The sequence below is a fragment of the Streptomyces sp. WMMB 322 genome, from assembly GCF_900090145.1.
Taxonomy (GTDB): domain Bacteria; phylum Actinomycetota; class Actinomycetes; order Streptomycetales; family Streptomycetaceae; genus Streptomyces.
The window spans coordinates 24228-81721 of sequence record NZ_FMHI01000003.1; the positions used below are offsets into that span (position 1 = coordinate 24228).

At 70.9% G+C, this 57494-nt stretch carries 49 protein-coding genes and 2 tRNA genes (1 of these 51 only partly in view); 13 read left to right on the forward strand and 38 right to left on the reverse strand.

What is annotated here, in order from left to right:
- Positions 1–22: 22 nt before the first annotated feature.
- Positions 23–95 (reverse strand) — tRNA-Ala (locus H180DRAFT_RS06030).
- Between the two features lie 215 nt (positions 96–310).
- On the opposite strand from H180DRAFT_RS06030, the gene H180DRAFT_RS06035 reads away from it, so the two are divergent.
- Positions 311–1690: a glycosyltransferase 87 family protein gene (locus H180DRAFT_RS06035; RefSeq protein ID WP_254665918.1), complete on the forward strand. Its 1380-nt coding sequence runs from the start codon at positions 311–313 to the stop codon at positions 1688–1690.
- Positions 1691–1708: 18 nt separating this feature from the next.
- Here H180DRAFT_RS06035 and H180DRAFT_RS06040 read toward each other — a convergent pair whose 3' ends face one another.
- The 7 genes from H180DRAFT_RS06040 to H180DRAFT_RS29720 form a co-directional block, all read right to left on the reverse strand.
- On the reverse strand, positions 1709–1942 hold the full coding sequence (locus H180DRAFT_RS06040; protein WP_028435094.1) for a hypothetical protein: 234 nt from the start codon (positions 1940–1942) through the stop codon (positions 1709–1711).
- An 859-nt stretch (positions 1943–2801) separates the two neighbouring features.
- Positions 2802–2874, reverse strand: a tRNA-Ala gene (locus H180DRAFT_RS06050).
- 136 nt (positions 2875–3010) lie between these two features.
- The gene (locus H180DRAFT_RS06055; RefSeq protein WP_055484967.1) at positions 3011–3685 is read right to left on the reverse strand and encodes a histidine phosphatase family protein; all 675 of its coding nucleotides are present in this window, start codon (positions 3683–3685) and stop codon (positions 3011–3013) included.
- On the reverse strand, positions 3682–4179 hold the full coding sequence (rsfS, locus tag H180DRAFT_RS06060) for a ribosome silencing factor (protein ID WP_254665906.1): 498 nt from the start codon (positions 4177–4179) through the stop codon (positions 3682–3684). The genes H180DRAFT_RS06055 and rsfS overlap by 4 nt, the downstream gene beginning before the upstream one ends.
- Positions 4180–4255: 76 nt before the next feature.
- Positions 4256–5971: an LCP family protein gene (locus H180DRAFT_RS06065; protein ID WP_055484968.1), complete on the reverse strand. Its 1716-nt coding sequence runs from the start codon at positions 5969–5971 to the stop codon at positions 4256–4258.
- Positions 5968–6597, reverse strand: a complete 630-nt coding sequence (gene nadD, locus H180DRAFT_RS06070; RefSeq protein WP_055484969.1) for a nicotinate-nucleotide adenylyltransferase — start codon at positions 6595–6597, stop codon at positions 5968–5970. The genes H180DRAFT_RS06065 and nadD overlap by 4 nt, the downstream gene beginning before the upstream one ends.
- Before the next feature lie 132 nt (positions 6598–6729).
- Positions 6730–6897, reverse strand: a complete 168-nt coding sequence (locus tag H180DRAFT_RS29720; protein WP_165434697.1) for a hypothetical protein — start codon at positions 6895–6897, stop codon at positions 6730–6732.
- A 412-nt stretch (positions 6898–7309) separates the two neighbouring features.
- Here H180DRAFT_RS29720 and H180DRAFT_RS06075 point away from each other — a divergent pair, with 412 nt between their 5' ends.
- Positions 7310–8428, forward strand: coding sequence for a M48 family metallopeptidase (locus H180DRAFT_RS06075; RefSeq protein ID WP_055484970.1), 1119 nt, complete (start codon positions 7310–7312; stop codon positions 8426–8428).
- A 177-nt stretch (positions 8429–8605) separates the two neighbouring features.
- Here H180DRAFT_RS06075 and H180DRAFT_RS06080 read toward each other — a convergent pair whose 3' ends face one another.
- The 6 genes from H180DRAFT_RS06080 to proB all read right to left on the reverse strand — a co-directional run bounded on the left by H180DRAFT_RS06080 (position 8606) and on the right by proB (position 15857).
- Positions 8606–9643, reverse strand: coding sequence for an NAD(P)/FAD-dependent oxidoreductase (locus H180DRAFT_RS06080; protein ID WP_055484971.1), 1038 nt, complete (start codon positions 9641–9643; stop codon positions 8606–8608).
- A 473-nt stretch (positions 9644–10116) separates the two neighbouring features.
- Positions 10117–11280: an SCO2583 family membrane protein gene (locus H180DRAFT_RS06085; RefSeq protein WP_055484972.1), complete on the reverse strand. Its 1164-nt coding sequence runs from the start codon at positions 11278–11280 to the stop codon at positions 10117–10119.
- 187 nt (positions 11281–11467) lie between these two features.
- A complete protein-coding gene (locus H180DRAFT_RS30300; RefSeq protein WP_055485245.1) occupies positions 11468–12334 on the reverse strand; it encodes an SCO2584 family spore wall biosynthesis protein in 867 nt (288 codons plus the stop codon).
- Between the two features lie 103 nt (positions 12335–12437).
- A complete protein-coding gene (locus H180DRAFT_RS06095) occupies positions 12438–13700 on the reverse strand; it encodes a glutamate-5-semialdehyde dehydrogenase (protein ID WP_055484973.1) in 1263 nt (420 codons plus the stop codon).
- 223 nt (positions 13701–13923) lie between these two features.
- The gene (locus H180DRAFT_RS06100) at positions 13924–14292 is read right to left on the reverse strand and encodes a hypothetical protein (RefSeq protein ID WP_254665919.1); all 369 of its coding nucleotides are present in this window, start codon (positions 14290–14292) and stop codon (positions 13924–13926) included.
- A gap of 437 nt (positions 14293–14729) precedes the next feature.
- On the reverse strand, positions 14730–15857 hold the full coding sequence (gene proB / locus H180DRAFT_RS06105; RefSeq protein WP_055485246.1) for a glutamate 5-kinase: 1128 nt from the start codon (positions 15855–15857) through the stop codon (positions 14730–14732).
- A gap of 531 nt (positions 15858–16388) precedes the next feature.
- Here proB and H180DRAFT_RS06110 point away from each other — a divergent pair.
- Positions 16389–18497 carry a hypothetical protein gene (locus H180DRAFT_RS06110; protein ID WP_055484975.1) on the forward strand — a complete coding sequence of 703 codons (2109 nt, stop codon included), beginning with the start codon at positions 16389–16391 and terminating at the stop codon, positions 18495–18497.
- A 164-nt stretch (positions 18498–18661) separates the two neighbouring features.
- On the opposite strand, the gene H180DRAFT_RS06115 is transcribed toward H180DRAFT_RS06110, so the two are convergent.
- Together H180DRAFT_RS06115 and H180DRAFT_RS06120 are read right to left on the reverse strand one after the other, a co-directional pair.
- The gene (locus H180DRAFT_RS06115; protein WP_055484976.1) at positions 18662–19264 is read right to left on the reverse strand and encodes a response regulator transcription factor; all 603 of its coding nucleotides are present in this window, start codon (positions 19262–19264) and stop codon (positions 18662–18664) included.
- A gap of 19 nt (positions 19265–19283) precedes the next feature.
- Positions 19284–20468, reverse strand: coding sequence for a sensor histidine kinase (locus H180DRAFT_RS06120; protein WP_254665907.1), 1185 nt, complete (start codon positions 20466–20468; stop codon positions 19284–19286).
- Between the two features lie 314 nt (positions 20469–20782).
- Here H180DRAFT_RS06120 and H180DRAFT_RS06125 point away from each other — a divergent pair, with 314 nt between their 5' ends.
- From H180DRAFT_RS06125 to H180DRAFT_RS06140, 4 genes are all read left to right on the forward strand, one after another.
- A complete protein-coding gene (locus tag H180DRAFT_RS06125) occupies positions 20783–21727 on the forward strand; it encodes an ABC transporter ATP-binding protein (RefSeq protein ID WP_055485248.1) in 945 nt (314 codons plus the stop codon).
- The gene (locus H180DRAFT_RS06130) at positions 21705–22421 is read left to right on the forward strand and encodes a hypothetical protein (RefSeq protein ID WP_055484977.1); all 717 of its coding nucleotides are present in this window, start codon (positions 21705–21707) and stop codon (positions 22419–22421) included. Before H180DRAFT_RS06125 ends, H180DRAFT_RS06130 begins: the two co-directional genes overlap by 23 nt.
- A gap of 277 nt (positions 22422–22698) precedes the next feature.
- The gene (locus H180DRAFT_RS06135) at positions 22699–22890 is read left to right on the forward strand and encodes a DUF4177 domain-containing protein (RefSeq protein WP_055484978.1); all 192 of its coding nucleotides are present in this window, start codon (positions 22699–22701) and stop codon (positions 22888–22890) included.
- A 268-nt stretch (positions 22891–23158) separates the two neighbouring features.
- A complete protein-coding gene (locus tag H180DRAFT_RS06140; RefSeq protein WP_055484979.1) occupies positions 23159–23878 on the forward strand; it encodes a type 1 glutamine amidotransferase domain-containing protein in 720 nt (239 codons plus the stop codon).
- Positions 23879–23947: 69 nt separating this feature from the next.
- Here the strand turns inward: H180DRAFT_RS06140 and H180DRAFT_RS06145 are convergent, their stop codons facing one another.
- The 4 genes from H180DRAFT_RS06145 to H180DRAFT_RS06160 all read right to left on the reverse strand — a co-directional run bounded on the left by H180DRAFT_RS06145 (position 23948) and on the right by H180DRAFT_RS06160 (position 28770).
- Positions 23948–24949 (reverse strand): ABC transporter substrate-binding protein, encoded by a 1002-nt coding sequence (locus tag H180DRAFT_RS06145; RefSeq protein WP_199822472.1) that lies wholly within the window; start codon positions 24947–24949, stop codon positions 23948–23950.
- A gap of 249 nt (positions 24950–25198) precedes the next feature.
- Positions 25199–26038, reverse strand: coding sequence for a DUF1206 domain-containing protein (locus tag H180DRAFT_RS06150; protein ID WP_055484980.1), 840 nt, complete (start codon positions 26036–26038; stop codon positions 25199–25201).
- 234 nt (positions 26039–26272) lie between these two features.
- Positions 26273–27571 carry an erythromycin esterase family protein gene (locus H180DRAFT_RS06155; RefSeq protein ID WP_055484981.1) on the reverse strand — a complete coding sequence of 433 codons (1299 nt, stop codon included), beginning with the start codon at positions 27569–27571 and terminating at the stop codon, positions 26273–26275.
- A gap of 287 nt (positions 27572–27858) precedes the next feature.
- Positions 27859–28770, reverse strand: coding sequence for a hypothetical protein (locus tag H180DRAFT_RS06160; protein ID WP_055484982.1), 912 nt, complete (start codon positions 28768–28770; stop codon positions 27859–27861).
- 155 nt (positions 28771–28925) lie between these two features.
- Here H180DRAFT_RS06160 and H180DRAFT_RS06165 point away from each other — a divergent pair, with 155 nt between their 5' ends.
- On the forward strand, positions 28926–29147 hold the full coding sequence (locus H180DRAFT_RS06165) for a hypothetical protein (protein WP_139151365.1): 222 nt from the start codon (positions 28926–28928) through the stop codon (positions 29145–29147).
- 130 nt (positions 29148–29277) lie between these two features.
- On the opposite strand, the gene H180DRAFT_RS06170 is transcribed toward H180DRAFT_RS06165, so the two are convergent.
- Positions 29278–29790 carry a DinB family protein gene (locus H180DRAFT_RS06170; protein ID WP_055484984.1) on the reverse strand — a complete coding sequence of 171 codons (513 nt, stop codon included), beginning with the start codon at positions 29788–29790 and terminating at the stop codon, positions 29278–29280.
- A gap of 133 nt (positions 29791–29923) precedes the next feature.
- On the opposite strand from H180DRAFT_RS06170, the gene H180DRAFT_RS06175 reads away from it, so the two are divergent.
- Positions 29924–30682: an ArsR/SmtB family transcription factor gene (locus H180DRAFT_RS06175; RefSeq protein WP_107097595.1), complete on the forward strand. Its 759-nt coding sequence runs from the start codon at positions 29924–29926 to the stop codon at positions 30680–30682.
- Positions 30683–30836: 154 nt separating this feature from the next.
- On the opposite strand, the gene obgE is transcribed toward H180DRAFT_RS06175, so the two are convergent.
- The 6 genes from obgE to H180DRAFT_RS06205 form a co-directional block, all read right to left on the reverse strand.
- Complete coding sequence (obgE, locus tag H180DRAFT_RS06180) at positions 30837–32279, reverse strand: GTPase ObgE (RefSeq protein ID WP_055484986.1); 1443 nt, start codon at positions 32277–32279, stop codon at positions 30837–30839.
- 233 nt (positions 32280–32512) lie between these two features.
- A complete protein-coding gene (gene rpmA / locus H180DRAFT_RS06185; RefSeq protein WP_055484987.1) occupies positions 32513–32770 on the reverse strand; it encodes a 50S ribosomal protein L27 in 258 nt (85 codons plus the stop codon).
- 14 nt (positions 32771–32784) lie between these two features.
- Positions 32785–33111: a 50S ribosomal protein L21 gene (gene rplU / locus H180DRAFT_RS06190; RefSeq protein ID WP_055484988.1), complete on the reverse strand. Its 327-nt coding sequence runs from the start codon at positions 33109–33111 to the stop codon at positions 32785–32787.
- 447 nt (positions 33112–33558) lie between these two features.
- The gene (locus H180DRAFT_RS06195) at positions 33559–38235 is read right to left on the reverse strand and encodes an Rne/Rng family ribonuclease (protein ID WP_079099890.1); all 4677 of its coding nucleotides are present in this window, start codon (positions 38233–38235) and stop codon (positions 33559–33561) included.
- 269 nt (positions 38236–38504) lie between these two features.
- Complete coding sequence (locus tag H180DRAFT_RS06200) at positions 38505–39305, reverse strand: TIGR03936 family radical SAM-associated protein (RefSeq protein ID WP_055485251.1); 801 nt, start codon at positions 39303–39305, stop codon at positions 38505–38507.
- A 142-nt stretch (positions 39306–39447) separates the two neighbouring features.
- On the reverse strand, positions 39448–40779 hold the full coding sequence (locus H180DRAFT_RS06205; RefSeq protein ID WP_175437723.1) for a hypothetical protein: 1332 nt from the start codon (positions 40777–40779) through the stop codon (positions 39448–39450).
- A gap of 287 nt (positions 40780–41066) precedes the next feature.
- Between H180DRAFT_RS06205 and H180DRAFT_RS06210 the strand changes: the two genes are divergently transcribed.
- Together H180DRAFT_RS06210 and H180DRAFT_RS06215 are read left to right on the forward strand one after the other, a co-directional pair.
- A complete protein-coding gene (locus H180DRAFT_RS06210) occupies positions 41067–41882 on the forward strand; it encodes an arsenate reductase/protein-tyrosine-phosphatase family protein (protein ID WP_254665908.1) in 816 nt (271 codons plus the stop codon).
- A gap of 2 nt (positions 41883–41884) precedes the next feature.
- Positions 41885–42277: a VOC family protein gene (locus H180DRAFT_RS06215; RefSeq protein ID WP_055484991.1), complete on the forward strand. Its 393-nt coding sequence runs from the start codon at positions 41885–41887 to the stop codon at positions 42275–42277.
- A gap of 63 nt (positions 42278–42340) precedes the next feature.
- On the opposite strand, the gene H180DRAFT_RS06220 is transcribed toward H180DRAFT_RS06215, so the two are convergent.
- Together H180DRAFT_RS06220 and H180DRAFT_RS06225 are read right to left on the reverse strand one after the other, a co-directional pair.
- Entirely contained in the window at positions 42341–44266 is a 1926-nt protein-coding gene (locus tag H180DRAFT_RS06220) for a TIGR03960 family B12-binding radical SAM protein (protein WP_055484992.1), read from the reverse strand.
- Positions 44267–44349: 83 nt separating this feature from the next.
- Positions 44350–44817, reverse strand: a complete 468-nt coding sequence (locus H180DRAFT_RS06225; protein ID WP_055484993.1) for a MarR family winged helix-turn-helix transcriptional regulator — start codon at positions 44815–44817, stop codon at positions 44350–44352.
- Between the two features lie 56 nt (positions 44818–44873).
- On the opposite strand from H180DRAFT_RS06225, the gene H180DRAFT_RS06230 reads away from it, so the two are divergent.
- Entirely contained in the window at positions 44874–45437 is a 564-nt protein-coding gene (locus H180DRAFT_RS06230; protein WP_079099891.1) for an SgcJ/EcaC family oxidoreductase, read from the forward strand.
- Here the strand turns inward: H180DRAFT_RS06230 and rodA are convergent.
- The 9 genes from rodA to H180DRAFT_RS06275 form a co-directional block, all read right to left on the reverse strand.
- A complete protein-coding gene (rodA, locus tag H180DRAFT_RS06235; RefSeq protein WP_055484994.1) occupies positions 45409–46608 on the reverse strand; it encodes a rod shape-determining protein RodA in 1200 nt (399 codons plus the stop codon). The two genes, H180DRAFT_RS06230 and rodA, sit on opposite strands and share 29 nt — an antisense overlap.
- Positions 46605–48767 carry a penicillin-binding protein 2 gene (gene mrdA / locus H180DRAFT_RS06240; RefSeq protein ID WP_055484995.1) on the reverse strand — a complete coding sequence of 721 codons (2163 nt, stop codon included), beginning with the start codon at positions 48765–48767 and terminating at the stop codon, positions 46605–46607. The genes rodA and mrdA overlap by 4 nt, the downstream gene beginning before the upstream one ends.
- The gene (gene mreD / locus H180DRAFT_RS06245; RefSeq protein ID WP_055484996.1) at positions 48764–49516 is read right to left on the reverse strand and encodes a rod shape-determining protein MreD; all 753 of its coding nucleotides are present in this window, start codon (positions 49514–49516) and stop codon (positions 48764–48766) included. Before mreD ends, mrdA begins: the two co-directional genes overlap by 4 nt.
- 3 nt (positions 49517–49519) lie before the next feature.
- Positions 49520–50458: a rod shape-determining protein MreC gene (gene mreC, locus H180DRAFT_RS06250; RefSeq protein ID WP_055484997.1), complete on the reverse strand. Its 939-nt coding sequence runs from the start codon at positions 50456–50458 to the stop codon at positions 49520–49522.
- Positions 50459–50601: 143 nt separating this feature from the next.
- Complete coding sequence (locus H180DRAFT_RS06255; protein WP_028431807.1) at positions 50602–51621, reverse strand: rod shape-determining protein; 1020 nt, start codon at positions 51619–51621, stop codon at positions 50602–50604.
- Between the two features lie 303 nt (positions 51622–51924).
- Positions 51925–52338 carry a nucleoside-diphosphate kinase gene (ndk, locus tag H180DRAFT_RS06260; protein WP_055484998.1) on the reverse strand — a complete coding sequence of 138 codons (414 nt, stop codon included), beginning with the start codon at positions 52336–52338 and terminating at the stop codon, positions 51925–51927.
- 118 nt (positions 52339–52456) lie between these two features.
- Entirely contained in the window at positions 52457–52807 is a 351-nt protein-coding gene (locus H180DRAFT_RS06265) for a DUF4233 domain-containing protein (protein ID WP_055484999.1), read from the reverse strand.
- On the reverse strand, positions 52807–54369 hold the full coding sequence (locus H180DRAFT_RS06270) for a bifunctional tetrahydrofolate synthase/dihydrofolate synthase (protein WP_055485000.1): 1563 nt from the start codon (positions 54367–54369) through the stop codon (positions 52807–52809). Before H180DRAFT_RS06270 ends, H180DRAFT_RS06265 begins: the two co-directional genes overlap by 1 nt.
- A gap of 275 nt (positions 54370–54644) precedes the next feature.
- The gene (locus H180DRAFT_RS06275; protein WP_055485001.1) at positions 54645–57296 is read right to left on the reverse strand and encodes a valine--tRNA ligase; all 2652 of its coding nucleotides are present in this window, start codon (positions 57294–57296) and stop codon (positions 54645–54647) included.
- Between the two features lie 156 nt (positions 57297–57452).
- On the opposite strand from H180DRAFT_RS06275, the gene H180DRAFT_RS06280 reads away from it, so the two are divergent.
- Positions 57453–57494, forward strand: the 5' end (the start) of a protein-coding gene (locus H180DRAFT_RS06280; RefSeq protein ID WP_055485002.1) for a hypothetical protein. It continues 912 nt past the right edge of the window; the window shows 42 of its 954 coding nt (coding positions 1–42); its start codon is at positions 57453–57455; the stop codon falls past the right edge of the window.

Below are 57494 nucleotides of genomic sequence, written 5' to 3' on the forward strand. Positions count from 1 at the left end.
ACACAGATCACCCTCGAACTCGTGGAGCTAAGGAGAATCGAACTCCTGACCTCTTGCATGCCATGCAAGCGCTCTACCAACTGAGCTATAGCCCCAATACTGGTCCGTCGGGGGGGTTCGCCCCGCGGCGGCGTCGCCAACCTTACACGGCCTCTGCCACGTTCCGCCAAATCCGTTTCCGCCGTCTCCGGCGGTCCGGCCGGGCCCGTCGCACCGCCGGGTACTGTCGACGCTCTCGCCGGCAGCCCGCCGCCGTCCGCCCGTGTTCCCGATGATCACGACTCCGGGGAGCCGCACCGCCGTGAGCGCACTGCAGCAGTCCGCACAGAGCCGGTCCCGGGACCGCATCCCGCTGCCTGCCGCCGTGCTGCGGCGTCCGGTGCTGGTCGCTTGCGGTATCTGCCTGGTCTCCTTCGCCGCGTTCTGGACGGCTCAGCGCGTGAGCGGGGTTTCCATGATCGACCTCATGGTCTACCGGGCCGAGGGCTGGACCGTCCGTACCGGTGGCGATCTGTACGCGATGCGCGCCACCTACGCGGATCTGCCCACTACGTATCCACCTTTCGCGGCACTGCTGTTCGTGCCGTTGACGCTGCTGGACGTCGCGCAGATGCGGACGTTGGGGACGGCGGGGAACCTGATCCTGCTGGTGGGGGTGGTCCACCTGTCCGTCACGACCCTGCGCATGAATGGAGGCCCGGCCGGTTCCTCCCGCTTCACCGGTCTGCCCCGCCCGGCTGCCGTGCTGCTGATCTCGTCCGTCGCCGTGTGGTGCGAGCCGGTGTGGACGACGCTGCGCTACGGGCAGATCAATCTGCTCGTGACGGCACTCGTGCTGTGGGATCTCTCGCGCCGTCCCGGTCACCGCTTCGCGGGCGCGGGCATCGGCGTCGCCGCCGGGATCAAGCTGACGCCGGCTCTTTTCGCGGTCTTCCTCGCGCTGTACGGAACAGTCCTGGCGGTACGCGGCCTGCGCGCCGGCCGCGGGCGGGCAGCGGCCTGGAACCGCCGGCTGCGGCAATCCGCGGTCGCCGCGGGGTCGTTCGCAGGGACCGTGCTGCTGGGCGCGCTGGTCCTGCCGTACGACTCGCGGCGGTTCTGGTTCGACGTCCTCTTCCGGTCGGACCGCGTCGGGCATGCGGAGATCACCGACAACCAGTCGCTGCGCGGGGTCGCGGCCCGGCTGCTGCACACCGGTGATCCGGGGTGGCTCTGGCTCGTGACCGCCGTCCTGGTCGCCCTCTTCGGGCTGGCCGTCGCCGTCGCGGCGGCCTCGGCGGGCAGCCGGCGGCTGCCGTTCGCACCGGCGTGGGCGGCTCTGTCGTGCGCCTTCACCGCCCTGCTGGTGAGCCCCGTCTCGTGGTCGCACCACTGGGTGTGGTGCGTGCCTCTCGTGATGCTGCTGGGCGCCGAGGCGCTGGAACGCGAACGGACCGTGCCGTGGCGGGCATCGGCCGGCGCCGCGACGCTGCTGTTCTGTTCGTACGCGCTGTGGTGGGTGCCGCACGGCGAGCCCGGTCCGGTGAAGCCGGAACTCCACCAGACGGCCGGGGAGATGGCACTCTCGGCGCTCTATCCGGCCGGGGGCGTGGGCTTCCTGGTGCTGGCGGGCGTGCTGTCCGTACGGGCGCTGCGCAGGCCCGCCCCGTACGAGCCGGAGGCCGACCCCGCCGTGTCACGGGCAGGTTGACGGTCGGAGTCGGTGCCGTCAGGCGGTGACGAAGGAGTAGAAGCGCTTCAGGGTGCAGTGCTCGTCGAGCAGGCGGCCGTAGATGGGCTCTCCGTCCAACTCCCGGTAGGTTTCGATCGGATCGCCCTTTATGATCAGCGCCCGCGCGCAGTCCTCACACCAGAACTGGAATTCCGGGTTGACCGGTTCCATGTCGCGGACGACCGGCGTGCCGCTGCCACACCAGTCGCACTTCCGGCTGTGTGCGCCCATCAGTCATCAGCCCCAGCTGTGGCCGCAGGTCGTGCACACGTAGGAAACTCCTCCATTGTCGCCGAGCATCTGGGCAACGTCCGATGAACCGCATGCCGGACACAGCAACGTCCGTGACGACGCCACTGCCGGGCCGGCATCGGGACCTGTGCGCGGGTGGACCGTTTGCCGACTGTCCTCGATGAGGACCTCTGCCGACATCGCACACGTCCCTCCCCTCGGCCTTCCCCCTCCGGCCATCACGATTCTGCCACGTTCTCCCACTGCTCAGGAGCCCTGGTCGGCGTTAGTCGACGGACCGCGTGGTGGGGCCGAGCCTCGCAGAATCGACGGAGCCGACGTCATTACGGTTCCGGCCTGCGCCTCAACGCACATGCCCGCGATGACGAACCTCGTAACCGAACACCCCGCAGATCCCTGAATGTTCCGGGTACGAACCCCACGGAAACCCCACAGCTGTGCCCACGGCCACCGCGAACCCCTCGTCCACCACCCGCTGTTGCGGACGACAAGGGACCGCCGCACCGACACCGGCCACATCCGGGCCGCAGGGACCGACGCCTCGCGAGAAAGTCCCGCACCCCACGACGGGTGCCGGGAGCGAAGCCCCCGCAAGAGAACAACCCACCCCGACCACAACGGGGCCGCAGGGGGCGAAGCCGCCGCAAGAGAAACGACCCACCCCAACCACGACGGGGCCGCAGGGGGCGAAGCCCCCGCCCAAGGGGGGTGCCGGGGGCGAAGCCCCCGCCGGGGGTGCGGGTGGCGGAGCCCCCGCCCCGCGAGGCGAAGCCCCGCAAAAAACAACGAGGGCGACCCCGTCCGCGCTTTCCGCGGACACAGATCACCCTCGAACTCGTGGAGCTAAGGAGAATCGAACTCCTGACCTCTTGCATGCCATGCAAGCGCTCTACCAACTGAGCTATAGCCCCGGGCAGTTCACGCACCCCCGGACGTCCCGTACATCCGGCGGCCCCGCGAACGGGAGGAAGCCTAACCTGTGACCAGGCGGGATGGGAAATCAGCACCCGGCAACCTGCCAGGCCGGCGGCCGTGCAGGATCCGCCGTCAGTCGTCGTCCCCGAGGACCGGCTGCGGGAGCGTTCCCGCGTTGTGCTCCAGCAGCCGCCAGCCGCGCAGGCCCTCACCCAGCACGGACCAGCAGCAGTTGGAGAGCCCGCCCAGCGCCTCCCATGTGTGGGGCACGAGGCCGAGCAGCCGTCCGATGGTCGTGCGGATGGTGCCGCCGTGGCTGACGACGACGAGCGTGCCTCCGGCCGGCAGCTTCTCCGCGGTCCGCTCGACGACGGGCGCGGCCCGGTCGGCGACCTCGGTCTCCAGCTCGCCGCCGCCGCGCCGCACCGGCTCCCCGCGCTTCCATGCCGCGTACTCGTCGCCGTACCGCTCGACGATCTCCTCGTGCGTGAGGCCCTGCCACGCGCCCGCGTACGTCTCGCGCAGCGCCTCGTCGTGTGTCACGTCGAGCCCCGTGACGGAGGCGAGTTCGGCGGCCGTGTCGGCGGTTCGGCGCAGGTCGGACGCGAGGATCGCGTCCGGTCGCAGACCGGCGAGCAGCCGGGCGGCGCGGCGGGCCTGCTCCAGGCCCTCCGGGGTCAGCTCGATGTCGGTCGAGCCCTGGAACCGCCGCTCGAGGTTCCACGCCGTCTGCCCGTGCCGCCAGAGCACGATTCTGCGGTCGCGGCGCACGGTCCCGGCCGGGGTGACGGCCGGCTGCGCCGTCACCGCGTTCCTTCGCTTCCGTCCTGCCCGGACGCGGGCCCGTCGGGTGCGGAGGCCTCCGACCGGCCGTCGCCGCCGGTCTCGCCGCCGGCCTCCCTCACCGCGTGCTCGCGGCCCTTGCCGTGCGTCGCCTTGGCGTCCTCCGGCAGGTCGAGCTCGGGGCAGTCCTTCCAGAGCCGTTCCAGCGCGTAGAAGACCCGCTCCTCGCTGTGCTGCACGTGCACCACGATGTCGACGAAGTCGAGAAGGACCCATCGTCCGTCACGTTCGCCCTCGCGGCGGGCCGGCTTGACGCCCTCCTCCTTCAGCAGCCGCTCCTCGATCTCGTCGACGATGGCCTTGACCTGCCGGTCGTTCGGCGCGGAGGCGAGGAGGAATGCGTCGGTGATGGCGAGGACGTCGCTGACGTCGTAGGCGACGATGTCGTGCGCGAGCTTGTCCGCGGCCGCCTGGGCGGCGGCGTCGATCAGCTCGATGGAACGGTCAGTGGCGGTCACAGGCAAAGCTTTCGAATCGGGAAGCAGCGGTCATCTGTACGTATCAGCACCAGGATCTCACGGCCGGCCGGGGCTCTCACTCCTTGTAGTCCCGGCCCAGCACGACGCTCACGTCCGCGTTCGCCGCGCCCTTGCCCTTGCTCACCGCGTTCCCGGGCAGACCGAGGGTCTTTGCCACTTCCTCCGCCTTGGCCTTGAACTTGCCGTCGGAGTACGTGACCTGGGACCTCGCCTGAACCTTGCTGCCGGCCCCGCCCTTGACGACGGTGTAGCCGCTGTTGACCAGCGCCGCGTTGGCCGTGTCGTCGCTGCCGCGCTTGCCGCTGGCGTTGACGATCTTCACCCTGGGCGCCGCGTCCGGGTCGGTGTTCTTGACCGTGCCGCCGAGCACCTGCTTCACCAGGCCGTCACTCGTGCGCTCGCTGAGCGTGCCGTTCGCCCTCACGGGCAGCACCTGCGTCCGGTACGCGCCGCCCTTCGCCTGGCTCGCCAGCTTCGCGAGGGACGCGCCCAGCTCGGGCTCCGGCAGCGACGGGTCGGGGATCTGGCCGAGGGTCTCCACGGTCCTCGTCGCCGCCTCGGGGTCGCTGGAGAGCTTCCGCAGCGTCTGGTGCATGACCTCGCCGAAGCGCTCCAGCTGACGCGTCTGGGGCTCGCCCCTGCCCCGGTGGGTCGCGTAGGCGACCGCGGCGCGCCCGTCGAGCGTCTGCGCCCTGCCGCGCTCGACCAGCGGTTTGTCGCCCTTCTTCTCGCCGGGGACGGTGGCGTTCGCGTCGAGCTTGATACCGCCGACCAGCTCGACGAGGTTCTCCAGGTAAGGGGTGTCCAGCCGCCAGCTGCCCTTGATGTCGGCGCCCAGGAGCGTTCCGAGGGCCTCCCTGGTCGGTGCCGTCCCCTCGTCCTCGACGGCCTTCGCCAGGGTGGTCGTGGTGCCGTTCTCGCCGGAGACGGCGAGGGAGTTGGGGAGCAGCACGGTGTTGCCGCGCTTGGCCTCCGCGTTGTCCACGAGGAGCGCGGTCGAGCTGCCGCCGCCGTTCAGCGAGCGCAGATGCACGACGATCACGTCACGCTGCTGGCCGGCCGCCGTGGCGGCACCGCCCCGGTCGCCGCCCAGGCCGGGCAGCTTGCCCGCGTACCAGAGGTATCCGACGCCGCCGGACGCGATCATGACGAGAACGACGACGAGGAGGACGACACGGTTGCGGCCGCGGCGTTTGGCCTCCTCGCGGCGCTCTGTGCGGCTCTCACTGAACTTGAGCCAGTCGATGACGTCCTCGGAGTCGTCCGTGGGCTCCTCGACGAAGGAGAACTGCTCCGTGCGGTACCCGCTGTCGGGGGCCTGGCCCCGGCCGTCCGACTGGGTGCCGGCGCCGGTCGTGCCCGCGCCCGCGCCTGCGGAAGGCTGCTGCTGCGGGATCCACTCCTGCCGGGACTGCTGCTGCGTGTGCTGCCGGCTTTGCTGCTGCGGCGACGGGTTCTGCGGGTACGGCTGCGGCGCCCCCTGCTGCGTGCCGTACGCGCCGTAACCCTCGTGCCCGCGGTAGTCCTCGTGCCCGCCGCGACCGTCATGGCCGCCGCGCCCGTCGTAGCCGTCGTACCCGTACCCCTGCGGCTCGGGCTGCCCCGGCTGCGTCGCCTGCCCCGGCTGTGCGGACTGCTGCCCGTACGGTCCGCTCTCCTCGTAGCCGTAGACGGGCTGTCCGTACTCGTCGTAGCCGAGGAACCGCGGCTCGTCGGGCCGCTGCCCGCCCTGCTGCTGTCCGTAGGGGTCGTATCCGTAGCGCTCGTTCATGTCTGGGGCGCCTCCTCGTCCCCGTACAACCCCCGCTTGTTGATGTAGCGCACGACGCCGTCCGGGACCAGATACCAGACCGGGTCCCCCCGCCGGACCCGCGCACGGCAGTCCGTCGAGGAGATGGAAAGCGCCGGGACCTCCACCAGCGACACCCCGCCGTCCGGCAGGCCCGGGTCGGTCAGTGCGTGCCCGGGCCGGGTGACGCCGATGAAGTGGGCCAGGGAGAACAGCTCGTCGGCGTCGCGCCAGCCCAGGATCTGGGCGAGGGCGTCCGCGCCGGTGATGAAGAAGAGATCCGTGTCCGGATTGGCGGCTCTCAGATCACGCAGTGTGTCGATGGTGTAGGTGCGGCCGCCGCGGTCGATGTCGATGCGGCTGACCGAGAACTGCGGGTTGGAGGCCGTCGCGATGACCGTCATCAGATAGCGGTCCTCGGCCGGCGATACCTGCTGGTGACTCTTCTGCCACGGCTGCCCGGTCGGAACGAAGACGACTTCGTCGAGGTGGAAGCGCGTGGCCACCTCACTGGCGGCGACGAGGTGCCCGTGGTGGATCGGGTCGAACGTCCCGCCCATCACTCCCAGCCGCCGCTTGCCGGTGCCGGGCACTATGTCCTCTCCCATGCGAGCCGACCTTATCCCCTCGGTCCGCGCTCCGCTGCTCCGCCTGCACGACGCACAGGCCGCGGGCGCACCGGGGCGGGGCGGCGTCCCGGCGCCACCGGAGGTCCGGGACGGCGGCGCACCGCGAGGAGGTCAGCGGTCCCGGTTGAAGCGAGTGGTGATCCACAGCAGCAGAAGCAGAGCCAGCAGCGCCCCGCCACCGGTGATGAAGGGGAGCACGGGGTCGTGGTCGCCCCCGTGCTCGCCGCCCTCGGAGGCCAGGACGGCGAAGGCGTGGTGGGCGGTGCTGGGAAGCGTCATCTCGGCAGGACCTATCCACGTGTGGGCCGGACAGTACGTTGTGTGCTGCACATCGTATGCGGGGGCCGCCGGCACTCCGACGCCACCTCTCGGTTCCCCTCCCGCACCGGGATCAGCCCCGCTCACGGCCGCGCTCACGGCCGCCCTCACGTCTCCGACCGCGGCTCCGTCCGCGGCTGGCCGGCTCCGCCCGGATCCCGGCAACCCGGGCCCAGCGTCACGGTGTGTCCCAGTCGTCCCTCCGGCCACGCAACCTTCCGTGGCCCGGTGACGTCTCCTCCCGACATCCGGGGTTTCCCGCAGGGCGCGTTCGGCCCGGGATTCCGTTCCGGGCGCCCGGGCCTTTTCCCGGACAGGCCCTAGGCTGACCTCAATCCACCGCGAACGGTGACGAAGCGACAGGGGGAACGCGATGAGCGACACCACAGGCACCGAGCGGCTGCCCGGCCGCAACCGGCGCCGCTTCCCCGGGATCTCCTCCCGGGCGTACGAACATCCCTCGGACCGCTCGGCGCTCGTCGCGCTGCGCAGGCTGAGCGGTTTCGACTCGGTCTTCAAGGCACTGAGCGGCCTGGTGACCGAGCGCAGCCTGAGGCTGCTCTTCCTCGCCAACTCGGTGCGCGTCAACGACGACCAGTTCGCCCATCTCAACTCGATGCTGCGGGACGCCTGTTACATACTGGACCTGGAGAAGGTCCCGCCGATGTACGTCAGTCAGGACCCGAATCCGAACGCGATGTGCATCGGGCTCGACGCGCCCGTCATCGTCGTCACCACCGGTCTCGTCGAGCTGCTGGACGAGGAGGAGATGCGGGCCGTCGTCGGCCACGAGGTGGGCCACGCGCTGTCGGGGCACTCGGTCTACCGCACCATCCTGCTCTTCCTGACCAGTCTCGCGGTCAAGGTCGCGTGGATCCCGCTGGGCAACGTCGCGATCATGGCGATCGTGACGGCGCTGCGCGAATGGTTCCGCAAGTCCGAGCTGTCGGCGGACCGCGCGGGGCTGCTCGTCGGGCAGGATCTGCAGGCCTCACTGCGGGGGTTGATGAAGCTTGCGGGCGGCAACCACCTGCACGAGATGAACGTGGACTCCTTCCTCGCGCAGGCCGAGGAGTACGAGTCGGGCGGCGACATCCGCGACTCCGTGCTGAAGATCATGAACGTGATGCCGCGCAGCCACCCCTTCACGGCTGTGCGTGCGGCCGAGTTGAAGCGGTGGGCGGAGAGCCGCGACCACCAGCGGATCATGGACGGCCACTACGACCGGCGTGAGGACGACAAGCAGACATCCGTGTCCGACTCGTTCAAGCAGTCGGCCGGCCACTACACCGAGTCGTTCAAGAACAGCAAGGACCCGCTGGTGGGTCTCGTCCGCGACATCGCCGGTGGCGCCGGGGACCTGGGCGGCAAGCTGCGCGACACCTTCACCGGAAGGAACAGCGGAAGCGGCGACGGCGACGGCAATGGCAACGGCAGCGGTGGCGGTGGCGGTGGCAGCAAGGGCAACTCAGGCGGCGACAGCTCCAGTTAGGACGCGGGACGCGCCTCCCCCGGCACGCGCCCGGGGGCGCGGAGGTCCGGCCGGCCCTGCCCGTCGCGAAGGCGACCGGCAGGGCCGGGGCGACTTCCGGACCTGCGCCGTTCCGGCTGTGGCTTTCTCGCACTCACCTACCGCGGCGGCGTTGCGCCCGGCCCCGACACCGCCCGGCTACGCCTTCCGGGAGTCGCGCCCCTGGAAGCGGCCGGGACGGCAGCCCGCCAGCGCCGGCTCGACGGCGCCGTCGACCAGCTCCCGCGCGACCAGCCGGCCCACGGCCGGGGCGAGGGCGACCGCGGAGTGCAGCACCGCCAGGTAGAGACCGGGCACCTCGGCGACCGGGCCGACGATCGGCTCGCCGTCGGCCGGCATGGGGCGCACGCCGACCCGGGTGCTGAGCAGCTCGACGTCCGCGGCGCCGCGGAAGGTGGAACGGACGGCGGCGAGAGCCCGTTCGGACGAGTCCGCGGCGGCGAGCAGCCGGTCCGTGCCCGCCTGCCGGAGATCGAAGTCCCGGTTGTTGACCACGGTGCGGACGAGGCCGGCCGGAGCGCGGAACCGGAAGAGCCTCGCCGGCGACGGGTCGACCGGGACGCTCACGCCGAGCGGCGCGCCCAGAGCGGCCGTGGCCACCCCCGCCGCGAGCACAACAGTCTCACCGGAGAGGGGACCTGCGGCCGTCTCGACTCCTGCAACCCGACCCGCGGCGTCCCGGCTGACCGCGGTGACCGGGATGTCCGCACGGACCCTGGCGCCGTGGGCTCGGGCCCCCGCGACGAGCCGCTCGGTCACGCCGACCGGGTCGACGGCGCCGTCGCCGGGTGTCCAGACTGCCCACTCCGGGGGCTGCCGCAGGGCGGGTTCGAGCGCCGCCACGGTGGCCGCGTCCACGATCTCCTGCCCGGGCCCCGCCTCCGGCGCACCGTCCGCCGCGCCCCAGGACAACGAGCCGGACCAGGTCACCGGGAGTCCCGGCAGCTCGGCCTCGAGCCGGCGGTACTCGTCCGACGCGGTCGCCCGCAGCGCGGCCGCCGGCCCGGTGCGTACGCCGGACGGCCCGAGCCCGATCCAGGCGAACGAGTCCGTCGTCACCCCGGCGCCCGGCCGCCCCGCGTCGAGGAGGGTCACGACGGCCCCGGCCCGGGCGGCGTGACAGGCCACCGATGCGCCGACGATGCCGGCGCCGACGACCACCAGGTCACTGCTCACCGCCGGCTCAGCACCTTCGAGGACGTCTCTGCTCGTTCTCTGCTTGTTCGGCGCGCACTGTCCCGCTGCCCGGTCGCGCACGTGGCAGCGGCGACGGGGACCTCCCGCGCTGCGGCGCACAAGTGGGCCGCGGCCGGCGCCAGGAGGGCGAAGCAGCATCGCAGGACCGCGCCGGCCGCCCGCATACGACACCGCAGCGGACTGCTGCCGTCGTGGAGACACGGGTGAGCAACCCAGCTGCTCCTAGGGCCTGTTTCGAAGTCCCGTCTGCGGGGCGGCGTCACGCACGCACGCTCTCCCCCGCTTCGCGGGAGGTGCCCCCAGCGTTGTCGGTCGTCGGCGCAGCCCGCTGCGCTCTCTCCCCCTGGGCCTGGCGGCCCGGGAGGTACCCCCACCCTCCGCCTTGCGATCGCACGCACCTGACGCCGCCCCGCCCGCCCTGACGGGCGGACGACGCTACTTCGAAACACGCCCTAGCCGTCCTTCTTCGCGGCCGGGCTCGGCTGTGAGCTCGTGGAGAGCAGACCGCACAGCGAGGCCGAGGACCGGCCGCGCGCGTACGGGTCGGTGCCGGCCGCGCTGTCGTCCTTGGCCTTCTCACCGGCCAGCAACGGGGCCAGCGCGTCCGACATGTCGGCGGAGCACGGCAGCGGCCCGGCCCTCATCGAGACCTGGAGCACGCTCAGTTGCTGACGTCGCAGGTCCTCGCGGTCGATCTGGAAACGCACTTCGCGCCGCACCGTGAACAGCGACGACTTGTCCGCCGCCTTCTCGCCCTTCCCCTCGTCCGCAGCTTGCACCGCGTAGACGAAGACGTGGTCCGCGACGACTTCCAGGGCGTCGGGGCCCGCCTCCTGAACGGTCATGGAGCCGTTGACCCGGATCCGCGCGTCGGCGAGCGCGGTCTTCGACGGGTCGAAGCGGACCATCCAGCCCGTCGCGGAGTGCCGCCCGTCGTTGCGCGGGTGGTCCATGCTCTGGTCGAACTGCTCGTGCTGCACGGGGTCGAGCAGTACCCGCACGTCGCGGTAGGTGTTGCCGTTGAGCACGGCCGGGTCGAGCGAACTGGTGACGATGTACTCCTTCGCCGCCGTGAGCGCGGCGAGCACTTGGCTGTCGGAGAAGTGCCGCGTGCGGCGCACGGGCGGCAGCGTCACACCGTCGGCGCCGGCGCGGAACTGGGCGGCCGGACTGTGCTCGAAGAGATCGGCGGGCGCGGCGCCCGGCACCGCGTCGCGGGGCGCCAGGGGAAGCAGCGCGTTGCGCATGGGTTCGGCGGGCGGTTCGGGCGGCGCCTGGTACGGGTTGCGGATGCCCATGTAGATCGCCGTGCCGAAGGCGAGGACGATCAGCAGCACCAGGACGATGCCCTGCCGTGAGGCGGTGATGGAGCCCCGCTGGTAAGTGCCGCCGTGGTCCTCGTCGGTGGCCTCGCCGGCGGACGGCAGGGCACGGTTGCGTACGGCCGCGTGCTCCTCGTCCTCCATGCGCTCGCGCGCGGAGAACTCCTGGAGCCGCGCAGCCTTGATGAACGACTCGTCGAAGACGACGGATCGGTAATCGTCTCGGTACTCGTCGTCGCCGCCCCCGGAGGCGTCGTCGGGGGTTCCCTCTGGGGGATTGCCTCGCCCGGCCATACCAACAGAGTAGGTCCGCCCGGCTGTCCGTAAACGCTTCTGTGCGGCGACAACCCGGCGGGTGCGCGTGTTCGTGAACTCCTTGTCGCCCCGGCGTGACGAGCCGGTGACCATACGGGCCGCTCGGCGTGCACCCTCGACGCCGCCGTGCACCCCCGGCGCCGCAGTGGCCCCGCCGCCGGTGGCCTCAGCCCGGTCTCGACTGCGCGGGTATGTCCGGAGTGCGCTGCGTGCCCTCGTGCTCCTTGGCGGAGGAGCCGACACCGGTCGTCGCGGGCGGAGGCGAAGGGTCCTGCCGCTGCTGCGAGGTGCCGCGGTAGACGGCGCCGAGCGCGAGGGCGACCATGCCGATGCCCATCACGAGGGCCAGCAGCCACGCGACGGGACGCTGCCACCGCATGTGGCCGCGGTAGGGACGGCCCCGCGGGGCGGCGCCGTGCTTGCCGCGTCCGGGACGGCGGTGGTCGGAGCCGTGCTCCTCGCCCAGGTCGAAGCGGGGGTCGTAGCGGCGGTTGACGCCGAAGCGGATGTACTGCCCGTACTGGTCGTGCTGGCCGAAGTCGACGAACCGGCCGTACTGGTACGGGGCGTAATGGCCGCTGTCGCCGAAGGAGTTGGGGTTGTAGCCGTACGGCGCGTACGGCTCGTGCGGGCCGTAGTGGTCGTACTCGTCCCCGTCGGCCGGGTCGAGGTATTCGGTGTAGTCGGAGCGGTCGAACCGGCCCTCGTCGTCGTCCGGGTCGTCCAGGTCCCCCACGCCGGCCGGTCCGTCCGGATCGCCGGTTCCGTCCGGGTCGTCCTCGTCGAAGCCGAAATCACCCTCGGCGCCCGGCCCGTACGCATAGCCGTCCTCGAAGCCGCGCACGGTCTCGCTCTCGGCGTGCGACTGCGCGGCGGCCAATATGCGTTCGGCGGCGGTGGGTTCGTGAATGGCCGCGGACCGCACGAAGTCCTCGTCGAGCACCAGGGCGGCGAACTCCTCGTCCGCGGCCCCGTAGCGGTACTCGGGCTCCTCGCCGTCCGGGAACGGCTGGCCCCCCACGTCGTCCGGCACGCTGTCAGCGTAGACCTTTGTGGTCAATAAGGGCAGGGAGAAGCTGGATTCCGTCCGAACCGGCGCAACAGCTTCCGCGACGCCCCGGCATGTGCCGGGCGGGTCAGCCGCGGGTGTGCCCGTCCCCCGTGACCACGTACTTCGTGGAGGTCAGCTCCGGCAGACCCATCGGGCCGCGTGCGTGCAGCTTCTGCGTGGAGATGCCGATCTCGGCCCCGAAACCGAACTGGCCGCCGTCCGTGAAACGTGTGGACGCATTGACCATCACGGCGGTCGAGTCGACCAGTGACGTGAAGCGACGGGCGGCCGCGGTGTCGCGGGTGACGATCGCCTCCGTGTGACCCGAACTCCACTCGCGGATGTGCCGCACCGCTGCGTCCAGCGTCGGCACGACGGCCGCGGCGATGTCGTACGAGAGGTACTCGGTGCCCCAGTCCTCGTCGGTGGCGGGAACGACGTCCGCGCCCGCCTTCTGCCACGCCTCGTCGCCGTGCACCGTCACACCCGCCGCGGCGAGAGCCTCCACGGCGCGCGGCAGGAACTCCGCCGCCACGCCCTCGTGCACGAGGACCGTCTCGGCCGCGTTGCACACACTGGGGCGCTGCGCCTTGGAGTTGACGAGCACCGCGACGGCGGTCCCGAGGTCGGCGGCCTCGTCGATGTACACGTGGCAGTTGCCGACGCCGGTCTCGATGACGGGAACGGTGGACTCCTCGACCACTGAACGGATGAGCGAGGCCCCGCCGCGCGGGATCAGCACGTCCACCAGGCCGCGGGCGCGCATGAGTTCACGCACGCTGTCCCTGCTCTCCCCCGGCACGAGCTGCACGGCGTCGGCGGGCACTCCGGCACCGGCGACGGCGTCGCGCAGCACCTCGACGAGGGCGCCGTTCGAGGCGTACGCGGAGGACGAGCCGCGCAGCAGCACCGCGTTCCCGGACTTCAGGCACAGCGCGGCGGCGTCGACCGTGACGTTGGGGCGGGCCTCGTAGATGATCCCGACGACGCCGAGAGGCACGCGCACCTGGCGCAGTTCGAGCCCGTTGGGCAGCGTCGAGCCGCGCACGACCTCCCCGACCGGGTCGGGAAGGGAGACCACGTCGCGCACGTCGGAGGCGATGGCCGCGATGCGCTCGGGTGTGAGCGTCAGACGGTCGACGATGGCGTCCGGCGTTCCGGCGGCGCGGGCCTTGTCGACGTCTGCGGCGTTGGCGGCGACGATCTCGTCCGTACGGGCGGTGAGCGCGTCGGCGACGGCGAGCAGCGCCGCATCCCTGACCGTGCGCGGCAGGGGGGCGAGCTCGGCGGCGGCCTCCTTCGCGCGTCGTGCGGTCTCGGTCACGGGCGAGTTCTGCGTTGCGCTCATGTCTCCGAGCTTAGCCACGGCGGCACCGCCGGTGCCCGGCCGTCCACCGTGCGGGACGGCCGCCCGGTACTCACGAGGAGCGCCGCCGCTTCGCGGCCGCGGGCCGGGCCGCGGGCCGGGCATGCCTGAAACGGCCTCGCGGGGGCCGCGCCCGCGCAGGCAGGGGCCCGAAGCTGGAAGGGCCTCTGGCAAGGCCGGGAAGTGGAGGTCCCTGGAGGGGTCACTAGAAAGGGTGCACGCCCATGGAGGCGGCGGGCGGCGGGCCGTATCCCTCGGCCACCCGCTGGTGGTACGTCTCGCGGCCGATGACCTCGAGGCCGACGATCTCCCACGGCGGAAGCTGTGCCGAATTGCGGTGCTCACCCCACAGCCGCAGCGCGACGGCTGCGGCGTCGTGCAGGTCGCGGGCCTCTTCCCAGTAGCGGATCTCGGCGTGATCGTTCGCATACCGGCTGTTCAGAAGGAACGGATGGTCGTGGGCGAGCTGTTCCAGCGCGCGCCGTACCTCCTTGAGCGGCGCCTCCTCGCCGGCGACGCTCAGCGTGATGTGCCAGAGCCTGGCTTGCTCACGCCTTTCGGCACCCGCGTCCACACGTGATTCGGCCCGCTGCTCCGGGTCAACGCTGACCAGCCGTCTCACGGGTGGCCTCCTCGTCCGGTGGGATGCTCTCGGTTCCGGGCGCCGCTCACCTGCTGCACGACCCCCTCTACAAAGTTGACCAGCCCGCGACCGGCCGCGTGGCCGTTTTCGGGAAGCTGTCCGTGGAAAGGCTGGTCTTTTCTCCCGGCCGATGACGGTCCGGACACCACTCCCCCGCCCTCTGCACGAACATTTCACGCCACGGCTCCGGGCGGGGACGCGCGCCCGCCCGCGCGCAGCACGGGCATCACCCGCGGTCCACGGGCCGGCCCCGGCGCGGAGGTCCGCCGCGGCGATCCGGTCCGGAGATGCGCCGTGGAGTTCCGGAGATCCGTCGCGAGGTCCGGCTCACGATCTTCGTGGCGGGATGCACGCACCTGCGAACGGCTTCAGGAGTCGAGCAGCACCAGGTCGTCACGGTGCACGATCTCCCGCTCGTACGCGGGCCCCAGCTCCCGGGCCAGCTCCGGCGTGGAACGCCCGAGCAGCTGCGGGAGCTCCTTCGCGTCGAAGTTGACCAGGCCGCGGGCGACGGCGACGCCGCGCTCGTCCCGGAGTTCGACGGGGTCACCGGCCGCGAACTCGCCCTCCACGCCCGCGATTCCGGCCGCCAGCAAGGAGGTGCGCCGCTGGACGACCGCCCGCACGGCGCCCTCGTCCAATGTGAGCGCGCCCCGCGGTGTCGAGGCGTGCGCGAGCCACAGCAGTCGCCCGGCGGTGCGGCGGCCCGTCCGGTGGAAGTACGTGCCGGTTGTGCGGCCCGCCAGCGCGTCGGCGGCGTGCGTCGCCGACGCGAGCACCACCGGCACACCCGCTGCGGCGGCGATGCGGGCGGCCTCGACCTTCGTCACCATTCCGCCGCTGCCGACGCCCGCGCTGCCCGCACTGCCGATCTCGACGCCCTCCAGGTCCCCGGGACCCGTGACCTCCGTGATGCGTGACGTGCCCGGAGAGGCAGGATCGCCGTCGTAGAGACCGTCGACGTCGGAGAGCAGCACCAGCAGGTCGGCCCGCACGAGATGGGCGACCAGCGCGGCGAGCCGGTCGTTGTCGCCGAAGCGGATCTCCTCGGTGGCGACGGTGTCGTTCTCGTTGACGACCGGCACGGCGCCCATCGCCAGAAGCTGCTCCAGCGTGCGGTAGGCGTTGCGGTAGTGGGCGCGCCGGCTGGTGTCGTCGGAGGTGAGCAGCACCTGGCCGACCCGGCGTCCGTAGCGCGCGAACGAGGCGGTGTAGCGGGCGACCAGGAGCCCCTGCCCCACGCTGGCCGCGGCCTGCTGGCGGGCCAGGTCCCGGGGCCGCTTCGGCAGGCCCAGCGGTGCGAGGCCCGCAGCGATGGCTCCGGAGGAGACGAGCACGATCTCCCGCTGCGGGGCGCTCGTCCGGCCGTCGGCCGGGCCCGCGTGCTTGGCCAGTACGTCGACGAGGGCGTCGACGCGGTCCGCGTCCAGGCCGCCGGCGGCCGTCGTGAGCGACGAGGACCCGACCTTGACGACGATCCGGCGCGCCCCCGTCACCTCGGCGCGCTCGGAATGCTCGGCGCGCTCTGCACGCTCCGCGCTCCGCGCTCCGTGCGGCGCGCCGGGGGCGCCCGTCGCGGAGTCCCTGGAGTCGTCCCTGCCGGAGCCGCCCGAGCCCGCTGCCGTACTGGTGCCCACGTCCCGCTGCCTGCCTGTTCCCTCTGTCGCGCCCGCGTGCCGTGCCGCGCGGCGGATCCGTTCCTGTTGCTCCCCGTTCGCCCCGGCCGGTGCGGGTGCGTCCCGTACTGTGCCGGTGTGCCGCTGCTGCCGCCGCGTCCCGGGTGCCGCCTCACACGCGTCCGGGGGCCTCCTGTGCAATCTACGGGAGTACCCGCCGGGGCCGCTCGTCCGTTCCGACCAGTGGACGGGCGGGGATAATGACCTTTGTCCGCGTATCGACTCAGCACACCCCGACGCAGATTGTCACCGGCCCCGTGCCCGGCATACGGTCAGTGGTCATCCACGGCCGCCATCCCCACCGGCCGGTACACAGCCCGACCCCCGACCTCCTGCCAGGAGCCCAGTCCCGTGCCCTCTGCCGGTCTCTCATCACGACGCGCCGTCCAGCTGACCGCGCTTCTCGCGCTGACGGTCTTCTACGCCGCACAGCTCGCGGGCGCACTGCTGCCGAACGTGCCCGTCTTCATCGTCGCCTCGTTGGCGGGGATCACGCTCGATCTGTACCTCACGCACCAGCAGCCCGGCCTGCTCGCCCTGCTCGGCAAGGTCCGTTTCGACGTCACGACCCGCCAGCTGCTGCGCGACATGCTCATCGTCATCGGTCTCGTGCGCATCCCCGACGTCCCGCCGGGCGTCGAGCGGCCTCTCACGCTGCTGCTGCTCGTCGGCTACGCGGCGCACTTCCTGTGCCAGGCCGTCGCGCAGTTCGTGCGGCGCAGCCGCACCCTGCCGATCCTCACCCGCAACATCGACGCCTCGGATCTGCGGCTGACCGTCGCGCCGCCGCGCCTGCTGGCCCGCCAGCCCAGCCGCCGCCTGCTGCGGTTCTCCATCCCCGGCACCGTCGGACTGATGCTGAGCGCCGCGCTGTCCACCGAGGTCTGGGGCATTCTGGGCCTCGGCCTGAGCATCGTGCTCTCCCTGGGCGGTGCCCTGTACCTGGGCACGTGGATGCTGCCGAAGAAGCGTCACGCCAACGAGCAGCAGGCGCTGCAGTGGCTCGACCGCTGGCTGGCGAAGTACCAGCCGACCGTGGGCATGTACTTCTCCGGCGGCACGACTTCCGCCTACCAGGCGAACATGTGGCTCTCCACGCTCGCGCAGCTCGACGGCAACCCGATCATCGTGCTGCGGGAACGCTTCATGGTGCAGAAGATCGAGGCGACGGACGTCCCGATCGTCTGCATCCCGAAGGTCGCGCACCTGATGCACCTGGAGCACTCGACGCTGAAGGTGATGCTGCACCCGGCGAACTCGGGCAAGACCTCGCAGGTGCTGCGCATCCCCACGATCAAGCACGCCTTCATCAACCACGGGGAGAGCGACAAGCTGTCCTCGTGCAACCCCTACGCGAAGGCCTACGACGAGGTGTGGGTCGCCGGCCCCGCCGCCCGCGAGCGCTACCAGCTCGCCGACATCGGCGTGGACGACCGTGACGTGGTCGAGGTCGGCCGCCCGCAGCTCTCCCCCATCGAGCCGTACGCGGGACCGCCTGCGGGGGAGTACACCACCGTGCTGTACGCCCCCACGTGGGAGGGCTGGACCAACGACCCCGGCAACACGTCGATCATCCTGGCCGGCGAGAACATCGTCCGCGCCCTGCTGGCCGACCCGGGTGTGCGGCTGCTGTACAAGCCGCACCCGATGACCGGTTCCGTCGACCCCCGTGCGGGCGCCGCCGACATGCGCATCCAGCAGATGATCGCCGAGGCGAACTCGAAGCGCTCCGGTGAGCGTCCCGGCGCCGAGACCGCGGCCGAACTGGAGCGCCGCGTAAAGGAGTTGGACGAGCTGACGACCACCGCCTTCCGCCGTGGCGCGGACGAGGTGGAGAGGATGATGCTCCAGTCCACGCCGGAGTCGGACAGGGCCGAGCGGGTCGCGGCGGCCACTGCCGCCTGGGAGGCCGCCAACTGGGCCTCGCTCCCCGAGTGGGAACACCAGATCATCACCGGCCCGCGGCCGACGATCTACACCTGCTTCAACCAGTCCGATCTGCTCATCTCCGACGTCTCGTCCGTCGTCTCGGACTACCTGTCGAGCGAGAAGCCCTACGCGGTGGCCAACACCAGCGGCCTGAGCGAGGACGAGTTCCGGGCCGGGTTCCCGACCGTGCGTGCCGCCACGATCCTCTCCCCCGGGGCGGACGAGGTGCCGGCGCTGCTGGAGTCGGTGCGCGACCCTTCCAAGGACACCCTCACCAAGGCCCGCGAGGAGCTGAAGGTCCACCTCCTCGGTCCTTCCGACCCGCCGTCGATCACTCGCTTCAACAAGGCCGTGACCGACCTGTGCGAAGCCACCGCGGCCCGCAACGAGCGCGTCGCCCGCCGCACGGAGGAGATCCCGGGCCAGCGCGAGACGGAGGCACAGGAGGCCGCCGAAGAGGCGGACTGGGAGGCCGCGCCGAACGGCAACGCGCTGTCCGACTCGGAGGAGGCCGACCAGGTCACCGCCTGACGGGCGGGAGCGCGGGCCTCGCCCGCACGCGCAGCACCCCGACGGTCCCGGGAGGCACACCGCCTCCCGGGACCGTTCTCGTTCCCGCCCCGGGCGGGGTCCGGGCCCGGGCCCGTCAACAGTTCCCGTTCCCGTCCCCGTCCCCGTCCCCGTCCCCGTCCCCGCTACAGCCAGTCGTGTTCCCGCGCGTACCGTGCCGCCTCGTGCCGGGTGCGGGTCTGGGTCTTCTGCATCGCGTTCGAGAGGTAGTTGCGCACGGTGCCCGGCGCGAGGTGGAGCTGGGCGGCGATGTCGGCGACCGAGTAGCCTTCGCCGGTCGCCCGCAGGGTGTCGGTCTCCCGGTCGGTGAGGGGGCAGTCGTCGACAAGGGCGAGTGTGGAGACGTCCGGATCGATCCACCGCTTGCCCTCGTGCAGGGTCTTGATGACCGACGTGATGTGTGCCGGTTCCGCGGACTTGCTGACGAAACCCTGGACTCCGATTTTCAGCGCCTTCCGGAGCACGCCGGGCCTGGCGTGCCTGGTCAGCATGAGGATCACCTGCTCCGGCAGTGCACGGCGGATCTCCGAGGCGGCACCGAGTCCGTCGAGGCCGGGCATCTCCAGATCGACGACGAGGACGTCGGGCCGGTGCCGCAGCGTGACCTCCACGGCTGTTTCGCCGTCGCCTGCTTCGGCGAGCACGGTGATCTCCCCTTCGAGAGCGAGCAGCGACGCGAGGGCCTTGCGGAGGAGGGCCTCGTCGTCGGCGAGCACCACGGTGGTCATCTCTCGTCCTTCCCCGTCGTCACAGACCGGCTCGGTCACGGGCGTGCGGGAACACCGCGGCCGTCAGGAACCGCCCGTCCTTCCGCTGCACGGTCAGCTCTCCTCCGTCGTCCGCCAGGCGCTGCCTGAGGACGGAGAGCCCTCGCAGCTCCGGAAGCGGGTCATGCTCGGCGCCGTCGTTGACGATGGTGATGCCCGAGCGCGAGAGCGTGATCCGCACCTCGGTGGCCTGCGCGTGCCGCAGGATGTTGGTCGTCGTCTCGCGGAGGACCTGGCCGAGCAGTTCGTCCGCATGCGCCCCGGCCCCGGCGGTCCCCGTCCCGGTGGTGTCGGTCGCGGTCCGGCGCTCGACGCGCACCCCGATGCCCGCGGCCTCGAAGAGGTTTTTCGCGTTCTCCAGCTCCGCGGACAGGTTGAGGCGCCGCTGCGCGTGGGCGAGTTCCTTGGTCTGGGCGATGGTGTCTCCGACCAGGGCGTGCACCTCGACCAGTTCCTGCTCCACGCGTTCGACGTCGCTGTGCAGCAGCTTCCGGGCCAGCGCGATCTTCAGCTTCACCACGTGGAGCGTATGCCCCTGGATGTCGTGCAGATCGCCGGCGAAGCGCATGCGTTCCCGGACGACGGCCAGCTCCGCCTCGCGTTCCCGCGACTCCTCCAGTTCCGCGACGACGGCGTAGAACCGCTTGTTGGGGAACATCAGTCCGGTCACGACGGCGGTGATACCCGTCGGGATGATGACGTACTGGGTCAGAACACCGACGACGTCCTCGTGCGAAACCGCGAGCCTCAGTGCGCCCACCGCGGCGACGCAGACGCTCAGCGCGACGGCTGCCGCACCCCGGTGGCGCGGCAGTTGGGGGACGGTCTGGGTGCCCACGACCAGGAGGCCGAAGAACGCCGTCGTGCTGCCTGCGGGCGTCAGCACCCCGAAGAGCCACACCCCCGCGGTGATGACCAGGCAGGGGAGTGCGACGCGGCAGATGTCGCCCGCCGCCCACCGCACGAAGGCCACGACGGCCGTCACCACCCCCAGGCCCAGGACGACGGCTCCCCACCAGGACCGGGCGTCGAGCGCCACCGTCAGCACTCCCGCTGCCGCCAGCAGCGGAAGCAGCATGACGAGGTTCAGCTTGCGCAGCCGTTCCTGCGTGTCGCCGCGGCGGAGAGAGGCCTCCGGGTACGTGTTCGTGCCGGCCGGCCTCACCGGGGCGCACCGGAGCGCTGAAGCGCCGCGCGGCGCAGGAACACGCGACGCACGGACCCGCGGCGGGACGCGCTGCACGGGGAGATGTCAGAGGTCTCGACCGCGTCGGCAGTGCGCGGTGGGCGGATCTGCATGTGCGGCGCTCCGGGATCGGAAGCTGGGAAGCTCAAAAGCCGTGGTCGCTCCCCAGTAAACGTCCGGCGTCCTCGCGCCACCAGTGACGCAGCGTCATACCTTCACCCGGGGAAACGTCACGGTGGAGCGGTGACGTGGCCGCACTGCCGCCCGGGCACGGCGACAGCTGGAATCGGGGCATGTTCCCGACACCAGTTATCGACGTCGAACGTCTGAATCTCGAGTACGGCGGATTCCACGCCGTGAAGGACCTGTCCTTCCAGGTGCGGCCCGGGGAGTTCTACGCGCTGCTCGGCACGAACGGCGCGGGCAAGACCTCGGTCCTGGAGACCGTCGAAGGCCACCGCTCCCCGACGTCCGGCACCGTGCGCGTCTTCGGGCAGAGCCCGCGCGACCGTCGCGCCGTCCGGCCCAGAACGGGAATCATGCTCCAGGAGAGCGGCTTCTCCCCGGACCTCACGGTGAAGGAATCGGTCCGGGTGATCGGCAGGCTCACCGGGCGCACGGACAGCGTGGAACGCGTCCTCGGCCTCATCGGTCTCGTCCACAAGGCCGGCACGAAGGTCTCCCAGCTCTCCGGCGGTGAGAAGCGGCGCCTGGACTTCGCGACGGCCGTGTACGGAACGCCCGAGCTGATCTTTCTGGACGAGCCGACCACCGGACTGGACATCCAGGCCCGGGACGACCTGTGGGACGCCGTGGAGAAGCTGCGCGAGGAAGGCTCCACCATCGTTCTCACGACGCACTACCTGGAAGAAGCCCAGCAGCGTGCCGACCGGATCGGTCTCATGCACGAGGGCACCTTCCACCGCGAGGGCACCGTGCCGGAACTGACGCGGACCCTGCCGTCCGTCATCCGCTTCTCGCTTCCCTCCTGCGCACCGCCGCATCCGCTGCCCACGGCGGGCGGGCACGACGGGACGTTCCTCGTCGAGACCTTCGACCTGCAACGGGACCTGCACGTCCTGCTCCGCTGGGCGGAGGAGAACGCGGTGGATCTGACGGAACTCGAAGCCGGGCCGACGCGGCTCGACGACGTCTTCCGCTCCATCGGCAGCGAACCGGCCACTCCCGCGACCCTTCGAGAAGAGGACCTCCACCATGCCCTCGATCGCTCTCAGTGAGCTGGTCCAGATGTTCCGGAACCGCCTGGTTCTGGTCACGATGTTCGTCGTGCCCGCGGCCCCCAGCGCGTTCTTCCTCCACAAACGCGACCTCTTCGAATCCCTGGGCTTCGGATACGTCGCAGCGGTGGTGCTGTTCATCGTGATGGGGACGGGCCTGTACGCCACCACGGTCACCACCCTCGCCTCACGCCGGCAGAACCTCTTCCTCAAGCGGCTGCGATCCACCACGGCGGGGGACGCCACCATCCTCTCCGGGCTGCTGCTGCCGGTCACCGTTGTCGCGCTGGTCCAGGTGACCGTGATCCTGACCGTGCTCGCCCAGGTCGCGGAGGAACCTGACAGCGTCCTCCTCCTGGCGGCCGCGGTCCTCTCGACGGTGGTCATGATGCTCGGCCTGGGGCTGGCCACGGCGGGAGTGACCAGTTCCCCCGAGCACGCCCAGGTGACAACGCTTCCCATCAGCGTCGGCACCATCCTGGTGGCCGGCTGGGTGGGGATCAGCGGCACCGACGAACTCACCCTGCTCAAGCGGCTGCTTCCCGGCGGCTCTGCCGCCGAACTGACCGTCAACGCCTGGGGCGGCGGCGTTCCGGTCGCCGACTCGCTGCTCCTGCTGGCACCCACGCTGGGCTGGGTCGTCGCCGCCGTCGCGCTGGCCGCACGGTTCTTCCGCTGGGAACCGCGCCGCTGACGCCGCGCGCGGCGGATCACCGGGGCACCGGGGCACCGGAGCACCGGGGACGACGGAGGACGGCGGGCGCAGAGTGCCCGGCGTTCCGGCCGGAGGACGGCGCCACCACCCCGGCGGCCCGCCTGCCGGCCCGGCCGCCGGGCCGGGGCTGCGCGGTGCGGGCTGCCGCCCGAGGCCTGAGGAGGCACGTCCGCGCGTACTGACCGAACACCACAGCATCGGGACACCACAGCGTCCGGAGCGGACTCCGGACCGGAACCGGAAGGAAGGCCGAGGCATGCCCGCGCAATGGGAGTACAAGGTGCTGACCTACGACCTCAAATGGAAGGGCTTCGACTACGACCAGATCGAGAAGGACCTCAACGACCTCGGCCGCCGGGGCTGGGAAGCGTTCACCACGCTCGCACCGGGGATCGGCGCCGGCCATGTCAACGAGGTCACCGTGATGCTGAAGAGGTCGACCACCTGATGCCCGGGGTCCCGGCGGAACCTGCCGGGCCCCGCCCGGCGCAGGCCGCCGGATGCAGGCTCCTCGGCGGGTGTCCCGTTCCGGTTCCCATTCCCCTGTCCCCGTTCCCGGTTCCGTTCCCGGTTCCGTTCCCCGTTCCGGTTCCGAGGGGCACGGCAGCACGGACGGCACGGGCAGATCGGATTGGCGAAAGAAATCCGAGGGACGCGGGTGTTGAAGTGAACGACGGACCGACGCCGACACAGCGAAAGTAAGGAAGCTCTGCGCCATGGCAAAGATCCTGATGGTCGTCTCCGCCGCCGACAGGCTCACGCTCGCCGACGGCACGACCCACCCCACCGGCTACTGGGCCGAGGAGGTAGCCGTCTCGCACCGCGTGCTGCGTGAGGCGGGCCTCGACGTGGACATCGCCACTCCCGGCGGCGTGCGGCCCACGGTCGACCCCGTCAGCCTCGATGAGCGCGGCAACGTGGACGAGGCCTCCGCGAAGGAGTTCCGCGCCTATCTGGACGCCCTCTCCGGCCGGTTGGACAAGCCGCTCACCCTCGGCGACGTACAGGCCGCGGACTACGACGCGGTCTACATTCCCGGCGGTCACGGCCCCATGGAGGACCTGGCACGGGACGCCGACCTCGCCCGTCTGCTCAGGGAGGCCGACAGCGGCGGCAAGGTCGTCGCGGCGCTGTGCCACGGCCCCGCGGGAGTGCTCAGCACCAGCGGCGGCGAGGCCGGCGAAGGCTTCCCCTTCGCGGGCCGCAGGCTCACCGTCTTCACGGACGAGGAGGAGCGGCAGGGCGGCCTCGGCGAAGCGGTGCCGTACTTCGTGGAGAGCAGGCTCCGCGAGCTCGGCGCCCTCGTCGAGACCGCCCCCGCCTGGACGAGCAAGGTCGTGACCGACGGCAACCTCGTCACCGGGCAGAACCCGCAGTCCAGCGCCGACACCGCCCGGCAGGTGCTGCAGACGCTCAAGGACAGGGGCGTCGCCTGAGGCGGAGCCCCCTGACGAGGCGGGCCGCGCCCCCTGACGAATGAGGCCCCGGGGAACACGGCCCCTGCCTCATGGCAGCAGATCGTCCACCGGAACATGCCTTCCGCTCAGCAGGCCCGCCTCACGGTAGGCGGTCTGCTGCTTCGACAGCTGCCGTGTGTCGGTCCTGAGCCCGGGGTCCCACCGGTAGGCCGGTGTCCTGCGGAGCAGCCCGGTGTCCTGACCGGTCGCCCTGGCCAGGATCGTAAGGTTCGCCCTTGAGGTTCTTCCGTCCCCCTGGAGGTCGGCCGCGCCCTTCCGCAGTGCCGTGAGGAACTGCTGCGCGACGGGCCGGGGGACGAAGTCCTGCCCGGCGATGAGGCCGGTGGCCACGGTGCCCTCCGGCGGCACCGCCAACTGGTCGGCCACATCGGCCCGTTCCATGGCCGTGGTGAACGGGGCGGGCGACAGCGCGGCGTCCGTACGGCCCTCGGCGAGGGCGGCCCGCATGCCGGTGAACGGGACGTCCACCACCTTCACGTCTTTCAGCGTCAAGCCCGACTTCCGCAGGATGACGTCCAGTTGGTAGCCGCCGGCGCTCCCCGCACCGCCCGCGACGGCCACCCTGCGGCCGCGCAGGTCCGAGGGCTTCTCGACCTCCCCCGACCGCTTCAGACTCCGCGAGACCTCCAGCGCCGTGGGAGAGGGCTTCTCGCCGGTCGAGGCACCCATGGACGCCGCGACCTTCACCTTGAGGCCCTCGGAAACGCCGTCGAACAGAGCGGCGGAGAACCCCGCCGCCACCATGTCCACCTCCCCGTAGGCCGCCAGCGGCGCCACGTCCTGCCCGGCCTTCACCTTCCGCATCCGCACGTCGATGCCCTCTTGCCTGAAGTAGCCCTTGGCGTCGGCCAGATAGAGCGGCGCGAAGAGCAAGGACGGTACGTGGGCGACGTCCACCACCGTTCGGGCAGTGTCGTCTTCGCCCCGTTGCGCGCTTCCGCCGCCGCCCGCCGCGCACGCGGCGGAGAGCAGACCCAGCACGGATAACACGGACAGCAGAACAGGCAGCGGTTCATGACGGCGAAGCATTGGCGAGGAGTTCCTTCCGGGTCGGATGGACGGGATGGACGGCGATGCCCCGGTCGCCGGGCTCTCGTTCGGCACCCGACGGTCAGGCCATGTCGGACTGTTCATCATCCGGCACGTAAGTCGACTCCCGCCTGTTATTTGCTCCTTGGCGCCCACCGGGAGAACGCCGACCCGCTTCCCCACGGTCACCCGCCCCGGCGGTCTCCCCGGCTGGGCCCTGCCGGTTCAGGGACCGTCCGCCGGACAGTCCTAGACGCGGCGCCAGCGCGCCAGCATGAAGGAGAAGAGGCCGTACAGGGTGACGCCGACGGCGATGGCCACGAGCAGCCACGGGCCCGCGGGAGTGTCGGCGAACGACCGCAACGCGCCGTCCATGCCCTTGGCTTCGCCGGCGTCCGAGGACCAGGCCGCCTCCATCGCGAAGATTCCCAGGGCCACGAGGACCGCTCCGCGGGCGACACCGCCGCTCACGCCCAGCAGATCCACCCACTTGCGGCTCCTGCGGGGAATGCGCGACATCTTCAAGTGATCGTGATACTTGCGCCGCAGTGCCTGTATGCCGCCCCAGCCCCCGAACACCGCGATGACCAGGCCGACTCCGCCGACCAGCAACTCCCCCGCCGGGAGGGACAGGGCGCGGGCGGTGACGTCCTCCGACTTCGCGTCGCTGGAAGAGCTGCTCCTCGCCCCGACGGCGTAGGACAGGACGGAGAAGGACAGCACCGCGTACAGCGCGAACCGCCCCGCCGACATCAGCCGCTTCCGCGCCTTGTGCCCGCCCTTCTCCGACGCGCCGAACACGGCCTCGGACAGCCGCCACAGCGCCAGCCCCGCGAGCCCGATCCCCACGGCCCACACGAGAAGCTGCCCGAAGGGCTGCGCCGCCAACTCCCGCAGAGCACCGCTCTGATCGGCCTGCCGGCCACCGTCACCGTCGCCGACCGCGATGCGCAGCGCGGCCAGCCCGACGAGGACGTACAGCACGCCCTGCGCGACCATTCCCGCCCGTACGACACCTTCGAGCACCGAGCTGTCGGCGGCCCGCCTGGCGCTGCGCCGTCCCCGTCTCATCACTGCCGGTGCGTTCATGTTTGCGGCCTCCCCTGCCCCTGGATCACGCCGGACCTCGGCGTACCTTCGCGGCTGAGCTGTTGCCCCGGCCGGGGTGAGAAAAACGCGAAGCTCGACTTGTCGCCCGGGGGCGGCAGTTCGGTCAGGGTGAGCGAGGGGAGCATGCTGCGACCGGCCGCGGCGACGGAGAACAGCGGCCTTCGCGTGGCCGAGTGGGCCGGGGCAGGGCCGGGGCAGCGCCGAGGAGAGTCGTCAGAACCGCACCGTCCGGTCGCGGGTTACCTCCGGGACGGCGAGCACGGCGTCGAACGCCTCCGGCACCGGGGTGGACAGGACGGAACTCTGCGTACGGATCCGCTGCAGCAGCGGCTTCCGCTCCGCGTCATGCGGCGACGGCCGCAGATCGGTGAGCGTGATCGCGTCACCGGCTCCGGCGTCGACGAGCGCGGCCTCGACGCTGCCCGTCCCGGCGTCTTCGAGACGGGCGTCGGCGAGGGTGAAGCCCACCTCGGCGGCGGGGTCCGGATACATCTCCGGGACATGGTCCGAGGTGTGGACGAGGGCCACCGACCTGTAGTCCCGGCCGAGCATGCGCCGCAGGTGCTGTCCCATGGGGAGCGCCGTGAGCACGCCGTCGAACTCCACCGCCGTCTTCTGGATGTGATTGTTGTGCGAGGCGAGCACGATCCGGGCGTCCGGTCCGGCGTGATCGAGGTGCCAGCGAACGGATTCGGCCATGAAGGTCTCCCGTACCGACAGGTCCGCGGCCATGGCCTGTCCGGACATGAGCCCGTTCATCGCCCGGAACATGTGGTCGGTGTGGCATGCGGCTTCCACCCTTCGCAGGGCGATGCCGAAGGGTCCCCGGCCGGCGCGGGAGACACAGAGCGGTTCACCGGCCCGCAGCCGGAGCAGCAGGCGCGCCAACGAGGCCGTCAGAGCGTCCTGTTCGGCGGAAGAGAGCGCCGCCCACGCGGGCGCCGCCGCGGCGCCGGAACCCGCGCCGTCGAGGAAGCGGTCGCTGATCTCCAAAGCGGCGTCCACCAACGGGAGTGCACCGGGGTCGGCCTCTCGCAGGTAGTCGGCCACCGGCTCCAGGGCGGGACGAAGGGCACCGCCCGCCTCGGGCAGGTCGATGCCGGCGAACCGGAGAGGGTGGCGGCCGGCGCGGTTGTGACGTCGTAGCCAGTGCATGAGGTCCGCCGAGCCCCACTCCGCCGCGCTCCGGCTGACGTTCGCCAAGTCGGCGTCGTCGCCCTCACCTTGGAGCCACCGGTCGAGGGAGAAGGCTTCGCTGAAGCCGAACTCGAAGGCGAAGACCGTGAATCCGCACCGTTCGGCGAGGAAGCGCAGCACCCGTTGGCGGGCCCGGAAGAACTCCTCGACGAAATGGGCGTTCTCCCCCACGGCCACGACGCGGGCATCGCCCACGATCTCGCGCAGCGGCTCCAGATCGTCCAGAGGCTGCCGCGGATCGAGGGTGGTCAGAGTGGAGACGTTCTCGCGGAACCAGGCCGCGAGCACATCGCGGGGCGAGGTCTGGTCAGGCATCGGTGGGACCTGTCTTTCGGCTCTGTGGTCGGAAGGCGCCGCGCGCCTGCACGGCGGAACGCGGCAACGTGACGATGCGCAGGGGCAATCGGCGCCGGTCCGCCGCACATGGACGACGCGGATGCCTCGACGGGCCCCTCAGAGGAAAAGACTGCCTACTGCCATGATTGCAACGTAGCGCCGAAGACCGTTCCGCACACCTGGATAACCCGCTCGCCACCCCGAGTTCCCTGCCACGTCCGGCCGTTGGAGACCGCAAGTCCGGCACGGCAGGCAGGCGGTTGCGCTCAGTACGAGCCGTTGTCGAACCTCGCTGCGACTGCCTCTTCCAGAGTGAGGCCGCTCTCGTCCCCCTCCGGCTCCAGGAACGCGTGGACGATCGCGAGAGCGACCGAGCCGAAGAGCGAACGACCCCTCTCATGGTCCAGGATGTCGGCTGCGGGGTCTCCGACGGCTCTCAGGATCATGCCGTCGGTGGCGGCGGACAGCGCGTTCGCCAGGTCGTCCAAGGTCAGCCCCGGACGCAGACGCAGACCGCGCTGGCGTAAGACGTCCTCGTACAGCTTCTTCCACGAACCGAGATAATCCTCGTACATGCGGGAGATGGCACGCTTCACCTCCATGTCGCCGTCGGCCGACGTCATCAGCGCGAGGGCCAGACGGACCGACGGCATCTCCACACCCTCGGCGGTGTGCTCATAGGCCATCTCGTGGACAGCGCGCACGAAGTCCGGGCCCTTCACCAGCTTCCTGGTGTTCGCGGCACGCTGCCGCCGGTACTTCGGGCGGTAATTCTCCCTCCACACGGCGAAGTTGATCAGATCGGCGACGAAGTCCGACTGCGACCTCCACGCGCGCCGCAGTGCCCGGGCAGTCCCTCTCCTCGGAAAAGGGCGGGGGTTGTTGGCGACTTCGTCGGCAACACCGCGCTGGGAGAGGAAGCTGAGAAGGTACGGCTTGCCGTGGGGGCCACGTTGCGCACCGGGGCCGAGGTTCCGTTCCAGCAGCCGCATTCCTGCCGCCAAGTACGCCGCCGTGAAGGGGTCGTTCGCGAGCCGTACGCGCGATTCCGGCCTGCTGCGGTCGAGATGACGCAGCACCCCGGACAGGTCCTGGTTGTAGGGGAAGGGAAGCAGGCGCTTTCCGGGCCGGAATCTGGCTCTGCCGCCCGGAGGCCGTGGCTCGTTCTCAGCTGTCATGCCCGCATGATTGCCGAGTCCTTTGCACCCCGACAGGGGCGCAGGTGCGCCGTAGTCGGGGCGGATCCACGGCTGCGGCGCAGTTGCGCCGCAGCGGGCTCACCCGCCGCCGGGCTACACATGCATCCTCCGACCGGTGAAGGGTGTGACCGAAGATGCTCACTACTGGGATGACCGTCGCGGACGCGGCATGGGTGCCGGCGTCCGTCGTCGTCAGCGGCGCGCTGGTCCGGCTGATTCTGGCCCTGGTGGCGGCTCACGCGGCGCGCAAGGCGCTCGGGCCGGTCGGCGGCTCCGGAGCCGCCGACCGGCTGCGCGCCCACCGCCTCGCGGTGCTGCGCGCGATCCTCAACGGCCTCCGGAAACCGAGGCGTTGAGCGGCGCGAACCGGCACCGGCACCGGCACCGGCACCGGCACCGGCACGAGGGTGGCGTGCGGCCGCCCGGGCCACCGGCGCGGCGAACTCGTCCTCCGGTCTCATCGCGCCTTCCCCGCCCCCGCCGAGGTCAGTAGTACCCCTTCGTCCCGTCGAGCAGTTCGCGGACGATGTCCGCGTGCCCTGCGTGGCGGGCCGTTTCCTCGATCATGTGGTGCAGGATCCATCTCAGGGACGTCTGGCCCGCGTTGTAGCCGGGGTGCCGTCCCACGGTTTCGAGAGCGGGTGCCGCGGTGATCCGGTTCGACACCTCGCACTGCCGCTCGTACTCGTCCAGCAGCCGCGCAAGCGGAACGCCCTCGACCATCATCTCCGCGTCCTCGGGGCCGTCCTCGAACAGTGGTCCTTCGGCGGGCCCTCCGGTCAGCAGGACCTCGAACCAGCAGTGCTCGACCCAGCGCATGTGCGAGACGAGCCCGGCCATCGTCATGTGCGGCGAGGCGGGCAGCACGGAACGGTGCGCATCCGCGTCCGAAAGCCCCTCGCACTTCCAGTGGATGATGGCGCGCTGCATGTCGAGCCATGCGACGAGCTGCGTCCGCTCGTCGGCGTCGGGCCGTGGGCGTACGCGAGGAGGCGGCATGCCGGAACGCTAGTCCTTCCGGCCGCCGCGCCGCACCTCAGTTTCGGGCAGTTTCGGCGCACCCGACGGTCCCGCCGCGCACGGGCTTGAATATGCAGGTATTTACTTGCATGATTGAACCGTGAGCATGGACGTGGACAAGGTCTTCAGGGCCCTGGCCGACCGGACCAGGCGGCACCTGCTCGACCGTCTGCACGAACACAACGGGCAGACCCTGGGCGAACTGTGCGGGCGCCTCGAGATGACCCGCCAGGCGGCGACGCAGCACCTGGCGATTCTGGAGGCGGCGAACCTGGTCAGCACCGTGCGACGGGGCAGGGAGAAGCTCCACTACCTCAACCCCGTCCCCCTTCACACGATCCAGGAACGGTGGATCGACAAGTTCGAGCGCCCGCGCCTCCGGTCGCTGAGCGCACTCAAGCAACGAGCGGAGAACGCCATGACCGACAAGCCGCGATTCGTGTACGTCGTCTACATCGAGAGCACCCCGGAGAAGGTGTGGAACGCCCTCACCGACGCCGACGTCTCCGGCGCCTACTGGGGCCACCGCAACGTCTCCGACTGGCAGGAAGGCTCCTCGTGGGAGCACCGGCGCACGGACGGCTCGGGCGTGGCCGACGTCGTCGGCACGGTCGTGGTGAGCGAGCCGCCCACGCGCCTCGTGACGACCTGGTCCGACCCGGCCGCTCAGCCGGCGGACGAGCCCTCGCGGGTCACCTTCGACATCGAGCCGCACGGGGAGATCGTCCGGCTCACCGTGACCCACGAGGACCTCAAGGACGACAACGAGCGGGAAGAGGCGGCCTCCGGCTGGGCGGCCGTGCTTTCCAACCTCAAGTCCCTTCTGGAGACGGGCAGTCCGCTGCCGCGGGAGCCCTGGCTGGTCCCCTGAGGCGGGCGGGCCGGCTGCTTGCGCCGGGATGCGAGCGCGGTTCCGGCGCAGTGCGGCCACCGACCGGCCAGTCTGACGGGACTTGCCACCGGGGCGTCGGCGTCAACAGCGGTCGTCCGGCCGGCCGGGCCTCCTGGATGAGGCGGCAGCCGGTCTACTCCTCGAACGGGTCGAAGCCCTCGTACTCGCCCAGGGCCTCGTCGCGCTCCGCCTCGCGGTCGCGCCGGCGCTGGGCGGCGGGGCGCGGGGCCTCCATGCGGTGGTCCTCGCCGCGGCGGCCGAGCATCTCCGCGCCGGCCATCATCGTCGGCTCCCAGTCGAAGACGACCGCGTCGTCCTCGCCGCCGATGGCGACGCCGTCGCCCTCGCGTGCACCCGCCTTCATCAACTGCTCCTCGACACCTAGGCGGTTGAGGCGGTCGGCCAGGTAGCCGACTGCCTCGTCGTTGTTGAAGTCGGTCTGGTGGACCCAGCGTTCGGGCTTCTCCCCCCGTACGCGGAAGAAACCGTCGGCCTCCTTCGTGACGGTGAAACCCGCGTCGTCCACGGCCTTCGGGCGAATGACGACCCGCGTGGTCTCCGTCTTCGGCTTCGCGGCGCGCGCCTCGTCGACGACCTTGGCGAGCGCGAACGAGAGCTCCTTCAGCCCCTGCCGGGAGACGGCGGAGACCTCGAACACCTGGTAACCGCGTTCCAGGAGGTCGGGACGGATGATGTCGGCGAGGTCCTGGCCGTCGGGAATGTCGACCTTGTTGAGGACGACGACGCGCGGCCGCCCCTCCAGGCCGCCGTACTGCGCCAGTTCCGCCTCGATGACGTCCAGGTCGCTGACCGGGTCGCGGTCGGATTCGAGGGTTGCGCAGTCCAGTACGTGCACGAGGACGGAGCAGCGCTCCACGTGCCGCAGGAAGTCCAGCCCCAGGCCCTTGCCTTCGCTGGCCCCGGGGATCAGGCCGGGAACGTCGGCGATGGTGAAAACCGACGAACCGGCCGTGACCACACCGAGGTTGGGCACCAGGGTGGTGAACGGATAGTCGGCGATCTTCGGCTTGGCCGCGGACAGCACGGAGATCAGCGACGACTTCCCCGCCGAGGGGTAGCCGACGAGGGCCACGTCCGCGACGGTCTTCAGCTCCAGCACGATGTCGCGGGCCTCGCCCGGCTCACCGAGCAGCGCGAAACCGGGCGCCTTGCGGCGGGGCGAGGCGAGGGCGGCGTTGCCGAGGCCGCCCCGGCCCCCCTGGCCCGCGACGAAAACGGTGCCGTTGCCGACCATGTCGGCGAGCACCTCGCCCTTGCTGTCGAGGACGACGGTGCCGTCCGGGACGGGCAGAACCAGGTCCTTACCGTCCGCTCCGGAACGGTTGCCGCCCTCCCCCGGCCTGCCGTTGGTGGCCTTGCGGTGCGGGCTGTGGTGGTAGTCGAGGAGGGTCGTCACGTCGGTGTCGACGACGAGGACGACGTCACCGCCACGGCCGCCGTTGCCCCCGTCCGGACCGCCGAGCGGCTTGAACTTCTCCCGGTGGACGGAGGCACAGCCGTGGCCCCCGTTACCCGCGGCGACGTGCAGCTCGACGCGGTCCACGAAGGTGGTCATGTGAGGTGCCTCCAGGCTGAGGATCGTTGCGTGGTGTGCGGTACGGGCCGACGCGGCCCGGGGCGACGGGGGAACGTGGCGCTGACCGCGGCCCGCTCACGGGCGGGCCCACGGGAGTCCCAACGCACCGAGGGCGGACCCGCTTCCCCTGCGTACGAGCGATGCGTACGCACGGGAGCGGCCGTCCGCCCTCGGTGGTGATGCGTGCTGCGATGCGCTGCCGGCGAGGCTGATTACTCGGCGGCAGGAACGATGTTCACGACCTTGCGGCCGCGCCTCGTGCCGAACTGCACCGCGCCGGCGTCCAGCGCGAACAGCGTGTCGTCCCCGCCGCGGCCGACACCCGCACCGGGGTGGAAGTGCGTGCCGCGCTGGCGGACGAGGATCTCACCGGCGTTGACGAGCTGACCGCCGAAGCGCTTCACACCCAGGTACTGGGGGTTGGAGTCGCGGCCGTTCCGGGTGGACGATGCGCCCTTTTTGTGTGCCATCTCTAGCTCAGTCCTTACTTCTTCTTGGCCGGCGTGGGGATGTCAGTGATCTTCAGCGCGGTGTGCAGCTGACGGTGGCCGATCCGCTTCTTGTAACCGGTCTTGTTCTTGTACTTCTGGATGCGGATCTTGTCGCCCTTGTGGTGGTCCACCACCTCGGCCGAGACCTTGACCCCGTCCAGCACCCACGGGTCGCTGGTGACCGAGTCACCGTCCACGACAAGCAGGGTGGAGAGCTCGACGCGCTCGCCGGCCTTGCTCTCGGAAATACGGTCGACCTCGATGACGTCGCCCACGGCCACCTTCTGCTGGCGGCCGCCGGTGCGCACGATTGCGTACACGCGGAACTCTCTCTCGCTAGTCACGGAACCCCCGACGCCAGCCGCCCGGCGCGGAGATCCGGCACACGGTGAAGACACCGCAGCCGAGCCCCACGATCTGATCCGAGTGGATTGAGCGGCCTCTCCCGCACTGGTGCCGCGGGAGGGAGTTGCTCAGGAGCGTGGCGCGTCCTGATCGACACGCCAGCGCTCAAGGTTACGGGGCGCCGCACACGCTGGTCAAACCGGTGCCCGCGGCCCCCGACGGTCCGCGTCGGGCCGCACGTGGGCCGGGTTCCCGTACGGGTGAAGGCCGTTGCCGGGCTGTGGACCGACCCCCGAGGCCGGGGTCCGGACGGTCCTCGCGGGCTCGCGCGACGGCCGAGGGCCGCTCACAGCGCGTGTGCACCGTGAGCGGCCCTGTCCGCTTCGCTTCGGCCGTGGCACCGGGCCCGCCGCTTCCGCCGGTCAGTCCGCGGGTCGCTCCTCTTCCGCCGGGGCGGAGGGAGATGACGGTGCGTCCTCCTCCGCGGGGGCGGAAACGGACGACGGTGCGTCCTGCTCGGCCGCGGCCGTCTTCCGGGACGTGGCCGTCTTCCGGGCGGTGGCGGCCCTCTTCGCCGTCGCCTTCCTGGCCGTCTTCTTCGCCGCGGACTTCTTCGCGACGGGCGCTCCGGACGGATCCTCCACCGTGCCGTCCGCGTCGTCGTCCCCGGCTCCCGGGGACCCGGACGGCCCATCAGGAGATTCCGCGGCTGCCTCGTGCGACGTCGAGGGCGGCGGCCCTGCCGGTGCGGAGACGCTGCGCGTCACCCTCCGCCGACTGCGCACCGGAGGCGCGGCCTCCGGAGCAGGTGCCTCCGGCACCGCCTCGACCGGCGGCTGCTGCTGCGCGGCCGGGAGTTCCGACGAGGGCAGCACGATCGCACCCGCCTCCTCGGACGCCGAAGGCGATCCCACCGGAGCGGACACGCTGCGGCTGACGCGGCGCCGCGCACGCACCGGAGGAGCCGCCTCCGGCGCGGGCGCCTCCGGCACCACCTCGGCCTGCGGCTGCTGCGGCGCCGGCTGCTCGTCCGCCTTCGGCGCCACCACGGTGACCACCGCCTCCTCGGAGGCGGGCGGCGCCCCGGCAGGAGCCGAGACCTTACGGGCGACCCGCCTGCGGCCCCGCGCGGGGCGTTCGGCTTCCGGCCGAACGGCCGGCTCCGGGTGACCGGCGTCCTGCTGAACGCCGCCCGCGTCGCTCACGTCACCGGCGGCGACCCTGCCACCAGCTTCGGAGCCTTCCCGCGAGCGGCCTCGTCCGTTTCCCGGGCCGGTGGCCCCCTTGGAGGTGCTCTCGTCGGTGCCGGCGGGGCTTTCCGCTCTCGGCTGCGCGGATTTCTCGCGCTCCGTACTCCGCTGCCCGGCAGGCTCGGACTCGGGCTGGGTCTGCTCCCGGGTCTGCGTCCGGCTCGGGGTCCGGGTCTCCGGTGCCGACGCGGATGCCGCGGCGACCGGAACCGGCTCCTTCTCCGCCGGCTCCTCCCCGCCCTGCGCCGGTGCGGGCTGCGGGGCGCCCTGCGGTGCCGTCGCCTTGCGGCTGCCCCGGCGGCGGCTGCGGCGTCCGGACGCCGCAGCGGCCTCCGCCTCCGCGACCGAGCCGTACAGCTCCTCGTCCGGCGCGAACTCCTCCTGCCGGGACGCCTTCCCGCCCTCGGCCGCCGCCTTCCCGGCCTTCCGGCCCCTGGCACCCTTGGAGTCCTCCGCCTCCGCGGCGGCCTCCGGCTCGGGCAGGGAGGCGGGCTCCGCCTCGGACGGGGCCTTGGTCTGGAGCTGCGCCTGCTTCTCGCCGCCGCCCCTGCCGCCCCGCTTCTTGCTCTTCTTGCTGCCGCCGACGGCCGCGGGCTGCTCCATGTGCACGTGCACACCGCGCCCGTTGCAGTGCACGCAGGGCTCCGAGAAGGACTCCAGGAGGCCCTGCCCGACGCGCTTCCGCGTCATCTGCACGAGGCCCAGCGATGTCACCTCGGCGACCTGGTGCTTCGTACGGTCCCGGCCCAGGCACTCCAGCAGACGCCGCAGCACCAGGTCCCGGTTGGACTCCAGCACCATGTCGATGAAGTCGATCACGATGATGCCGCCGAGGTCGCGCAGCCGCAGCTGGCGGACGATCTCCTCGGCCGCCTCCAGGTTGTTCCTGGTGACCGTCTCCTCCAGATTGCCGCCCTGTCCGGTGAACTTGCCGGTGTTGACGTCGACGACGATCATCGCCTCCGTCCGGTCGATCACCAGCGAACCGCCGCTGGGCAGCCACACCTTGCGGTCCAGCGCCTTCATCAGCTGCTCGTCGATGCGGTACGTGGCGAAGACGTCCACGTCCGACGTCCACTTCTCCAGCCGCTCGGCAAGGTCCGGCGCCACATGGGAGACGTAGCCGTGGATGGTCTCCCACGCCTCGTCACCGCTGACGATGACCTTCGAGAAGTCCTCGTTGAAGATGTCGCGCACGACGCGCACCGTCATGTCCGGCTCGCCGTACAGCAGCGTCGGGGCGTTGCCCTTCTGCGCCTTGCGCTGGATGTCCTCCCACTGCGCCTGCAGTCGTTCGACGTCGCGGCGCAGTTCGTCCTCGCTGGCGCCCTCGGCGGCCGTACGGACGATGACGCCCGCGTCCTCGGGGACGATCTTCTTGAGGATCTGCTTCAGACGCGAGCGCTCGGTGTCGGGCAGCTTGCGGCTGATGCCGGTCATCGACCCCTCTGGGACGTAGACGAGGTAGCGGCCGGGCAGCGAGACCTGGCTGGTGAGACGGGCGCCCTTGTGCCCCATCGGGTCCTTGGTGACCTGCACCAGCACCGACTGGCCGGACTTCAGCGCAGTCTCGATGCGGCGCGGGCCGTTGCCCATGCCCAGCGCCTCGAAGTTGACCTCGCCCGCGTACAGCACGGCGTTGCGGCCCTTGCCGATGTCGACGAAGGCGGCCTCCATCGACGGCAGCACGTTCTGCACCTTGCCGAGGTAGACGTTGCCGACGTACGAGGTGGCCTGCTCCTTGTTGACGAAGTGCTCCACCAGCACGTCGTCCTCGAGCACACCGATCTGCGTACGCTCACCGCTCTGCCGGACGATCATCTCCCGCTTCACGGCCTCACGGCGCGCCAGGAACTCCGCCTCGGTGATGATCGGCACCCTGCGGCGGCCCTGCTCGCGTCCCTCGCGGCGGCGCTGCTTCTTCGCCTCGAGACGCGTCGATCCCTTGATCGCCTGCACCTCGTCGACGGGCTCGTCCTTCTTGCGCCGGGGCTCGCGGATCTTGACGACGGTACGCTCCGGGTCGTCGCCCTCAGCCTCGCGGGCCGCTCCGGAATCGCCGGAGTCGCCTCCGCGACGGCGGCGACGGCGACGACGGCGGGAGCTGCTGGAGGAGCCGGAGGCACCTTCGGAACCTCCGCCGTCCTGCGTCTCGTCGGACTTCGCGTCCGCGCCGGAGTCCTCGGCCTCTTCATCGCTCTCGGCGGCGTCGTCACGCTGCCGGCGCCGCTCCTGGCCTTCACCGCCGCCCGCACCGGACTCGGCGGCACCCTCGTCCGACGCCTCGGAGCTCTCACCGCGACGGCGACGACGCCCGCCACGGCGACGACGGCGTGCGGGACGCTCCTCCTGGCCCTCGTCGGACTCCGCGTCCGCGCCGGAGTCCTCGGCCTCTTCGTCGCTCTCGTCGCTCCCGGCATCGTCGGCGCTCTCGTCCGCACCCTGGCCGTCGCCGGAAGAGTCCTGGCGGCGGCGCCGACGGCGGGGACGCTCGGAGGCCGCTGGGGCCTCCTCTTCGTCCTCCTCCGGCTCGTCCGCCGCTTCCGCGGACGCGGCGGCGGCAGCCGCGGCCGCGCTCTGCGGGGTCTGGAACTCCGGCTCCGTGAACACGGGCGGCTGGAAGAGCGCCATCGGCGCCGGTGCCTGCCTGCGCTGCGCGGCCGACTCTCCGCCGTCCGTCTTTGTACCGGCGCTCTCAGCAGTGCCGCCGTCCGTGGACTCCGTCGCTTCCGCGGCCTTGCGGGCGGAGCCGCGGCGGCGCGTGCGCGCGCCCGAACCGGCGGGCTCGTCCGCCGCGGCCGCTGCCGCCTTCGGCGCATCTGCCTGCGCCGTGACTTCGGTGCCGCTCTTTACGGACTCCTGGGCCGGTTCCTTGCCCGGTTCCTTGCCCGGTTCCTTGGCCGAGGTCTTCGCCTTGCGCGCCGGGGAACGCCGCGACGCACGCGCGGGCGCCCCGGCCGCGGCCTCCTCACCATCGGCCTGCTCGGCCTGCTTCTCCTGGCCTTCAGCCTCGGCCTGCTTGGCCTGGGCCTCGGCCTGCTCGCCCTGCTCGTCCTGCTGCGTGGCGTCCTGCCGGGCCTGCTGCCCGGCGTCCTCAGCGGCGGCAGTCGTCTTGCGCGTCGTCCTGCGCCGGGTACGCGCGGGCGGGGCGGGCTCGTCGCCCGCACCGGCCGGTACGCCCTCGCCGTCACCGGCCCCGCCTGACGTGTCCGACGCGGTCGGCGCGCCCTCGGGGGCAGCGGCCCTGCGGCGCGCCCGCCGCGGCGGCGCCGGATCGGCCACAGCCTCGGAACCGGAACCGGCAGCCCCGGGCACGGACGCGTCGGCCCCGGCGGGCGCGGAGTGCTCCGGCCCTGCGGGCGCGACCTGTTCGGCGGCCGCGGACCCGCTCACGCTGGGGGCACCCTCGGGCGCGCTCGCCCTGCGGGTGGCCCGTCGCCGCGACGGCGGGGACACCGGAGCGGGTTCCGGCGTCGGCTCGGCGGCGGCCGGAGCCCCGGCCGCGCCGGACGGGACGGTCACGTCACTCGTCGCGATCACCTCGGGAGCCGCCGACGGCTCCGCCGGCGGACCGGCGGGCCGGCTGGCGGCACGGCGGCGACGCGGCGGAAGGGTGTCACTCGGAGAGGCGGGGTCTTCCCCGGCCTTCTCCTTCCCCTGCTCCGGTGCCGTCACCTCGGCAGGGGTGTGCGCGGACTGGTGCGGCTGCGGCGCCGGCTGCACGGCAGGTCCCGCGCTCCGGGCGCCGGCACCCTCCGCATTCGCTGCGCGCTGTGCGCTCTCCGCGTTGGCACGGTTCTCGCCGCTCTCCGCGGCTGCGCTTTCATTCTCGTTGTTCGGTTCGAGCATGCGGGCGTTTCTCCCGTCACGCTCCCGGGCGCCGCGCCTCATCGTTTCGGCCACGGCCACGCTCGGGGCGGGCCGTGCTCCAGGGCGCGGGCGCCACACGGGAGCTTGTGTCTCACTCGCCGGTTCCGGTCTGTCTTCCGTACAGACGGCCCGGCTACGGCGAAAGTCTTCTGGTCAGTGCGCCTGCCTGCCATGACACGGACCCGGGTGGCTCCCTGGTGCCTGCATCGGCGGTGGCGCTTTCAACGCTGATCCTCCAGGCCCTGGGCCTACGCGCTGCCGCCCGGCGCCGTCGCGACGAGGGGTGCGTCGCGGTCGGGCGCCAACGGGTCGGTCACCGTGCCGGTCTCCTCATCGAGCGGCCCCTGCGCCAGCCTGGTCACCGCTGCGGGGACCGGCGGCGCCAGGTCGGCCGTAGCTCGGAGGCCGGACAGGACGTCGTCGGGTCGCACGGCAGGTGTCAAATGCCGTACCACCAGGCGCAGTATCGCACAGGCACCCTCCCCGCGACCATCGGGCCCTGCACCGGACGCCTCTTCCGCTGAGGTCAGCGACGTCACGGCGGCTCGTGCGTCGAACGTGCGCAGACCCTTCTTCGTCTGCCGCTCGACCTCGACCGCCTCCGCCGCGAGGAACGCCTCGACGGCCCGTTCCGCCTCGGCCGGGACGACCCCGTCCAGGCGGAGTTCCCACTCGGAGGCCTCCAGCCGGTCGGTGAAGTCGGACGTCCGGGCCTCGACGGCCTCGACGATGTCGAGCCCGGGCGGCATGGACTCGTCGAGCCGTGCTCTCAGCTCCTCCGGATCACGCCGCTCGACGAGGGCGATCTCCAGGAACTCGGCCTCGCTGCCCGTGCCGGTGGGTGCGGCATTGGCGTAGGAGACCTTCGGGTGCGGGGTGAAGCCGGCCGAGTAGGCCATGGGCACCCCGGCCCTGCGCAGCGCCCTTTCGAAAGCGCGCTGGAAATCTCGATGACTGGTGAACCGGAGGCGGCCGCGCTTGGTGTATCGCAGTCGCACACGCTGTACGGCGGGTGCGGGCGGCGGGCCTTCGGGCTGTCGCTTGCCCAGTGGTTCTCTCCTCGGTGCCTGGCGCGGGGCGGCGACGCGTGGGGGACGGCCGCTCTCCGCTCGCGTAAAGATTCGAGTTTCTGTTGTGTCTTCGGACGCTTCCGCCGGCCGGCAGGCCGGTGCCCGCCGGTACCGCGGTGCTTCAAAGGGTGCGGAAGTCCGCATCGTCGCGCTTCGCGCCGAATGCGTCCGGCTGCGTCGCGCTGTTGTGCGGTGATCCTGCGTCCCAGGGTACGCGCCCGCGCTCGGGCAGCGCCCTCCTGTGCGGCGCGGGACCGGAAGCGGGCTCCGGCACCGGCTCGCTCCCCGGCTTCCCCACGGGCGGCCCGCCGAACAGCGCCCGCCGCAGCTCCGCACGGGTCTGCCGTACGGAGGCGCGTGCCGAGGCGAGGGCCGCGCGCACTCCGCGCCCGGCTTCCCGCACCGCCTGGACGGCCGGGCGCCACACCGCGTCGCGCAGCCCGCGGCCCACCGGCCGCACGACGTGCCGCCACAGCCACACGACCGGGTCGACGAAGAGGAAGCGCAGCACTCGGCCGACGGCCCGGAAGACCGTCCTCGAGACGTATCCGGCCACGCGCCACGCGTGCGCCACGGCGTCCGCAATCTCCCGCGCGACGACGGCGACAGCCCGTCCCGTGGGCCTGAGCAGCCTGCGGAGGACGAAGCCGCACGGCACCACCACCAGGTACCGCCACAGCCACGCCAGCCCCGCTCCGGCGCCGCGCACCCCGGCGAGCACCCCCCGCCAGACCGGGCTCAGCACGTACCGGTGCAGCAGCCCGCGCGGCGCCACCACCAGATACCGCCACAGCCACGCCAGCCCCGCTCCGGCCGCGGCCATCACGGCAAGCACGGCCAGCCCCACCGGCTTCAGCACCCAGCGGTGGAGGAAGCCCAGCGGCACCCCGATCACGGTGCGCCCCAGCCAGACCAGTCCGACGCCGACGGCCCGCCCCAGCCACGCCAGCCCGGCACCGACGGCTGCGGCCAGAGCCAGGGCGCCCCGCCCCAGCGGCGCCAGCACGTGGCGGTAGAGGAGGGAGAGGGGCGCGACGACCAGATGCCGTCCGAGCCACGTCAGCCCGGCCCACAGGCCGCGTCCGGCCCGGGCGGTGCCCGCTCCGGCGGTCCGCGCGAGCCACAGCAGTCCACGTCCCGCCGGTGCCAGCACGTACGTCCACAGCGCGAGCCACGGCCACACCAGCAGCGCGTGGAGGACGGGAGCGAGGACGCGCCGCCAGACCCACTGCGACGCCCGCGCGAACGGCACCCACAGCACGCGCCTGAGCGCCCGCCCGCAGGCCGTGAGCGCGTCCCACAGCAGCCGCACGGGGACGATCAGCACCAGCGTCACAATCCGCACCGGCATCCGGACCGCCCTGACGAGCCACCCCTCGAAGGGCGCCTCCGCGAACGGGGCCGGGGACGGGCCGGGTTCCTCCGGTGTGGGGCCGCGCTTCACGAGGGACACGCGCCGCGCGGGCACCGAAGCCGCAGGCCCCCCGGCGGCCGCCGGTCCTGCGTCATGTCCGGGCTGACAGTCACTCACACCACTGGGGACGCCGAAGTGCCCCCAGCGGTTCGCCTCACGGACCGGTACGGACAAGCCGCGCGCAGCGCGCCACTCGGCGACGGCCGGGGCAGCGCACCGTTTCCCCGGCTCGCCGGGCCCGGTGGCCGCGCCATGCACCAGCGGCATCCACCGCAATCCAACAAATCAGTTAGATCAATCCATCTTGTTTGATGTATTGTGCGAGCGTGACCTCAACCGCCCCCGGGGACGAACCGTCAGCCGGCCCACCGGGAGTCCTGTCCCTCACCGGGCACCCTGTGCGGTGGCAACTGCTCAGCGAACTGGCGCGCAGCGACCGCCAGGTCCGGGAACTCACCGCGCTGGCAGGCGTGCGGCAGAGTCTGGCCTCCTACCATCTCGGCCAGTTGCGCCAGGCAGGGCTGGTGACCATGCGGCGCAGCTCTGCCGACAGGCGCGACACCTACTACAGCCTCGACCTGGCCGTCTGCCGTGAACGGCTGGCCGAGGCCGGTACCGCGCTGCACCCCGGCCTACGGCTGGTCCCGGCAGAGCCGGCGGCGTCCGTGAGCGGTTCCGGCCGGCGGAAGGCCCGGCGACCGCCCGTCCGGGTGCTGTTCCTGTGCACCGGCAACAGCGCCCGGTCCCAGATGGCTCAGGCGATCCTGGAGCAGCAGGCGGGCTCCCGCGTCGAAGCCGCCAGCGCCGGAAGCCACCCCAAGCCCCTGCACCCGGAGGCCGTGCGCGTGATGCGGGAACGCGGCACCGACATCGGCGGCCGCCGCTCCAAGCACCTCGACGAGTTCTCCGAGCAGCGGTTTGACCATGTGATCAGCCTTTGCGACCGCGTTCGTGAAAGGTGTCCGGACTTCCCCGGCCCTCCCACCGTGGCGCACTGGAGCATCCCCGACCCGGCGGCCGCGGTGACGGCCGAGGAGCCCAGCCATCAGGCGTTCGTCCGGACCGCGGACGAACTGCACACCCGTATCCAGTTCCTGCTCCATGCGATCGAACGCGCGCCGACGCGTTCGGAAAGGGTCTAGCTATGTCCGACAGCCTCGTGGACCTGGTCAGCGTCCGGTACATGGTCGACGACGTCGACACCGCGGTCGACTTCTACACCACACACCTGGGGTTCACCCTCAGGATGAGCGCGGCCCCGGCCTTCGCCGACGTCGTACGCGGCAACCTGCGGCTCCTGCTGAGCGGCCCGGCCAGCTCGGCGGGCCGTCCGATGCCGGACGGCACCCGTCCCGCTCCCGGGGGCTGGAACCGCATTCACCTCATCGTGAGCGACATCGACGCCGAGGTGGGCCGGCTGCGCACGGCAGGGCTCACATTCCGGAACGACGTCGTCACCGGGCCGGGAGGACGGCAGATCCTGCTGCAGGACCCGTCCGGCAACGTGGTCGAGCTCTTCCAGCCCGCCGGCACCTGACCCGGCACAACGGGTCCCGTCCGCCGACGGCCGGGAGAGCTCCGGACTCCTGTGCCGCGCCCGCTACTTGACGACGGTCAGCGGCAGCAGCTTCTTCCCGGTGGGGCCGATCTGGATCTCGGTGTCCAGCTGAGGGCACACTCCGCAGTCGAAGCAGGGCGTCCAGCGGCAGTCCTCGACCTCGGTCTCGTCCAGGGCGTCCTGCCAGTCCTCCCAGAGCCAGTCCTTGTCGAGGCCGGAATCCAAGTGGTCCCAGGGCAGGACCTCTTCGTAGGTGCGCTCACGCGTCGTGTACCAGTCGACGTCGACGCCGAAGTCCGGCAGCGTGCGGGCGGCGGCGTCCATCCACAGCTGGTAGCTGAAGTACTCACGCCAGCCGTCGAACCGGCCGCCGCGGTCGTAGACCTCGCGGATCACTGCACCCACGCGCCGGTCCCCCCGCGAGAGCAGTCCCTCGACGATGCCGGGCTTGCCGTCGTGGTAGCGGAAACCGATGGAGCGGCCGTACTTCTTGTCGGCGCGGATCTTCTCGCGCAGCTTGCCGAGCCGCAGGTCCGTATCCTCCGCCGACAGCTGCGGCGCCCACTGGAAGGGCGTGTGCGGTTTGGGCACGAACCCGCCGATGGAGACGGTGCAGCGGATGTCGTTGGACTTGGCGACCTCGCGGCCCTTGGCGATGACGTTGACGGCCATGTCGCCGATCTGCAGCACGTCCTCGTCGGTCTCGGTGGGCAGCCCGCACATGAAGTACAGCTTCACCTGCCGCCAGCCGTTGCCGTAGGCGGTGGCGACGGTGCGGATCAGATCCTCCTCCGAGACCATCTTGTTGATGACCTTTCGGATGCGTTCGCTGCCGCCCTCCGGCGCGAAGGTCAGGCCGGAGCGGCGCCCGTTTCGGGTCAGTTCGTTCGCGAGGTCGATGTTGAAGGCGTCGACGCGGGTGGAGGGAAGGGACAGGCCGATCTTGTCGTCCTCGTAGCGGTCGGCCAGGCCCTTGGCCACGTCGCCGATCTCGCTGTGGTCCGCGGACGAGAGGGAGAGCAGCCCGACCTCTTCGAAGCCGGTGTTCTTCAGCCCCTTGTCCACCATGTCGCCGATCCCCGTGATGGAGCGCTCCCGCACCGGACGGGTGATCATGCCCGCCTGGCAGAAGCGGCAGCCTCGCGTGCAGCCGCGGAAGATCTCCACGGACATCCGCTCGTGCACGGTCTCCGCCAGCGGCACCAGCGGCTGCTTCGGGTACGGCCACTCGTCGAGGTCCATCACGGTGCGCTTCGAGACCCGCCACGGAACGCCCGAACGGTTCGGCACGGCGCGGGAGATGCGGCCGTCCGCCAGGTACTCCACGTCGTAGAACTTCGGGACGTAGACCTCCCCTGTCTTCGCGAGACGCAGCAGGAGTTCGTCCCGGCCGCCTGGCCGCCCCTCGGACTTCCAGGCGCGGATGATGTCGCTGACCTCCAGCACGGCCTGCTCGCCGTCGCCGACGACGGCGCAGTCGAGGAAGTCGGCGACGGGCTCGGGGTTGAAGGCCGCGTGCCCTCCCGCCATGACGATCGGGTGGTCGTCGCCGCGGTCCTTCGCCTCCAGCGGTACGCCGGACAGGTCGAGGGCCGTGAGGAGGTTGGTGTAGCCGAGTTCGGTGGCGAAGGAGACACCGAGCACGTCGAACGCCCCGACGGGACGGTGCGCGTCGACGGTGAACTGCGGGACGTCGTGCTCCCGCATCAGCTTCTCCAGGTCCGGCCAGACGCTGTAGGTGCGCTCCGCCAGTACGCCCTCACGCTCGTTGAGCACCTCGTAGAGGATCATGACGCCCTGGTTGGGCAGCCCCACCTCATAGGCGTCGGGGTACATCAGCGCCCAGCGGACGTCGCAGGAGTCCCAGTCCTTGACGGTGGAGTTCAGCTCACCGCCCACGTACTGGATCGGCTTCTGGACATGGGGAAGGAGGGCCTCCAGGCGCGGGAAGACCGACTCGACTGACATTGGGGTTCCTCGGCTCGGGGCGCGTTCGCAGTGCAGGTGACCATTCAGCGTAACGCGGACGCGGGTGCAGGCTCGCGCCCGTCTCAGGCCTCCCCCTTCAGACGGGCCGTCTGCTCCTCCTGGACATGACGGGCCGCCTCCAGGAAGTCGCTGATCAGGGCGAGTTGGGCCGCATCGTAGTTGCGCAGCGCGGCCCTCCCGGCCTCGCCGACGGGCCCGTAGACCTCGCGCTCGGCGGTACGGGCCGCCTCGGTGGCGGTGACGAGGACCCGGCGGCGGTTGGCGACGTCCCGGCCGCGGGTCACGTAGCCCGCACGCTCCAGACGGTCGATCACGGAGGTCGTCGCGGCCGGGCTGAGCCTTGCGGCTGCGGTCAGCTCTCCGGCCGGCATCGGTCCGCCGGCGAGGATCAGGTCGAGGCAGCGCAGATCGGTGCGGTTCAGCCCCAGATGGACCGCGGCGGCTTCGTCGAAGACATGGAAGCTCTGCTGGAGCCGCCTCATCCGCCGGGCCACCTCGGCGGCCGCTTCGTCCGACGTATATTTCTGCATTCGAAGCTTTCTGTTATCGTACATTTCGGTAAGCGAAATAATACCGAGGAGACACCATGCCCACCAGTGACGATGAGATCACTCAGCTCTTCCGGCGGTTCATGCAGGCGTGGACCGACAACGACGCCGTCGCGTTCGGCGCCTGCTTCACCCCCGACGCCGACTACGTCTCCTACGACGGCACGCGTGCAACCGGCCGGCAGGCCCTCCAGGACAACCACGACCGGCTCTTCCGCGGAGTCCTGGCCGGCTCCGCGCTCGTCGGTGACCTGGAGTCGGTGCGTCACATCTCGGAGGACGTCGCCGTCCTGCACGGCACGGCATCCGTACTGATGCCCTGGCGGTCGCGACTGCCGGGGCGGCGCCTGTCGCGGCAGACACTCACCCTCGTGCGGACCGGGCAGGGCTGGCGGATCACGGCCCTCCACAACGGCCGCGTGCGTCCCGTGACGATCCCTGACCCCGGCGCCTTCCCGTCCAGGATGTCGCACGCGATGAGCCGGGCCGGACGGCGCCTCGGCATGGGCCGGGGACGCCGCGCACAGGACGGAAGCGGCGCCCCGGAAACGACCCCGGCAACGGCAACTGCCGCTACGCCGAGACGGGACGCTGCACTCTGATGGACTGCAGCAGCCCCAGCGCGATCCACACCGCGAACATCGACGTACCGCCATAGGAGACGAACGGAAGCGGAAGCCCCGCGACCGGCATGATCCCCAGCGTCATACCGATGTTCTCGAACGACTGGAAGGCGAACCAGGCGATCACTCCGGCGGCGACGATCGTGCTGTAGAGCTCCGAGGCCTCGCGGGCGATGCGGCACGCACGCCAGATCACGACACCGAGCAGCAGAATGATCAACGCTCCGCCGAGGAAGCCCAGTTCCTCACCCGCGACGGTGAAGACGAAGTCCGTCTGCTGCTCGGGCACGAACTGGCCCGTGGTCTGCGACCCCTCGAACAGCCCCTTGCCGACGAGCCCGCCCGAACCGATGGCGATGCGCGCCTGGTTGGTGTTGTAGCCGACGCCGGACGGATCCAGCGCGGGGTTGGCGAAGGCGGCGAAGCGGTCGATCTGGTACTCGTCCAGCAACCCCAGCGCCCAGACCAGCAACGCCCCGGCGGCGCCCGTGACGCACAGCCCGACGATCCACCGGTTCGAGGCGCCGGAGGCGAGCAGCACACCCAGAACGATTATGACCATGACCATCACTGAACCGAGGTCCGGCATCAGCATGATGACCACGATCGGCGCGGCCGCGAGGCCCAGCGCCTGGAGCACGATGCGGTGGTCGGGATGCTCCCGGTCCCCCGCGTCCACACGCGCGGCCAGCAGCATGGCCATGCCGAGAATCACGGTGATCTTGATGAACTCGGCGGGCTGCAGCGAGAAGCCGCCGCCGAGATGGAGCCAGGCGCGCTGCCCGTTGATGGTCGCGCCGAGCGGGGTGAGGACGAGGAGCGCGAGCAGCAAGGACGCGCCGTACAGGAACGGCACGGCCCCCCGCACCCTGCGATGGCCCAGCCACACCATGCCCGCCATCAGCAGCAGCCCCACGAGGAGAGCGAGCACGTGACGGGTGAGGAAGTAGTACGGGTCGCCCTGGTTGAGGTCGGTGCGGTTGCGCGTGGCCGACCAGACCAGGAGCGAGCCGACGACGGAGAGGCTGACGCCTGCCAGCACCATGACCCAGTCCAGCCGCCAGACCGCCGAGTCGCGTGCCGTGAGCCTGCCCCACGCCGACTTCTTCTGCGGTCCGTAGCCGCTGAGGGAGTAGGAGTGCGTGCTCATCCGGCCTCTTCCCCGGCGGGTGCGCCCTTCACCGCGCGTTCGGCACGTTCCTTGAAGTCCTTGTCCTCCCGGGCCTGGATGTTGCCGTGGCTGTCGACCTTCGGGAGCTCCTCCTCGGGGTGCGGCAGCAGTGCGGCGTTCTCGTCGATGTTGCCGCCGGAGTCGACTCCGTAGATGGCGTTGTAGATGTTGCGCACCGCCGGACCGGAGGCACCGGATCCGGTACCGCCCTGGGCGATCGTCATGACGATCGTGTAGTCCTTGGTGTACGTGGCGAACCAGGACGTGGTCTGCTTGCCCGCGACCTCGGCCGTACCGGTCTTCGCGTGCATCTTGATCTTGTCCTGGGGCCAGCCGGCGTCCCCGAAGCGCCAGGCCGCGGTGCCTCGTTCGGCGACACCGGCGAGGGCCTTGTCCATCTTCTTCAGCAGGCTCTTCTTCACGGGCAGCTCGCCGTGGGACTCGGGCTCGATCTCCTTTATGGTCTTGCCCTTCGGCCCGATGGTCGCCTTGCCCAGAGTGGGGTTGTACAGGGTGCCGCCGTTGGCGATCGCCGAGTAGATGGTGGCCATCTGGATGGGCGTGACGAGGGTGTCGCCCTGTCCGATGGAGTAGTTGACGCTGTCACCGGCCCGCATCTTCATGCCGGAGACGCAGTTCTCCTTGGCGATCTTGTCCGCGTAGGACTTGGGGTCCTTCGCCTGCTTGCACCAGGCGTCCTTGTTGGCCTCCCAGTAGTCCTTCTTCCACTTGCGGTCCGGGACGCGGCCTTCGACCTCGTTGGGCAGGTCGATGCCGGTCTTCTTGCCGAGGCCGAAGTCGTGTGCGGCCTTGTAGAAGTGGTCCTTGGCGTTCTTCTTCGGGTTGTTGCCGCCGTCCTTGAGCCACTGCTTGTAGGCGAGGTCGTAGAAGACGGTGTCGCAGGAGACCTCCAGCGCGCGGCCGAGGTCGATCGTCCCGTAGCTCTTCGACTCGTAGTTCTTGAAGGTCTGGCCACCGACGTTGTACGAGGAGGAACAGTTGTAGTCGCCGTCGAACTTGTTGCCGGCCTTCACCGCGGCGGCGGTGGAGATCACCTTGAAGACGGAGCCGGGCGCCGAGAGGCCCTGAATGGAGCGGTTGAGCAGCGGGTAGTTGGACTTCTTCCCGGTGAGCTGCTTGTACTTCTTGCCGGAGATGCCGCCGACCCACTCGTTGGGGTCGTACTCGGGGTTGGAGGCCATCGCAACGACCCGACCGGTCTTGTTCTCCATCACGACGGCCGCTCCCGCGTCCGCCTTGTAGTTCCTGTTGGTGTTCTTGTCGTGCTGCTTTCGCGCGTTCTTCATCGCCGTCAGCAACTCGTTCTCGGTGACTGCCTGCACGCGTGAATCGATGCTCGTGACGAGGCTGGAGCCCGGCTCGGCCTTGTCGCTCTTGGCCCGTCCCATCACACGCCCCAGGTTGTCCACCTCGTAGCGCGTCACGCCCGAACTGCCGCGCAGTATGGCGTCGTACGTGCGCTCCAGCCCCGAGCGTCCGATCTCGTCGGAGGAGAGGAAGGGCGAGTCGGTGTTCTTGGTCTTCCTGATCTCCTCGTCGGTGACCGGCGAGAGATAGCCCAGCACCTGCGACGTGCGGGAGCCGTAGGGGGACGGGTAGCGGCGCAGCGCGGTGGGTTCGGCCGTGATGCCGGGGAAGTCCTCGGCCCTTTCACGGATCTGCAGGGCCTGTTGGGTCGTGGCGTCGTCGGTGACCGGGATCGGCTGGTAGGGCGAGCCGTTCCAGCACGGCTGCGGGGTCTTCGCGTCGCAGAGCCTGACCTTGTCCCGCACGGTCTTCGGCTTCATGTCGAGGACGTTGGCGAGCCTGGCCAGCACGGCCTTGCCGCTGTCGTCCATCTTCATCAGTTCGGTGCGGGAGGCGGAGACCACCAGACGCGTCTCGTTGTCCGCGATCGGCACGCCACGCGCGTCGAGGATGGAGCCGCGGCTCGCGGGCTGCACGACCTGCTGCACGTGGTTGCCCGCGGCTTCCTTCTGGTACTGGTCGCCGTTGCGGACCTGGAGATACCAGAGGCGGCCCCCCAGAGTGAGCAGCAGCGACATCACCAGGATCTGGATGGCGACAAGCCGGATGGTCACCCGGGGACTGCGCCCGGTCTCAGGGATGTTGCTCACAGCCGCTTGACCCCCTTGATCTTCCCGGACCTGCCTTTGCGGGACGACCGGTCCAGCAGACTGCCCCGCTGGATGCCCATCCGGACGGCCTTGCCGTTGCGGGCGTTGCGCACCGGGCCGCCGTTGCGGCCCTTGCCGAAGAGGCTGCCGCCGACTTGGAGTCCCGTACCCGAAGTGAGCCAGCCGTAGGCGCCTTTGTCACTTCTGCCCATACTTCCGACCCCCGACGCGTCGGAGGTGATCACTCCGCGCTCGGTCCGGCGGGCCGCCCACATGACGAGCGGCACGACGAAGGGCGCGAGCAGCAGGTCGTAGAGGGTCGCGGTGAACAGCAGCAGCAACAGCCCCACTTGGCCCGCCGCGGTGTCCCCGACGAGGGTGCCGACGCCCGCGTACAGCAGCGTCGATCCGACAGCGGCACTGGCGACGACGAGCATCGGCACCGTCGCCGAACGGTGCTGCGTGCCCTCGGGCTTGGTCAGGCCCGCCACGTAACCGATGATGCACAGCACGAGCGCGTACCGGCCCACGGCGTGCTCCGCGGGCGGCGCGAGGTCCGCGAGGAGCCCGCCGAGGAAGCCCGTCACAGCCCCGGCGGTGTGCCCGTAGACCATGGCGAGACCGAGGATGACGAGCAGCAGCAGATCGGGCACGGCACCGGGCAGTTGAAGCCGCGCCAGCACGCTCACCTGCGCGATCAGGGCGCCGACGACGAGGACGGCCGAGAGCAGGATCCGGTTGAGGTACATCGGTCAGCTCCTGGATTCCGAAGCGTCGGGCTTCGGCGTCTTGGTGACGGTCACCGTGGGCGCGGGCTTGGGCTTCGGCGGCTTCTTCACCCGGAGCACGTCGTCGCGCGGGTCCGTACGCGGCGGCTTGACGACGACGCCCACGATGTCGAGCTTGCTGAAGCTGACGAACGGACGGACGTTGACGCTGCGTGTGAGATCCCCCGCCGTCCTGTCGACCTTGGAGACCGTCCCCACGGGCACGCCCGGCACGAACGGCTTGTTGTTCCGGGAACCGAAAGTCACTATCCGGTCGCCCTTCTTCACTTGCGCCTTGCCGTTGAGGAGCTGGACCGTCATCGCGTCACCGCCGTGGCCCGTGGCGAAGCCCAGTTCGCTGCTCTTCTCCATGCGGGTGCCGACGGAGAAGTCCGGGTCGTTGGCGAGCAGCACGGTCGAGGTGGAGGAACTGACGGTCGTGACACGGCCCACGAGGCCGTCGCCGTTGATGACCGTCATGTCGCGCGCGATCCCGTCCCGGGTGCCGGCGTCGATGGTGACCGTCCAGGAGAACCCCTGTGCGGATCCGATTCCGATGACCTGCGCGCCCTTGAGCCCGTAACCGCCGGCGCCTGCGGTCTTCAGCAGCCTGTCCAGCTCCCGGGAGCGTGCACGGTGCCGGTCGCTGGATCCGAGCCTCTGCTTCAGCTTCGCGTTCTCGGCCTCCAGACGGCTTATGCGGTCGTGCCGCACACCGGAGTCGCGGACGGCGGCGATGGAGTTCCCCACGGGGTCGACGGCGGCCGACACCCCGTTCTCCACAGGCCCGAAGACGGAAGCGGCCACATGCCGCGCGCTGTCCATCGGAGACTGCTCGCCCTTCCTGATGTCCACCGTGATCAGTGCGAACGCGATGGCGATCAGAAGGACGAGCAGCAGCCGGCTCTCTCGGGTGTCCCTCACGTGCGGCGGCCGTGCCTTTCATCAGTCGGTCGGACCGTGTCCGTTCCGGAGCAGTATTGCGGTGTTCCGGAACTGTCAACGATCCACAGGCGGACTGGTGGTCGTACATGCGGCAGACCGCACGGCGGATCGCTCGTTTCAGATCATCGCCTGGGCTGGGAGTCGAGGACCTGCTGAAGCGCCTCGAACTCCTCCACGCACTTCCCGGAGCCCAGCGCCACGGAATCCAGCGGGTCCTCGGCGATGTGGATCGGCATCCCGGTCTCGCTGCGCAGCCGCTCGTCCAGACCGCGCAGGAGCGCGCCGCCCCCGGTGAGGACGATCCCGCGGTCCATGACGTCGCCGGACAGCTCGGGCGGGCACTTGTCGAGCGTGGTCTTCACCGCGTCGACGATCGCGTTGACCGGCTCCTCCATGGCCCGGCGGACCTCCGCGGCCGAGATGACGACCGTCTTGGGGAGGCCGCTGACCAGGTCACGGCCGCGGATCTCGGTGTGCTCGTCCTTGTCGAGGGAGTGCGCGGAACCGATGGTGATCTTGATGCTCTCGGCGGTGCGCTCGCCGAGAAGCAGGCTGTACTCCTTCTTGATGTGCTGGATGATCGCGTTGTCCAGCTCGTCGCCGGCGACGCGGATCGACTGTGCCGTGACGATGCCGCCGAGCGAGATCACCGCGACCTCGGTGGTGCCGCCGCCGATGTCGACGACCATGTTGCCGGTGGCCTCGTGCACGGGAAGTCCGGAGCCGATCGCGGCGGCCATCGGCTCCTCGATGATGTGCACCTGGCGGGCGCCGGCCTGCGTGGACGCCTCGATGACGGCGCGACGCTCGACTCCGGTGATGCCGGACGGAACACAGATGACCACACGCGGACGAGCAAGATAACGACGCTTGTGGATCTTGAGGATGAAGTAGCGGAGCATCCGCTCTGTGATCTCGAAGTCGGCGATGACGCCGTCCTTCAGCGGACGCACGGCCACGATGTTGCCCGGGGTGCGGCCGATCATCTTCTTCGCCTCGGCGCCTACCGCGAGGATTCCGCCGGTGTTGGTGTTGATGGCGACGACCGACGGCTCGTTGAGGACGATCCCGCGACCCCTGACGTACACCAGCGTGTTGGCGGTCCCGAGGTCGACAGCCATATCACGGCCGATGAACGACATGTTGTTCGCCATAGGATGCGTCTGGCCTTCCAACTGGAGCGATTTGTGTGGGAGGACGGCAGGAGAGGGTGATCCGCGCTGACACTGTGGAGACGCGAGGTTCCATCGTAGACGCGGACTCGAACACGTAGCGAGGGTGTCCCGCCATTGTCGGCGCAACAGCCGTCGTCCCTGCAATCAGTGACGTCGTGTCGGGGTGATGAGTTCCCCCGAAACCGGGCGCATATGCCGAGGGGCGACCGGAAAATGTCGGTCGCCCCAGGTCATCAAGGCTCTGACGACTGATGACGCGTCAACTGGACCCTAGCTGAAGTCCGGGAAAAAAATCTTCATCTCGCGCTCGGCGGACTCCGCGGAGTCCGATGCGTGAATTAGGTTCTCCCGCACAATCGTGCCGAAGTCCCCCCGAATGGAGCCGGGCGGAGCGGCAATCGGGTCCGTCGGACCGGCGAGCGCCCGCACTCCCTCGATGACGCGCTCACCTTCGGCGACCATCACGACCGACGGCCCCGAAGCCATGAATTCCACCAGCGGCTCGTAGAAGGGCTTTCCGACGTGCTCCGCGTAGTGCTGCTCCAGCGTGGAGCGGTCGAGCGTGCGCAACTCCAGTGCTGTGACGGCCCAGTTTGCCTTGCTCTCGATCCGGCCGATGATCTCACCGATCAGACCGCGGCGTACGGCATCGGGCTTGAGCAGTACCAGGGTGCGCTCGCTCATGGGGGCTCCTCGGAATCGTGCGCCCTGCCGTCGGGGACGTCGGGCGTCGGGGAGGTCGGGGTCGGGGATGTGGCTGCTTACGGATGCCCAGAGGCTACACGGGCGGCGACGGTCACCGTCACGCAGTGTCAGGCCGGGTCTCCAGGCGGGCACGCTGCGCCTTCGCCTCGTCCACCTTCCGGCCGAAGTGGACGGACGCCCACCACAGTCCCGCGAAGCAGGCGCCCAGGAAGAACATCGCGGGAACCACGAACCCCGAAGCGATCAAGCCCAGTTGGAGCGCCCAGCCCAGCGGGATGCCGCCCGGGCGGGTCAGCACGCCGCACAGCAGCAGGCACAGGGCCATCGCCACGCCGCACACCGTCCAGACGGTGCCCGTCGGCAGGTCGCTCGTGCGCATGGCGACGAGACCGGCGAAGCCGATGACGAAGAACTCACCGAGCAGCGTGCTCGCGCAGAGAGTGCGCACTACCGCTCCTTCCCCAGCAGCAGCCGGGCCTCGCCGGCCGTGATGACGGAACCCGTGACCAGGACGCCCGCGCCCGCGTACTCGCCCTCCTCCTCGGCGAGCGTGATCGCCTCCTCCAGCGCGCTGTCCAGCCGGGGTTCGACCTGCACACGCTCCTCGCCGAAGACCTCGACGGCGACCGCGGCCAGGTCGTCGACGTCCATCGCCCGGGACGTGGAGTTACGGGTGAGCACCACTTCCGCGAAGACCGGTTCGAATGCCTCGAGCAGACCCCGTACGTCCTTGTCGCTGCTGGGGCCGACAACGCCCACGAGACGGCTGAAACTGAACGCCTCGGTGATCGCCTCCGCGGTGGCGCGGGCCCCCGCCGGGTTGTGCGCGGCGTCGAGCAGCACCGCCGGGCTGGTGCGCATCAGCTCCAGACGGCCGGGCGAGGAGACCGATGCGAAGGCCTGCCGGACGATGTCGGCGTCGAGTGTGCGGTCCCGGCCCACCTGCCGCGCACCGACGCCGAAGAAGGCCTCGACGGCGGCGAGCGCGACCGCGGCGTTGTGCGCCATGTGCGCGCCGTGCATGGGCAGGAAGATCTCCGGATACTCACCGCCCAGTCCGCGCAGCGTGAGCAGCTGCCCGCCGACGGCGACCTCGCGCGAGACGACCCCGAACTCCAGTCCCTCCCGCGCGACCGTCGCCTCCTCCTCGGCGGCGCGCTTCAGCACGACGGAGGCCGCTTCGACGGGCTGCTGGGCGAGAACGACGGTGGCGTCCTTCTTGATGATCCCGGACTTCTCGCCGGCGATCTTCTCAGGGGTGTCACCGAGACGTGCCACGTGGTCGAGCGAGATGGGCGTGACGACGGAGACGCCCGCATCGATCACGTTCGTGGCGTCCCAGCTGCCGCCCATGCCGACCTCGACGACGGCGACGTCGACGGGTGCGTCGGCGAACGCCGCGTAGGCCATGCCCGTCAGCATCTCGAAGAAGGAGAGACGGTACGGCTGCTGCGCGTCGACCATCTCCGCGAACGGCTTGACGTCCTCGTAGGTCTCGATGAAGCGCTCCGCACTGACGGGAGCCCCGTCGACGCTGATCCGCTCGGTGATCGACTGCACGTGCGGCGAGGTGTACCGGCCGGTGCGCAGCTCGAAGGTGCTCAGCAGCGCCTCGACCATGCGTGCCGTACTCGTCTTGCCGTTCGTGCCTGTGATGTGGATGGACGGGTAGGCCCGCTGCGGCTCCCCCATCACGTCCATCAGTGCCCGGATGCGGTCCAGCGAGGGGTCGAGCCGGGTCTCGGGCCAGCGGCCCATCAGCTCCGCCTCCACCGCCCGCAGCGCGCGGTCCGTCTCCGGGTCCTCGGGCCGTCCCGGAACCACGTCGCTCTGCGGAGTGCCGGCCTGGGCGCGGAGGGTGCGGCTGCCGGCCTCGATGACCGCGAGATCCGGGTCGCGGTCGGTCTCCGCTCCGACGATCTCCTCGAACTCGGAGGGCGGGGTGCTGCCGTTCTCCTCGTCCGGGTCTTCGCCGGGACCTTGCTCGGGGGGCTGGGGCTGGTCACTCACGGCGCCCAGTCTACGTAGGGCCGCGGGCCCGCCTTCCCGGCGGTCCTCCTGCGGCGGCCCTACCGGAAGCCCCCTGCGGCGGCCGTACCGGAAGCGCGCTCCCCCGCGGAACCGGCACACGGGGCGGTCCGGCAGCGGGGACGCTGCCGGACCGTGACCGCGGTGACGGCCCTCTGCGGGCCGTCCCGGAACCACGTCGGTGCGCGGAGCGCCGGCCACAGCCCGCGCACCCGCGGTCTCAGGGCCTTGCCGGCCGGGCCGTCCGCCGTGGGGCGTTACGCGCCGGGCAGCCGCTCGAGCTGCTGCCGGAGGCGTGCGATGTCGGCCTCGGCGGTGGCGCGGCGTTCCCGGATCTTCGCGACGACGTGCTCGGGCGCCTTCGCGAGGAAGCCCTCGTTCTCCAGCTTCGCCGTCGTCTGCCGCAGCTCCTTCCCGGCGGCGTCCAGGTCCTTCGTCAGCCGCTTGCGCTCCGCGTCGACGTCGATGACGCCGGAGAGGTCCAGCTCCACCGTGCCGCCCGCGACCGGCAGCGACGCCGTGGCCTGGAAACTCTCGCCCTCGGGCTGGAGCCGCAGCAGCTGCCGCATGGCGTCCTCGTGCGACGCCAGCGGGGAACCCGCCACCGTGAGCCGGGCCGGAACCCGCTGGCCCGGCTGGAGGCCCTGGTCGGCGCGGAAGCGCCGGACCTCGGTCACGGCGTCCTGGAGCGTGGCGATCTCCCGCTCGGCCTCCGCGTCGCGGAACCCGGAGTCGGCGGGCCATTCCGTGGTGACGAGGGATTCGCCGCCCGTGAGCGTCGTCCACAGCGCCTCGGTGACGAACGGGACGACCGGGTGCAGCAGCCGCAGCATCACGTCGAGCACCTCGCCGAGGACGCGGCGCGAGACCTCCGCCGGCCGTCCGCCCGCCGCGAAGGTGGTCTTGGACAGCTCGACGTACCAGTCGAAGACCTCGTCCCACGCGAAGTGGCGCAGCGTGTCCGAGAGTTTGGCGAACTGGTAGTCCTCGTAGTAGCCGTCGGCCTCGGTGACGACGGAGTTGAGGCGGGAGAGGATCCACCGGTCCGTGGCGCCCAGTTCGGACGGCTCCGGCAGCGGGCCCTGGACCGTCGCACCGTTCATCAGCGCGAAGCGCGTGGCGTTCCAGATCTTGTTGGCGAAGTTGCGGGACGCCTTGACCCAGTCCTCGCCGATCGGCACGTCCGCGCCCGGGTTGGCGCCGCTGGTGAGCGTGAAGCGCACGGCGTCGGCACCGTAGGCGTTCATCCAGTCCAGCGGGTCGACCGAGTTGGGGTTGGACTTGGACATCTTCTTGCCGTGGTCGTCGCGGACCAGGCCGGTCAGCGCGATCGTGTGGAACGGGGCGACGCCGTCCATCGCGTAGAGCCCGAACATCATCATCCGGGCGACCCAGAAGAAGATGATGTCGTGCCCGGTCAGCAGCACGTCGGTCGGGTAGAACTTCGCCAGGTCCTGGGTCTGTTCGGGCCACCCGAGGGTGGAGAACGGCCAGAGACCGGAGGAGAACCAGGTGTCCAGGACGTCCGGGTCCTGCGTCCAGCCCTCGCCCGAGGGTGGCTGCTCGTCCGGTCCGACGCAGCGGACCTCGCCGTCCGGGCCGTACCAGACGGGGATGCGGTGGCCCCACCACAGCTGGCGCGAGATGCACCAGTCGAGCATGTTGTCGACCCAGTCGAAGTAGCGCGCCGACATCTCCGCGGGGTGGATCTTCACGCGCCCGTCGCGCACCGCGTCGCCCGCGGCCTGCGCGAGCGGGCCGACGCCGACCCACCACTGCATCGACAGCCGCGGCTCGATCGTGGTCTTGCAGCGCGAGCAGTGCCCGACGCTGTGGGTGTACGGGCGCTTCTCCGCCGTGATGCGGCCCTGTTCGCGCAGTGCGGCGACGATCGACGACCGCGCCTCGAAGCGGTCGAGCCCCTGGAAGGGGCCGTGCGCGGTGATCACGCCCCGCTCGTCCATGACGGTCAGCGCCGGCAGGTCGTGCCGCTGCCCGATCGCGAAGTCGTTCGGGTCGTGGGCGGGAGTGACCTTGACGGCGCCGGAGCCGAACTCCGGGTCCACATGCTCGTCGGCGACGACGGGGATGGTGCGGTCGGTGAGCGGGAGCTTGATGTGCCGGCCCAGCAGATGTGCGTAGCGCTGGTCGTCGGGGTGGACGGCCACGGCGGTGTCGCCGAGCATCGTCTCGGCGCGCGTGGTGGCCACGACCAGGGAGTCGTCCTCGCCGTCGCCTCCGCCGTACCTGATGGAGACCAACTCGCCGTCGTCCTCCTGGTATTCCACCTCGATGTCGGAGATGGCGGTGAGGCAGCGCGGGCACCAGTTGATGATCCGCTCGGCACGGTAGACCAGCCCGTCGTCGTACATCTGCTTGAAGACGGTCTGGACGGCGCGGGAGAGGCCCTCGTCCATGGTGAAGCGCTCGCGCGTCCAGTCGACGCCGTCGCCGAGGCGGCGCATCTGGCCGAGGATCTTGCCGCCGTACTCCTCCTTCCACTGCCAGACCCGCTCGACGAACGCCTCGCGACCCAAGTCCTGCCGGGACTTGCCCTCTTCGGCGAGCTGCTGCTCGACCTTGTTCTGCGTGGCGATGCCCGCGTGGTCCATTCCCGGCAGCCACAGCGACTCGTAGCCCTGCATCCGCTTGCGGCGGGTGAGGGCGTCCATCAGCGTGTGCTGGAAGGCGTGGCCCAGATGGAGCGATCCCGTGACGTTCGGAGGCGGGATGACGATGGTGTACGGCTGCTTGTCGCTCTTGGAGTCCGCCTCGAAGTAACCGCGAGCCACCCAGCGCTCGTACAGCTCCTCCTCCACCTCGGACGGCGCGTACTGCGTCGGAAGGTCTGCGGGGGCTGCTGCTTTCGGCCCTCGGGAGTCGGGGCGCTGCTGAGAGTTCTCGGTCACGACGGCAGTGTAAGGGCGTCAATGTCGCAGTCTCGAATCGGTTTGGGGACCGGTGCAGTACGCACTCCGGGCTTCCGCCAGGATGTACTCACAGCGCGTGAGCGCGAGCGCGACCGCGTCGTACGCGACGCACATCAACGGAGGGGAAGCGCCGCCATGAGTCAGAACCAGCCGGGGCCGTACGGACAGCAGCCGCCA

Coding starts and splice junctions, on each gene's coding strand:
- H180DRAFT_RS06040 (WP_028435094.1), bottom strand. CDS start 1,942: ATGGGCGCACACAGCCGGAAGTGCGACTGGTGTGGCAGCGGCACGCCG.
- H180DRAFT_RS06065 (WP_055484968.1), bottom strand. CDS start 5,971: ATGAACGAGCGCTACGGATACGACCCCTACGGACAGCAGCAGGGCGGG.
- nadD (WP_055484969.1), bottom strand. CDS start 6,597: ATGGGAGAGGACATAGTGCCCGGCACCGGCAAGCGGCGGCTGGGAGTG.
- H180DRAFT_RS29720 (WP_165434697.1), bottom strand. CDS start 6,897: ATGACGCTTCCCAGCACCGCCCACCACGCCTTCGCCGTCCTGGCCTCC.
- H180DRAFT_RS06075 (WP_055484970.1), top strand. CDS start 7,310: ATGAGCGACACCACAGGCACCGAGCGGCTGCCCGGCCGCAACCGGCGC.
- H180DRAFT_RS06085 (WP_055484972.1), bottom strand. CDS start 11,280: ATGGCCGGGCGAGGCAATCCCCCAGAGGGAACCCCCGACGACGCCTCC.
- H180DRAFT_RS06095 (WP_055484973.1), bottom strand. CDS start 13,700: ATGAGCGCAACGCAGAACTCGCCCGTGACCGAGACCGCACGACGCGCG.
- H180DRAFT_RS06115 (WP_055484976.1), bottom strand. CDS start 19,264: ATGACCACCGTGGTGCTCGCCGACGACGAGGCCCTCCTCCGCAAGGCC.
- H180DRAFT_RS06125 (WP_055485248.1), top strand. CDS start 20,783: ATGTTCCCGACACCAGTTATCGACGTCGAACGTCTGAATCTCGAGTAC.
- H180DRAFT_RS06130 (WP_055484977.1), top strand. CDS start 21,705: ATGCCCTCGATCGCTCTCAGTGAGCTGGTCCAGATGTTCCGGAACCGC.
- H180DRAFT_RS06135 (WP_055484978.1), top strand. CDS start 22,699: ATGCCCGCGCAATGGGAGTACAAGGTGCTGACCTACGACCTCAAATGG.
- H180DRAFT_RS06140 (WP_055484979.1), top strand. CDS start 23,159: ATGGCAAAGATCCTGATGGTCGTCTCCGCCGCCGACAGGCTCACGCTC.
- H180DRAFT_RS06145 (WP_199822472.1), bottom strand. CDS start 24,949: ATGCTTCGCCGTCATGAACCGCTGCCTGTTCTGCTGTCCGTGTTATCC.
- H180DRAFT_RS06150 (WP_055484980.1), bottom strand. CDS start 26,038: ATGAACGCACCGGCAGTGATGAGACGGGGACGGCGCAGCGCCAGGCGG.
- H180DRAFT_RS06155 (WP_055484981.1), bottom strand. CDS start 27,571: ATGCCTGACCAGACCTCGCCCCGCGATGTGCTCGCGGCCTGGTTCCGC.
- H180DRAFT_RS06160 (WP_055484982.1), bottom strand. CDS start 28,770: ATGACAGCTGAGAACGAGCCACGGCCTCCGGGCGGCAGAGCCAGATTC.
- H180DRAFT_RS06165 (WP_139151365.1), top strand. CDS start 28,926: ATGCTCACTACTGGGATGACCGTCGCGGACGCGGCATGGGTGCCGGCG.
- H180DRAFT_RS06170 (WP_055484984.1), bottom strand. CDS start 29,790: ATGCCGCCTCCTCGCGTACGCCCACGGCCCGACGCCGACGAGCGGACG.
- obgE (WP_055484986.1), bottom strand. CDS start 32,279: ATGACCACCTTCGTGGACCGCGTCGAGCTGCACGTCGCCGCGGGTAAC.
- rpmA (WP_055484987.1), bottom strand. CDS start 32,770: ATGGCACACAAAAAGGGCGCATCGTCCACCCGGAACGGCCGCGACTCC.
- H180DRAFT_RS06195 (WP_079099890.1), bottom strand. CDS start 38,235: ATGCTCGAACCGAACAACGAGAATGAAAGCGCAGCCGCGGAGAGCGGC.
- H180DRAFT_RS06215 (WP_055484991.1), top strand. CDS start 41,885: ATGTCCGACAGCCTCGTGGACCTGGTCAGCGTCCGGTACATGGTCGAC.
- H180DRAFT_RS06220 (WP_055484992.1), bottom strand. CDS start 44,266: ATGTCAGTCGAGTCGGTCTTCCCGCGCCTGGAGGCCCTCCTTCCCCAT.
- H180DRAFT_RS06225 (WP_055484993.1), bottom strand. CDS start 44,817: ATGCAGAAATATACGTCGGACGAAGCGGCCGCCGAGGTGGCCCGGCGG.
- H180DRAFT_RS06230 (WP_079099891.1), top strand. CDS start 44,874: ATGCCCACCAGTGACGATGAGATCACTCAGCTCTTCCGGCGGTTCATG.
- rodA (WP_055484994.1), bottom strand. CDS start 46,608: ATGAGCACGCACTCCTACTCCCTCAGCGGCTACGGACCGCAGAAGAAG.
- mreD (WP_055484996.1), bottom strand. CDS start 49,516: ATGTACCTCAACCGGATCCTGCTCTCGGCCGTCCTCGTCGTCGGCGCC.
- H180DRAFT_RS06255 (WP_028431807.1), bottom strand. CDS start 51,621: ATGTCGTTCATCGGCCGTGATATGGCTGTCGACCTCGGGACCGCCAAC.
- ndk (WP_055484998.1), bottom strand. CDS start 52,338: ATGAGCGAGCGCACCCTGGTACTGCTCAAGCCCGATGCCGTACGCCGC.